The organism is Cyanobium sp. ATX-6F1 (assembly GCF_047395825.1).
Lineage (GTDB): Bacteria > Cyanobacteriota > Cyanobacteriia > PCC-6307 > Cyanobiaceae > ATX-6F1.
This window is the reverse complement of sequence record NZ_JBCEBF010000002.1, coordinates 162,810-214,297: the sequence shown is the minus strand read 5'-3', so window position 1 is coordinate 214,297 and position 51,488 is coordinate 162,810. Positions and strand designations below refer to the sequence as shown.

Sequence of the window (51,488 nt, the reverse complement as noted above, 5' to 3'; positions counted from 1 at the left end):
GGCTGCTCACGGCCCCGGAGCTGAGCTGGGTGTCGACCTGCAGGGCCGGGGCGCGGTAGACGGAGCCGATGGCGAAGTGGAAGCGGGCCTTGAAGTGCAGGGCCAGGGTGCCCGTGGCGGAATCAAGGCTGCCGGCCAGCTGCTCCGCTTCGATGGCGATCGAGAGCCCTGGCGGCAGGGGCAGACCGAGGAAGCGCGTGGTGCGCCAGGTGAGCGGCGGGATTGGCAGGGCCGTGGGGTCGAACTCCAGCGCCTGCAGCCCCGCCTGATTCGCTGGCCCCAGCTCTCCCAGGCCGCCACCGCCTCGGGCGTCATAACGGAACGGCGGGTAGGCGCCGATCACCAGGCCGCAGCCCTCGCCGGTGGAGAGCCGCAGGAGGCTCATCCCTGGCGCAGCCCCTCCAGCGCGCCCTGGCCCTGGAGCTCGGCGAAGGCGTCGTAGCCGCCGATCAGTTTCCCGTCGATGAACACCTGGGGCAGGGGGCCGGGGGCGACCGGGTCGATCACCTGGAAGGGAATGCCCAGGGTGCGCAGCATGCGCAGGGCCCGTGCGCTGTAGGGGCACCCCGAGAGCACGGCGATCTCCACGCGCGGCCCACCTAGGGGTGCGGCGTTCGCCACCGCCGCCTCCACTGCCGCCGCCGCCGCGCTTGTGGGCAGCGGACCATCGAGCAGGCCCACGAGCAGGTCGGCTCCCTTGAGCACCAACGTGCCCGGTTCGATGTGGCCGCCCCACACCTGGCACTGCGGATCGGAGACGCTCAGGTGCAGATGCACTCCGCTGGGCGCGAGCGTGCCCTGGAGGGTGATGATCTCCAGCTCGCCCAGGATCAGCGTCGGCTGCTGGGCACCCGGGCACTGGAAGGCGGCCTGGGAGAGGTTGCCCACCACGCCGAGCACGAAGCCGCTGGCCTTTTCCTGCAGGGCCAGCTGTTCGAGCGCACGGCGCACATCCGTGCCGGGTGCGAGCTGGAGCGGCACGGATCGCATCGCTGAAACGGGCATGGACTCGGGCCCAGGTTATGGGGGTGAGGGGACGCTCCTGTGCGGAGAACCCCATCGGCGTCCCCGAAAACGGTTCACCTGATTACGGTTTGAGGCACTGTTTCCGAGCCGGAGCGGATGGCAGCGGAACGTTTCTTTCTCGAACTCGAGTCCCCCACCCCTGAGCTGGCAGGTGCCCCCACGTGGTGGTGGTGGGCGGCGGTTTCGCCGGGCTGCGCGTCTGCCAGGCCCTGGCCGGTCAACCTGTGCGCGTCACCCTGATCGACAAGCGCAACTTCAACCTGTTCCAGCCGCTGCTCTACCAGGTGGCCTCGGGTCTGGTGTCCGCCGCCGACGTGGCCTCGCCCCTGCGCCAGATGGTCGGCCAGGCCCGCAACGTGCAGGTGCTGCTCGGGGAGGTGGTGGACCTTGACCTGGAGCGGCGGGAGGTGGTGTTCAACGACCAGCGCTACGGCTACGACCACTTGGTGCTGGCCAGCGGCTCCGGCACGGCCTACTTCGGCCATGAGGAATGGCGCCCCCTGGCGCCGCCGATGAAGATCCTCGAGCACGCCCAGGAGATCCGCCGGCGCCTGCTGATGGCCATGGAGGAGGCCGAGCAGTGCACCGAACCGGAGCGGCGCCGTTTCCTGCTCTCGGTGGTGGTGGTGGGGGCCGGCCCGGCGGGTTGCGAACTGGCCGGATCCCTGGTGGAGCTGATGCGCTCCGCCATCCGCCGCGATTTCAAGCAACTCCAGGAGCAGGAGTGCCAGGTGGTGCTGGTGGATGCGGTGGACCGGGTGCTGCCGGCGATGCATCCCAGCCTTTCGGCCTCCGCGGCTGGTTACCTGCGTGCCAACGGCGTCGAGGTGCGGCTGAACACGATGGTGGAGGCGATCGAGCCCGGCACCGTGCGGCTCAAACCCTCCGGCTCGAACCAGGGCAGCGCCAGCGAGCCGACCGCCGAGCTGTTGCAGGCCGCCACCATCTGCTGGACCGCCGGTGTGCGCGCCTCGCGGCTGGGCAAGTTGCTGGCGGAGCGCAGTGGTTGCGCCACCGACCGGGGCGGGCGGGTGCTGGTGGAACCGGATTTCTCGATTCCCGGCCACCCGGAGGTGCGGGTGCTGGGGGATCTCTGCTGTTACCGCCACACCAGCGACGGGGCGCCCCTGCCGGGGATGGCGGGCCCCGCGGTGCAGATGGGCGCCTGGGTCGCCAGGGATCTGCTCAACGGACTGGCCGGACGCGACAGTGCCGCGTTCTGCTGGAACGACCTCGGCACGATGGCGGTGATCGGGCCGCTCTATGCGGTGGCCGATCTGCGCGGGCTGCGGCTCACCGGCCTGGCCGGCTGGCTGCTCTGGGGGGTGGCCCACCTGGCCTTCATCCCCGACACCGAAAACCGCATCACCCTGCTCAGCCGCTGGCTGTGGCAGATCGCCACCCGCCAGCGCCGGGCCCTGCTGATCACCGGCCGGCCTGACCAGCACCTGGGGGTGGATGTGGGCCTGGAGCGGGCCAGGTCCAGTGGGAAGAGCGAGCCCGAGGCGGCGGTGCTGGGGGGCTGAGGGGGCGGGCAGGCTCTACCAGGGCAACACCTCGCCGTTGGCATGCCAGAAGGTGCCGGAGGTCTCCAGGCTGAGGGCATCGATGCGCTCCAGCAGGCCCTGCACCGCCTGCTCCACAGAGATGCCCTGGGCGCTGAAGCCGGTCATGCGCGTGCGCACCAGCCCGGGGTGGAGGAGGGCCACGGCGATGCCACGCGGTTGGAGATCGATCGCCAACGATTTGCCAGCCATGCACAGCGCCACCTTCGACATCCGGTAGCCATAGGAGCCTCCGGAGCTGTTGTCGGCGATCGAGCCCATGCGGCTGGTCATCAGGATCAGCTTGGAGCCCACATGGAGATGGCCCAGCAGGGCATGGGTGAGCCGCATGGGGCCGAGGGCATTGACCTCGAACTGGCGCCGCAGGCTCTCGACATCGAGATCCCCCAGGCTTGTGCGCTCCAGGAGGCCGGCGTTGTGGATCAGGCCGTCGATCGGCAGGCCATCGAGCCGTTCCACCAGGCCGGCGATGGCGTCAGCGGAGGTGATGTCCACTCCCGTGAGGGTCCGCACCCCGAGGGCGTCCAGCTCCGGCGAGGAGCTGCGGCAGACCGCGATCACGGTGTCGCCCCGGGCCTTGAGCTGGCGGCAGTACTCGGTGCCGATGCCCCGGTTGGCGCCGGTGATCAGGTAGGTGGCCATGGCCGTGAAGATCGGGACGGACCCCCGCACCTTCTCATCCCAACCCGGCCGGTGGCCTCTGGGCAGCACATCTGGGCCGGGCGTTCATCGAAGCCATGCACGCTGCACGGGGCGCTGCCTGATCGTGATGAAACCCGGCGGCTCGCCGATCAAGGCGCTGCAGCTGGGCGCCTTCTGACGCACCACCTCTGCTGCGATGCGCTCGAGAATTTGCTTCCGCCGCCCGGCCGCCCATGGGTGGTGGGCATCCCATTCGCTGCTCTTGCCGATTTCCACCCGCCAGGCACCGGGTTGGTTCCTGTTCAACGGCTGGCGGGCTCGAGGATGCGGTGGGAGGGAACCTCCTGGAGGGCCATCAAACGACGTTCCAAGGTGGTTCCATGGGCCTTCAGCCAGGCCGCCATGGCCTCCCCCGCCTTGCCTCCATAGAGGCGGTGGCTGTAGATCACCGCGGTGCCGCGGCCGTCGGCCATCCTCAACCGGGCGAAGACGGCCTCGATGGTGTCGCGAGCGGGGAAGACGACCACGATCAAGTGTTCAGCGGGCCTGGCGGGGGTGCGGGGAATCGAATCGGTGCGCAGCACCATGGCCTTGTTGCGCGTGTAGTTGCCCAGTACACGGTTGGCCACATCAGCCAGCCCTTCACCATCGCTCACCCCTGGGTAGGTGTTGATGGTGACCATGTCCGTCCAGCGACTCAGGTCTTCCTGGCCAACAGGTGTGAACTCGTGCTGGTGGTTCGATGACCAGCGATGAAGGTAGGTCTGATCGGCAAACTTCAGCGCCACAGGGGAAGCCGGGGGCGCCTGCCGCCCGGGCGGTGATCGGCCCAGCCATCAACAGCAGGGCGGCCCATGGCATCAAGCCATGGATGGTGGGCATGGCTTTCAAGGCAGGACTCCAAGCGGGACTTCCGGGAACTTGATCTGCAGAAACATTGCCAGGACACGGGCGCCTTGGGTCACCGAGCGGCTGCCGGCTCTGTGGCGACAAGGATCACTCCAGAACGTTGACGCAGGGCTGGGGCGTCTCCATCGCCGGCGTCAACAGCGATCTCCATCGGCTGCCCGGAAGGTTCTGGTCTCCATGGCGCTCTCGGACACCACTTGGTGCCCGAGGAACCGTGCGTCCCACCATTCCCCCGCTCGCCGCCACCGGCCTGGTGGAACGGCGTCAGGGTGATTCAGCGATCAGCTCGCCTGGGACGCCAGGCTGCGAGCCGCTTCGGCGTCTTCGAGCACCGGGAAGACCTGGATCTCCAGCAGATCGCCCCAGAACGCCTCGAGGGTGGCCACGGCCTCGGCAGACCCCTCGACCACATGCCAGCCGCGGGAGGATCCGGGCATGTGCCAGCGGCCCACGGTTGTGAGCCCGTCGACATCGGGGGCCGCGGTGCTCAGGAAACGCTCCACGGTGGCCCTGTAGTGGGAGGGCGAGATCGTCCAGGTGATCATGAATTTCATGGTTCTTTTGCAAGGAGGGTTCTCGATTCATCTTGTACGGCCTGACGCAGAGTGATCGCTGCAGGCGCCAGCGGATCGCCCTTTGCCGCTCCTCCCCACCGGCAGGACACCGAGGACGACAGGTTCGCCAGGATGATGACCTCAACGTCAGGGCCAGGCCGCCCAACACCCGAGAGACCCGTGACGACAACAGTGCCGGCAGCAGTTCTGACAACAACGTTCGCGGAGTTTGCCCAACGGGCCGACTATTCGCTGCTGGATTCCCTGCAGGCGGATCCCCAGGCGACGGGTGATGGCCGCGACCACCAGCCCCGCCAGGTGTTCTCCGGTCATTACGTGCCGGTGACACCAACCCCACTTCCAGCGCCGGAGGTTGTGGCGCACAGCAGAACCCTCTTTGGCGAGCTGGGCCTGAGCGATGCGCTGGCACAGGACGACCAGTTCCGCCGTCTGTTTTCCGGCGACATCACGGTGGCGCGGGAGCCGATGCGACCGTTGGGTTGGGCCACCGGGTATGCCCTCTCGATCTACGGCACGGAGTACATCCAGCAGTGCCCGTTTGGAACCGGCAACGGCTACGGCGATGGCCGGGCCATTTCCGTGTTTGAAGGTGTCTTCAACGGCAGGCGTTGGGAGATGCAACTGAAAGGCGGTGGCCCGACCCCCTACTGCCGCGGGGCCGATGGACGCGCCGTGCTCCGCTCCAGCGTGCGCGAGTTTCTGGCCCAGGAGTTCATGCACGCCCTGGGGGTGCCCACTTCACGATCCCTGACCCTGGTGGTGTCTGGGTCTGAAACCGTGCGCCGGCCCTGGTACTCCCCGAACTCCCGCTCGTTCGATCCCGACATCCTGGTGGACAACCCTGCGGCGATCACCACACGAGTGGCACCATCGTTTCTGCGGGTGGGCCAGCTGGAGCTGTTCGCCCGTCGCGCCCGCAGCGAGGCCCATCCGGATGCGCTGAACGAGCTGCGGATGATCGTTCAGCACCTGATCGAGCGGAACTACCGGCCGGAGATTGATCCGAGTCTGGATTTCAGCGATCAGGTGGTTGAGCTGGCGGAATTGTTTCGCGGGCGGCTCATCGCACTGGTGGCGAACTGGATGCGGGTTGGCTACTGCCAGGGCAATTTCAACAGCGACAACTGCGCCGCCGGTGGCTACACCCTCGACTACGGACCCTTCGGCTTCTGCGAACTGTTCGATCCCCGCTTTCAGCCCTGGACCGGCGGCGGCGAGCACTTCTGCTTCTTCAACCAACCGGTGGCGGCCGAAGCCAATTACCAGATGTTCTCGGCTGCCCTCCGGCCACTGCTCGAGGGCAACACCGAGGCAGTGGCAAAGCTGGATCAGATCCGCGACGGCTTCGCCGAAGTGATGCGCCAGGAGATCGAGGCGATGTGGGCCAGCAAGCTCGGCCTGATTCGCTACGACGCCGCGCTGGTGAACGAGCTGCTGGAGCTGATGGTGCTCTCCAAGGCGGACTACACGATCTTCTTCCGCCGGCTGTCTGAGATTCCAGATCAACTCTCCACCTTGAAAGAGAGCTTCTACCTGCCCAGTTCAGAGCAGCTCGATGCCCAATGGACGCAATGGCTGCAACGCTGGCGTGATCAGATCACGCGTAACGGCGACCTCGGCGAGACATCCTCAGCGATGAAACAGGTGAACCCCGCGATCACCTGGCGCGAATGGCTCATTGCACCGGCTTATGAACAGGCGGCGCAAGGTGATTTCAACCTGGTCCAGGAGCTGCAGGAGGTGTTCAGCTATCCCTACGACGAGCCATCCGCGGAGCTGGCGGCGAGGTACGACCGCCTGAAGCCCAGGGAATTCTTCAACGCCGGAGGCGTGTCCCACTACAGCTGTTCGTCCTGAGCCGATCAACCCCTGAACCATCCCCAGAACGCAGCTGGTCAGCTGATCCGGCTCCGCACTCTCGTGCGGATCGCGAGCACGGGAAGCGCGAGGAACGGCAGTCCCATGGCGATCAGCATGACGGGGAGACCAAGCGACCGGCTGTAGGCGGTGTCGCCGCGCACCGTTGCGTCGATGGTGCTGCCCACGTCGGCCTCCCCGTTACCCCCCGTGAACCCACCGATCACGAGCCGACCGCCGATCTCCCACCGGGCGATGCACTCAGTGCGATACGTGGACGCTCCACGGATGATCGCTCCCGATGTGTTGCACGCAAGCACCTTGGCCTCGACGCGCGTGCCGGCCAAGCGCTGATGCAGCAGGAACCCTCCGCCACCGACCAACGCTGCCGGAATCGCCAGCAGGATCGTCCACACGACGATGTCGATCCCATGGCCGCCGGGGCGTCGCGTGGACGGCGATCGCAACGGGGGACGCCGCTGCAGCGCCCGCTCGACGAGCAGTGGAATGCCCTTGGACCGCCACCACTCGACGTCGAGCGATCCGCCGGACATCCCCCCATGGTCGAGGTGGGGCCGGTGCACGACCCGCTCATCGGTCTGATCGATGTCGACGTCGGCCACGCGACGCAGGGCATCGACGTAGGCCGCACGGACCGCACCGCGATCGTTCGGCGTGGGTGTCGCCCTGACGAGCTCACGCATGGCCTGCCAGGCATGCACATCCCCGCGCAGGCCCCACTGCCGGTGGTTGACGTCGAACCCGTCACCGAGCCGTCCGTCGCCGGCTTCGTCCGTTCGGTGTCCACAGGTCGGGCAGCGCCAGACATCCGCCACACCGACCACAGGCTCGAGCCGCGCTCCGTCGGCAGCACACACGTCCCCAACCATCCGGTGAACCTCGAGCCCGTTCTCGTTCCCGTTGAGACGGTACTCGTGCCATCCAGATCGCCGGCCCAGCGAGCCTTGAGCTGCGCTGGAGACCGATCGAGCGGTCTTGTCTGAGGGCGCAGGGCGACGTGAGGCTTCGGTGCAGACGCTGGTGCCGCAGGTCCACGGAGCGGTTGGTGGGGGAAAACAACCGCTCGGACTTCTTCAGGGTGATGAACAAAAGGCTCAGCGCGCCAAACCGAGGAACACCAGGATCGAGCGGTTCAGGCGCAGCAGCAGGTCGTCCTCGAGCTGGCCGATCCGGCTGCCGAGGCGTTCACGGGGAACGGTGCTGAGCTTGTCCGCCATCAGCCAGCTACGGCTGGAGAGGCCATTGCGGCTGCTTGGCTCCACAGGAATCCGAAACACGGGGGCGTCGGCGGGATCAGTGGTGAGTGGGCAGAGGGTGATTGAGTCCCGCTCCGCGAAGGCATCGTCTTGCACGATCACGGCAGGGCGCGGCTTTGAGGTGTAGGCGCCACCTCCGGCGACGGTCCAGATTTCACTCCGTTTCATTCAGGGCAATGATCCGGCCAGATAGAAATGGCATCCACGAAGGCCTGGTCGTCTGCCTCCTGAGCGCTTGCGTTGACGAGCAGGCATTGCCGCCGGGCCTCGGCGGCGAACTCGGGAGTGCGCACATCCGGCACCCAGATCTGGATCGGCCGCAGACCCTGGCGCCGTAGCCGCTCCCGGTGGGCGCGGACTTTTTCTCGGGTGAGAGCACGCTTTGCTTCGTCCATCGCCATCGTCCCCCAGGAAGTTACATGTAATTTAGCGGAGCTGGGCTTGGCTGGGGCGCTCCCGCGTTCCATGCTTTCAGGCAAACCGTCAGCCCAGATCCAAGGCTGTCATCCTGCCTCCAGTTCTTCTACGCGGCATGGCCCTGCGCTCCGCCAGCGAGTTCCCCAGCTCACCAGAGCCGGAGGCTCTCGAGGCCACCTACAGCGAATGCCGTGCGGCGCTGGTGTCGGCCAACCGCTCCCGGGGGTGCTCAAGGCCCAGAGCGACCGTCGCGGTGTGGTGATCGCCGAGCTGCAACGGGAACTGGGGGAACTGGCGGCCGACCTGGCCGATGAAGCGCACACCAAGACGCGGCTCCATGCCATGAACGCCAAGCTCGGCGCCGTGATCCGCGAACTGGAGGACACCGGCGATGCGATGGTGGGCCTGATTGATGAAAGTGAGCGCCAGAGCGGCTTCTGGCTCGTGGAGATGTTCCGGCAGCTGATCGCCCAGGCCCGCCGCTGGCGTCAGGTGAAGGCGCGCGCTGTGGCACTCGCCGGCGAAGCGGCCGACCCCGGCAACGGACCCGCCCAGATCAACGAGCAGCCATGAGCGCGGGCCCATCGATCGCCGATCTGCTGGAGCAGAGCCACCGGGAACTCGCCGGCACCGATGCCCGGGTCTATCGGCGTGTGGGGGAGCATCTCCAGCGCTCGGGAGAAGCCCTCAGCCATCTGCAGGATCCACCCGATGCCGCCTCCCAACACCGCAAGGCTCTGCTGGGCAAGGGGAGCTTTCTCAAGTTGTCGGTGGCGGCCCTCAAGCAGCTGTGCAAGACCCACGGGATCAAGGGCTACACCAAGTTGAAGAAGCCCGAGCTGGCCAGGGTTCTTGAGCAGAGGCAGGTGGAGCCGCCGCCGCCGCCCTTGGAGTCGTTCAGCAAGAAGGAGCTGATTGGCTTGGTGAGGCAGTTCCTGGCCTGAGGCGCTGCTGGTCGTGGGCGTTGTTGGCTGGGTAGCTTCGCGATGAAGGGGCCCATGACTTCCACCCCGACACCTCTGGTGACCCGCGAGGCGCTGGGATTTGGATGCCGACGTCCTGGTGGTGATGCCCTTCGAGGAACGCCACCTGGCCAGGATGCGTGAAATGGTGCTCCGGTCGTGCGCGAGGCGCTTGACCATGGCGAGGTGCTGCTCCGCCGCCAGGGGGCAGCCTGATGGCGGCCAAGTGGTCTAGACTTGGTATCTATCACTTCAGTGAAATGCGCGCCAAGCTGTTTCGGAATGGGCGCAGCCAGGCGGTGCGCCTGCCTGCCGAATTCCGCTTCGAGGGATCGGAGGTGGAGGTGCACCGGGATCCCGAATCCGGCGCGGTGGTGCTCACGCCGCTGCGGCCCTCCGCCCGCGTCTGGCTGGAGCAGCGTGATGCCCTGCTGGCCGAGCCAGGCGAACGCGCAGAACTGGACAGCTTTTTTGATCACCTACGCGATCCAGCCGCAGCGCCGGAGGGCAACTGGCCGTGACGATGTCGCAAGGGCCGAAATGACTAGGCGGATGCTCGATACGAACGCTGTGCGCGCCCTTCTGGATGGGCGCTCGCCTCGCCTCGATGGCTGGTTGGCGGAGCAGCAGTGCTGCCTTTCGGTGATCGTGGCGGCGGAGATCCGCTACGGGCTGGAGCGGCGCGTGCTGCCTGCCAACAAGCGCCAGCTGATCGAGGGGGCGCTGGAGGCTCTGGAGATCCTGCCCTGGAGCGAAGGATGCGCTCGCACCTATGGCAGGCTTCGGGCCCAGCTGGAGCAACGAGGCAAGCCCCTGGGTTTGATGGACCTGCTGATCGCCAGCCATGCTCTCAGCGAAGGCTGCAGCCTGGTGAGCGCCGATCAGGCCTTCGCCCAGGTGGACGAACTCACATTGGAGAGCTGGTGATGGCGGCAACAGGATGGTCTGCTCCGGCTGCCAGGGACGGACGGACGGACTTGGGCTTGTGCATGCCTCATTCTTTCGCCTAGAACCACTGCAGTCACATGGTTCTGGGCAGATTCAGGAACGTCTGTGGAGAGGCTGCTCGCAATCTGTGCGCAACAGACTCCCAGGCGTTGGATGCGTTCAAGTCGCTGGCTAAAGCATGGGGGATCCCTTCTCAGCGCCTCCCTTCGCATGTTCAGAGTTCCAGGAGAAGCCGCCGTGACGCGTCCACGTCTTTGCGGAAATAGGGATTGTGGATCATGGATTCCGTCAGGAGATCCACCGGACGGCCGAAAAGGGCTTCCAAGTCATCGGCGAAGGAACAGAAGCGCCGGGCATAGCCTGGTTCTCGTTGGTCCGTCATCTGCACGATGAAGTCCAGATCACTGCTGGCAGGGTCAAACAGGCCCTTCGCCGCCGAGCCGAACACTTCAAGCCGATCCACGCCGTAGCGGTTGCACAGGTGCCTGAGCGGCTCCAGCCGGTCGACCAGCAAGGTCAGCAGTGGGGCAGCCGTGTCCATGGAGTCAGGTTAATGGAGCCTTGGGTTCCCTCAAACCGCCACCGCCAGCTTCGGGTAGAACGCCCCCGGAATCGGCCGCTGCAGCCGCCAGCGAATCGCCATCGGCCGCTCACCTTCATGGCTCACGTAGTCGGCAAAACCCAGGCACAGAAACGGCAGCGTGACGCCGCCGCGTCGGTTCTCAACTGCTGCGCAGAAGCCTGAGGCTACCCGCACCAACAACAGCACCAGGCTGCCGCGCTCGCGGTGGTGGATGGTGCGCTGGCCGGTGGCTGAGGCTTCGCGGGTGAGGCTCTGGCTCTCCCCGTGGAACTCACGCGGCGAGATGGCGACGTCGTTGGTGCGGGTGGTGGGGGAGAAGAGGGCTTCGCTTGTTCGCAGGGTGATGCGCTGCAGGAAGCGCGGCTGTAGCTGCCGTCCAAGCGTAGGTTCAGGCTCCGCGATGAAAAGCGTCAGAGGACATCGATGAACGTTGCCGGGTCGATACCTGCCTGGCGAAGCACGCTTCCCAAGGTCCCCACCGCCAGGTCACGCCGATGGGGAGGCTCCACGCATGTGACGCTGGCATCGCCATTTTCCGGGTTGAGGGATTGTCTTCGCAGCACCACATGGCGGCCTTTCTGGCGCACGATCTCACAACCGAGGCGCTGCAATGCGGCGATGGCGGCTGATGCCGGCAGCCGAGGCAACTTAGGCAACGTTGACCTCAAAGGTGGTCAGCAGTCGGGGCGCCAGCGCAGGTTGCGGGCATTCCTCCAAGTAGAGCTCGGTCGCCTCGCGCAGGTTGGCCAGGGCTTCCTCGATCGAGTCACCCTGGCTCGCGGTGTCGACCTCGGGGCATTCCGCCACGTTGACCTCGTCTTCCCGGTGCAGGATTGCCGTGAGGCGCTGGGGGGTGGCGGTCGTCATGGTCGCCGGGCTGGGTAGGCCTACAGTCTGGCCCCCTCAAACCGCCACCGCCAGCTCCGGATCGAAGGCCCCCGGAATCGGCCGCTGCAGTCGCCGGTGGCCCTATCGGCCGCCAACCTCATCCCAAGGGCTTGATCTGCTCCCTAACCCACTCGGTAAATTCCTGCCGATCAAGCGTTCCGGAGGCCACAGCAAGAACAACGGCTTCGGTGGATTCGTTGGAAGCGGTCAACTGATAGCGGTTAAGCATCAACATCACTTCCATGGCTGCATGGCCAACACGCTTGTTGCCATCCACAAAGGGATGATTCTTGATCAGGGAAAAGCCAAGAACGGCAGACTTTTCGATGAGAGTTGGATAGAGATCAACACCTGAAAAGATCCCGCAATCCGGGTGAACCGCCGGACGTGGCGATCAATCGGCGGTGCAGCTCCAGTACCTCAACGAGGCGGAGATAGCGGATCACGCCAGACGACGGTACAGCTCCTCATTCTTTGCCAGCACGTTCGATGCGGCTGCTTCGAAGTCTGCGGAGGGTCGGCTAAGCAGATCGCGGACGGCGGCCGAGGCCAGGACCTCCTGGGGCACGTTGAGCAGCCCGGCCACCTCGGCCAGAGCCCGGGACTGTTCATCGTTGAGCTCAATGGCGAGAGCCATGGAAGTCCTCCAGAACCCCAAGGATAGGAGAGGCCGAAAGCTGGGCGGCCCCCTCACACCGCCACCGCCAGCTCCGGATAAAACGCACCCGGAATCGGCCGCTGCAGCCGCCAGCGAATCGCCATCGGGCGTTCGCCTTCGTGGCTCACGTAGTCGGCAAAGCCGAGGCACAGGAACGGCAGCGTGACGCCGCCGCGCCGGTTCTCCTCCCGCACCAGCAACAGCACGCGGCTGCTGCGCTCGCGATGGTGGATATTGCGCTGGCCGGTGGCTGAGGCTTCGCGGGTGAGGCTCTGGCTCTCCCAGTGGAACTCACGCGGTGAGATGGCGTAGTCGTTGGTGCGGGTGGTGGGAGAGAACAAACGCTCGCTCTTCTTCAGGGTGATGAAGAACACGTCGCAGCGCGTGGCCTCATCGAAGAACACACCAACTGCTGCGCAGAAGCCTTCGGCTACGCGGCCGGGGAAGGGGCGGGCCTCGTTCAATAAGCCGAACGCCGCGAACACTTCGGCGCGGGAGTAGCGGCCGTGGAGCTTCAAGGGCACCGGCGGGGCTGGATCGCCTTCGGCCTGAAACGGCCAGGCGAGCGGCGTCACCAGGTGGTTTGTGCGCTCCAGCAGGAGCGCGAACAGCTCCACCAGCTCGGCGCGAATGGATGCGGCGACCCAGAGCCGCGCGAGGGCTTCGGGCAAGGGCAGGTGATTTCGGCCACTGCCCCAGAGCTGGGCCAGCAGCATCCGCCACTGGCGCTACGCACATCCTTACGGAGACTGAGCTTCGGGGCTGAGAAGAAGAAAGCCGGCCTCTGGATGGGCCTTGAAGGCTTCGATGGCCTCGAGATTGTTCAGAAGCAGATCGGCGGTGGCGGCATTGCCGGCATTCCCGATGCCCAGGCAGATCACCTTGGGGGAAATCCTCGGCTCACACTGAGTCGAAGGAAATCCTCGTCCTTGGTCACCAGCAGGACATCCTCGCGGCGGGCATGGTCCCAGATCACCAGATCATCCGCCCCACCAAGTCCAAGCAGCCGCAGGTTCACGCCGCTGCGGAACGGATGACCAGGCGCCGTTCACGGTCGGCGGCATAGGCCAGGCAGGCCAGCACATCCTCGTGGTTGAGCTGCGGAAAATCCCCCAGAAGCTCAGCTTCCGTCATGCCGCTCGCCAACGCGCCAAGAACATCTCCCACCGTGAGACGGGTACCGCGGACGCAGGGCTTGCCAAAACGAACCGCCGAATTGATAGTGATCCGCTCTTCGTGATCCATGAACCAACGCTAAACCGCCACCGCCAGCTCCGGATAGAAGGCCCCCGGAATCGCCCTGTGCAGCCGCCAGCGAATCGCCATCGGCCGCTCGCCTTCGTTGCTCACATAATCGGCAAAGCCCAGGCACAGAAACGGCAGCGTGACGCCGCCACGCCGGTTCTCCTCCCGCACCAACAACAGCACGCGGCTGCCGCGGGCGCGGTGGTGGATGTAGCGCTGGCCGGTGGCTGAGGCTTCGCGGGTGAGGCTCTGGCTCTCCCAGTGGAACTCGCGCGGTGAGATGGCGTAGTCGTTGTAGCGGGTGGTGGGGGAGAACAACCGCTCACTCTTCTTCAGGGTGATGAAGAACACGTCGCATCGGGAGGCCTCATCAAAGAACACACCCTCGCGGCCGGGGAAGGGGCGGGCTTCGTTCAATAACCCGAACGCCGCGAATACCTCGGCGCGGGAGTAACGGCCGTGGAGCTTCAGGGGCACTGGCGGGGCTGGTTCGCCTTCACCCTGAAACGGCCAGGCGAGCGGTGCCACCAGGTGGTCGGTGCGCTCCAGCAGCAGCGCGAACAGCTCCACCAGCTCGGCGCGGATGGCGGCGGCGGCCCAGAGCCGCACCAACGCCTCGGCCAGCGGCAGGTGCTGGCGGCCACTGCCCCAGAGCTGGGCCAGCAGCATCCGCCACTGGCGCTCCGCACACAGGTCCAACCCCGCCGGATCGGGTGCCAGCGGCCGCTGCAGCTGATCCACCAGCCAACGCAGGCGCTCGGGGTCGTCGAGGTGCAGCAAACCGCCGGCGATGCCCCGCCCCAACCGCTCTTCATCCGCCGTGGGCTCCCCGGAGGCCTCCGCCACCGCCCACCCCAGCTCCCGCTGCAGCAACGCCCAACACCCCGCCACCCGATAGAACTCCCCCAGCTCCATGCCGAGTCCGTCGAGCAGCTCCGCCAGCGAACAGGCCCCGAGGCGGCGGCATTCGGCGAGCAGCTGGGGCCGGCGGCTGGGCAGCGACTCGCGCAGATTGGAAAGCACCCGCTCCGTGGAGACGCGATCGAGCTGGAGGCTGCAGCCGGCGGGGAGGAAGGGGAAGCCGGTTTCGATCTGCTGGCGCAGCTGGTCGCGGCTGCCGCCGAGCAGGGCGCGGTAGCGGATGTCGTGGCGGAAGTTGCGGTGGGCCTGGCCGATGAAATCCAGAACAGTGAGGCAGCTCTTGCCTGGGCAGAGGCGCAGACCGCGGCCGAGCTGCTGCAGGAACACGATCGCGCTCTCGGTGGGCCGCAGGAACAGCACCGTGTCGATCTCGGGGATGTCGAGCCCTTCGTTGAACAGATCCACGGCGAAGAGGATCTGCAGCTCACCGGACCGCAGGCGGCGGATCTGCTCGGCGCGCTCGTCGCGAGGGCTGTTGGCATCCAGGGAGGCGGCGCGCAGGCCGGCAGCGGCGAACTTGCGGGCCATCCAGGCGGCGTGCTCCACGCTCACGCAGAAGCCCAGGGCCCGCATCGTGGACAGGTGGGTGATCTTGCCTTCGAGTTCGCGCAGGATCAGGCGCAGGCGGGCGTCGTCGGCGGTGTAGAGGTTGGTGAGAGCTTCTGTGGCGTAGCCGTTGCGGCGCCATTCGATCTGCGAGAGGTCGGTGCCGTCGTGGAGGCCGAAGTAGTGGAAGGGCGCCAGCAGGCCCTGATCGAGGGCGCTCCAGAGGCGCAGCTCGGCGGCGGTGTGGCCACCGAACCAATGGAGGATGTCGAGCCCGTCTGTGCGTTCGGGGGTGGCGGTGAGGCCGAGCAGCAGGGACGGCGCCAGGTGGGCCAGCCAGCGCTCGTAGCTGGAGGCGGCGGCGTGGTGGAACTCATCGACGATCACCACGTTGAAGCTGCCCGGCGCCAGGCCCGCCGGATCGATCCCCGCGAGCGACTGCACCGAGGCGAACACATGGCGCCACTGGCCGGGACGCTGGCCATCCACCAGCAGCTCACCGAAGGAGCCATCGCGCAGCACCTGGCGGAAGGTGGCGAGGCTCTGTTCCAGGATTTCCTTCCGGTGAGCCACGAACAGCAGGCTGGGGTAGCCCGGACCGGCCAGGGCGGTGCACTGGTTGCCGAAATCAGACGCCAGGCGGGCGTAATCGAGGGCGGCGATCACGGTTTTGCCGGTGCCGGTGGCGGCCACCACCAGGTTGCGCCAGCGGTTGTGGAGGCTGCGCTCGGCGGCGAGCTTTTCGAGGATCTCCTGCTGGTAGGCGTGAGGGCGGATGTCGAAGAAGCTGAGCGGTGTGGCGTCGCTGGTGGTTTCGTTCGCCGCGGCCCGATCAAAGCGACGCTGCTCGATCTCGCTGGCCCGGTAAGGCTCGAATTCGCCCTCCTCCCAGTAGCTCTCAAAGGTGGCCTGGAACTTGGAGAGGATGCCCTCGTTGTCTTGGGCGGAGAGGCGCACGTTCCACTCCAGGCCGTCGTGCAAGGCGGCGGTGGAGAGGTTGGAGGAGCCGATGTAGGCGGTGGCTGCGCCCGAGGCGCGGTGAAACAACCAGGCCTTGGCATGCAGACGGGTACGGCGGGTGTCGTAGCTGACACGCACCTCGGCGCCGTGGGCCACGAGCCAATCAAGGGCGCGGCGGTCGGTGGCACCCATGTAGACGGTGGTGAGCACCCTCAACGGCCGGCCGGCGCGCAGCAGGTCGGCCAAGGGCTCCTGCAGCAGACGCAGGCCGCTCCACTTGATGAAGGCGCAGAGCAGGTCAATCCGCTGGGCGGAGGGGATTTCGTGGATCAACGCCTGCCCCACCGATGGCTCGCCGCTGGCGTTCACCAGCAGGGTGCTGTCGGCCAGGGGGATCAGGGGACGCAACGGCTTGGCTTGGCCAGGAAGCAGCGGGGAGGCAAGGATGCTGCTGAGGTTTTGGCTACTGGGGTGGACGGCATCACCGGGGCTAACGGCCCGGGGCACCTGGGCAATCAGCAAGGCCACCAACTGGTTCACCAGCTTCAGCTGGGCTGCTGTGGGATGTCCATCGGGAAGGCTGGCCAGGGCGCTGCGCACCAAGGCGGCGAGGTGGCGCGAGAGCTTGTGGGGCGCTTCCTCGGGGTCGAGGGGATCGAGGCCCACCAACTCCTGGGGTACGCCCGCCAACTGCTGCTCCAGGACCTCGGTAAGGAGGTGGTCGTAGAGGCCGGGGTTGGGGGGTGGGGTGCTCAATTCAGCCTGAGCCTGTCTGCAGAAATGATCGAGGATGAAGGGCTGGAGTGGGGCCGAACGCAGAAGGCCGCCTCAGTGCTTAGAAGTATCGCAACGAACTGCCTGGATATCGGATCCGTCTAACGTGGCGATCAACGGCTGCCGATCCTTGGGGAACTCTTGCAATGGATGGCATCTTGAAGCTTGGTGTTTTCGCGGCAAGGCTTGTTATGCGGAAGGGGCCAAGCATTGCAGATGGTTATCGGACCCGCCCAATCATTGTTAGACCGACGCAAAACACCGATGCGACTACGAGGTAACCTAAAATCGTGGAATGATGAGCGAGGCTTCGGGTTCATTGAGCCAGCTCAGGGTGGCAAGGATATCTTTGTTCATATCAAGGCTTTCCCACCCAGCATCAAGCGCCCGACAACCGGGAAGGCTTTAACCTTTGAGATCGAGCTAGGCCCAAACGGCAAGCAGCGTGCGCGCTCAGTCCAGTACCTCGTAGGTAATCGTGCACCCAAGACATACCGATCGGAGTCGCCTGCAGCATGGACTCTCCCACGACTGCTGGTCATCCCGGCCTTCGCTTCAGTCTGGATCTATGTCGCGAGCAGGTGGTCGGTCAACCCCATGGTTTCCGCTGTGTACTTCGGGCTCAGTCTCTTGACGTTTATTGCATACGCGGTCGATAAGTCGGCTGCTATCAATGGAAGCTGGCGCACGCCGGAGAGGACATTGCACTTGCTTGGGGTGGTTGGCGGCTGGCCGGGCGCCCTGCTCGCTCAGCAGCTACTGCGCCACAAGTGTTCCAAGTCAAACTTCGTGGCTATCTTCTGGGTCACAGTGGCCATCAACGTCGCGGGTTTTGTTGCATGGCATTCAGGGTTGATCCGCAATGTGCAGGCATGATGGCGCGGACTAACATCCAGATGCAGAAGACGGGATCATTGATTGCTTGTGATGCCAGTGAATCTTGGCCCGCTTCTGATCTTGGGCGTTAGGCGTCCCATGAACGAGTTTCTCACTTTCGCCGCAGGAGCAGCCATTGGTGGCTTACTCTCCTGGCTCATAACTCACCGCTACTACATCAAGGCGGGTTCTGATCAGCGCGCTGAGCTTCAAAAATTGTCTGCAGACCTAAAGCCACGCAACACGCTCCAGAACTTCGAGAGAATGCTTGAATCCAGCAGTTGGTCCAAGACCGATATTGATGGCACTGAAGTGTGGATCGCTGTCACCGACAACACATACCAGATCAAGATTGGCGAACGAACACGCTTATTTGCTGAGCGCTGGACATTGCTGTATCCGGACCGCAACAGTTACGCTTACCCTGTCCATCTAGAGCTCAACGGCATGACACTAAGGGAGCTAACGTTCATTTCAATGGACGGTGGCCGATACTTTGTTCCGATGGCTTATGTCCGTCAAGCAAGAAAGGATGAGGTCGAATATTTCTGGAACTTGAACAGCCTAGAAGTAAAGGCATGCAGGATCGTTGGCAGGTATTACCGCTACAGTAACCTCGAGCATGTTGCCATGCACTCCAAGGTCGCCATCGTGTCGTAGCGATACTTAAGATCACCATGTATCTGAGCCACCTCCACTCATTGTCAGCGGTGTTCATCGGCTCCATGCGGCCAAGTGAAGGCGAACGTTAGGCGCCATAATTGTGTCATGGAGAACCCAAGCCATTCCCCCGACCAAGAACAGGCGTTCCCTGGTGGATCAAAGTCGAGAGTAAACCGTGCTGGACAGCGGGTGCGGGAAGGAACTGCAAACTCGGAGGATCTCCAGGTTATCGATGAGTGGCGAGCAGCTCACAGAGCAGTTCTAAATACATTTAAGGTCAATCTTATTCAGAGAGGCAGAGACAAGGGCATTATCTTTGCCCAGCGCCACAAGCGTAAGAGGACAATATTTCACAAGCTGAATCGATTCCCGAGAATGAACCTGTCTCGCATGGACGATGTAGCCGGCTGCAGGCTAATATTTAGAAGCATCGAGGAGCTCTATTCTTTTAGGGATCATTTCCATAAGGCTCGCTTCAAGCACAAGCGACGCAATGCAGACGATAAAGACAAGTACGATTACATCAAGAACCCCAAGGAATCTGGCTATAGAGGAGTGCATGATGTGTACGAGTATGATGTCAACTCCGTTGTCGGACGCCCTCTGAAAGGACTGTATGTAGAGATTCAGTATCGAACCTTGGTCCAGCACGCTTGGGCTACGACAGTTGAGGTCATCGGCTTCATTACAGAAAGTCAGCCAAAGTTTAAGCACGGGGATACACGTTACGAAACAGTAATGAAGATGGCGAGCGAAATATTAGCTCGAGCCCATGAAGGCATGAAAGGTGCCTTGCCGGATCTTGATGATCGTGATCTTGTGACAGACTTCCTTGCTGCAGAAAGGGAATTGGGGCTGCTGCACATGCTTCGAGGCCTTAACTCAGCCGATCAGATTATTTCAGCGAGGAGAAATGCGATTCTGATTATTTCAGAGGGAAAGCCACTGGAAGTCAAGCAGTATCGAGACGCTCCGGATGCGCTCAGAGCACTTTTTGAGTTCGAGAAGGAAATGCCTGATAGAGACATTGTCCTGGTGAGAGCCGACACCTCTGAAGATGTTCGTTTGGCGTTTAAGAATTATTTCTCTGATGCTCGTGATTTTCTTCGCCTAATCGATGATGGATGCGCCATACTCGCTAGAGCTACTCAATATACAGGCGGCATGGATCTTTCCCAGTAATATGCCTAACAATAAGATACAGAAGACTGGGCATTTGATTGGCTTGCATCCGTTCATAATGCTCCCGCTTCTGATCTGGAGCGTTGGGCGGTCTAGGCTAATGAAACCTTGTCGAGTCACTGATGAATGACTTGCCAAATGTTTATTGACATCGACGGTGTCGACACGCAGCAATGAACGTGGTGTCTTGGGATAATATCGCAAGAGATATAGCTATACAGCCAAGCTAGAGTTATCCAGCAAGGGAAAGCCTGCAGCTTGAAGTTGCATATGGCATAATTTGCTCTGCCACCAACCAATCCTAGAAAGATCATGGGACGTCTTCGCCCTGGACATTTCTCTCTCACGCCTACCGACTCGGATGGTAGTCGCACATTCCAGCCAAAGGTTGTTTCATCTAGCGATGGAGGCGAGCTGACTTACTACTTCACTGCTGAAGTCGTGATGAGTGAGGAGGCCTATCGGCGCATGGCACTTGATAAGTTCAAGGGAATCTATTGGCTAGAGGGAAAGGAGGAGTCTCAGCAACGCAACGATGAGCATCACAAGCAGGCTTAAAAATCACTGCCAAACCGTTTATTTGCCTGGGACTGAGTGCATATCTTTTTAATGCGTCTTGCCTTTAATCATGTGTCCATTGCCAGTCAATTACTGCTTACACTGTTCGTTTCCGGGCAATTGCAGAGATGAATGTATCCACCAATTCGCTGATGGTTGATTTCTGAAAGTGCCTGGTCGTTCCATAGGATCAATTTTCTCATAGCATGCCGTCCAACATCCAGATTGAGATGATGGATGCATAAGCTGCCTGCGCATTCTGAACATTATCTGCCCGCTTCTGAGCTGGAGCGTTAGTAAAGCAAATGATTCCCCTCAAACCTCGCCTGCAACAACTCCACCCGATTCATCAGTCTCTCCAGCTTCTGCTCCTTCCTTTTCTTGACGCTCGGCGCACCATCAAAATGGCTCATCTCGTTGCCTAAGAGATAGTCAACAAAATCTTTGGGTTCGCAGGGCTTGGCGCCCATCCACTTGTGAAAGTTGCGATGGATGCTGCTGCTGATCGCAATCAAGTTTTCTTCATAGGCCGCAAGATCAGGCCTTGAACTAGCGTCAAAAAGGTGATGTGCCTCCAGTTCAACCGGATTCTGATCGGATGCTGATGGCTTGTGGCCCGAGACTGCACAGCCAGAGCCATCTTTGCGTAGGGCCTTCTGACGAACTTTGTCTTTTGCCGCCTTGACCCGCGCCTCGTGGCTCTCCAGCAGCTTTCGCTGGGCTTCAAAGCAGTCTTCAGCAACTTCCGCGACGGCTTTCACCCAGGCCTTGCGTGCCTTGCTGATCTTGCCCTTGTCGTTCATCGTCTTCGCCAGCCGCACAATGCCGCGCTGGCTCCAATGGCGTTGATCTTTGCCATCAAAGCTATCGAAATGAACGCCGATCTCTAAACCCTCTGCACCTTCTAACCCTGCGCTTTCCTCTTGGATCCTTGTGATCGTGCCAGCCATCCCTTTGCCATTGGTGCCCAGAACCCTGACAACTGAGCGTTGCTCCAAAAAATCAGATCGCCTCGGATTTCGATGGTGCTCCGATCTTGGGTGACTTGAATGATGCGTCGTTTGACGAGGGTGCGTGTCACCCGCGCGCGGTGGTGGGTGAAGAACTCATGGATTTTGGCGATGATGCTTCCACCTTCCTTCTCTTCCAGATACTTTGCAATCGCCATGACGCCTTCTTCGTAAAAGCGGCGACTACGAGCTTGCCCTAGTTCGTATTCAAAGAACTCTCCTTCGATCAGCTCCCATTCATCGTCATTGTGGGCATCAAAGAATTTGCAAATCCCATCGAGCTTCTTGGCGCTGATGCCAAGGATTTTGGCTGACTCCTGAAAGGAGAAGGCGTCACGTGATCGCTTGGATGTCGTCGTCATCATCTTGTTCAGAGAAAGGCAAGAAGGGAGTCACGCATTTTCTGGAGCCGCTCCATCACGCGCGGATCGCCGCCCACATCGGGATGGTGTTCTTTGGCCAGCCTGCGGAAGGCCTCTTTGATGTCATCCGCACTGGCTGTCGATGGTTCCAGAGAGAACACATGCCAAGGTCTGAAATTCTCCAAGACATCGATGCCGTTGATGGATGTCTTGCCTATTTTGTCCCGCTCGCTGCGGGGAACCCCAACCCACTCCCGATAGAGCTTGAGCCAATCAGCCTTGGTCTTGAGATCAAAGCTGCGCCCAGCCATCGCGAGATTGAACTCGCTCGACTTGCGTAGCTCTGTGGCGTTCTTGCTGCCGAACACCTTGCAGACAGCCGTTTTGAGCTCAGTCAACGTGAGAACAGGCTCAGGGAAAGGCTTTCCGTTGATGAGCTCTGCGAAAGCCAGCAGGCTTTCGGCATCCGGTGCCCCTGCCGAGAGGATCTCCTCGATCCGTGCCAAGACCGCTGGCCTGTCCAGCTTCTTGCGCGTTGGCGTCTTGGTGGCCACGGCTCAGTACTCCTGCTTGCCCTTGATAACCCCCCGAACGCCTCCGCGGGGGATTTGTCATCACCTGTGCGGCGGGGGATCAGATGCCAGTGCGCATGAAACACCGTCTGTCCGGCCGCTTCGCCTGAGTTCAGCCCCAGATTCCAGCCGCTGATCCCGGCATCATCAGCCGCGATCTGCTCGCGCCGACGCTTGAGCCGTTCCACCACCGCATTCCACTCCGGCTGGTGCAACTCCAGCCCGTCGGACACATGGCGTCTGGGGATCACCAGGCTGTGCCCCTCACTCACCGGATAGGCATCGGCGATGCAGAGCGCCAGCTCGTTCTCCAGCAGCACCCGGCCGCTGCCCTCCAGCGCGCAGAACACACAGCCCTCCTGCCTGTGCTGGTAGCTGGCGAGGAGTCCGCGAAAGTCGGTGCGGTCCGTGTCCCGCTTGCCGGCATTGCAGCGGAAGCAGAGGGCCTGGAAGTTGGAGAGGTCGTCGGGTCCTCCCTGGTTTCTGGGGATGATGTGATCCACCTCCAGGGCGCACTGGTGCGGGATTTGCTGAGCAACAGCCCGCGCCGCAGCATTCGCAGCGGCCCCGGGCGCGGGTGAGCACGCGGTACTTGATCGAGCCGCTGATCGGCGTGCGGTGGCGGCTGCGGTGGGCAAATACCTCTTCGCCGCGCTGGGAGCGGAAGGCATCAAGGCGCTGCCGGCAGAGCTGCTGCAGTTCGTCGCGTAGTGGCTCCGCCACGCTGGCCTTCGGCCAGGTAACGCCATCGCTCAGTTCGTCGCCGCCGATCAGGCTGTAGGCGCCGTTGCCGTAGGCGGTGATGCCGTTGCCGGTGAGCACCCGGCCCACCATGCGCTTCACCCGCTGCACGTAGGTGTCGATCTGGGTCAAGTCTTCTCCCAGGATCCTGCGGGCGACGTCCTGCACTGGGGCTGGGCTGGCTGTTGCCTGGCAAACCCATGGCCGAGCAGTTCCAGGAGCATCAACGGCTGGTCGATAGGTCTCATGCGCATGCGCTCGGCGATGAACGCGCGCAGGCGATGGAAGGCAGCAGAGGGGGTGGGGCATGGCAGACACCGTCACGCCTCAGTTTCGGAACCCGGCATGACCAGCGCCTGCACCCGGGCGATCAGTTCCTTCACCTGCCGGTTGAGGTCTTCCCGATCCAACCCCAGGGGTGTGGGATCGGCGTCATAGCGGAACTGCACGGCATAGACGGTGAGCTGAGCGAGCGGTTGCAGCTTGGCCGTGGCTACTCCCTTGGCCTCAAGCAGCAACACCAGACGGCGCAGGTCATGGGTGAGCGGCGGATCGCTGCCCAGATGCAGCAGCCAGGCCTTCAACGCCTTCTCCACGGCCTGCTGCAGCCAGAAACCCCAGGCACCTTCGCGAAAGACGGTCGGGTCGAAGGAAGCCTGAGCGCTCTCCAAATCGACGGCGGCGATGCGCAGCAGACCTTCCGCTTCAGAGAGCGCCATGCAGTAGCCGTCCTTCCCGGTAGGCCCTGCCAATCACATGGCTCCGCCAGTGCTGGCGCTCCTCGCATTCGCTCCGGGAGTACAGCAGCAGATCGAGCGACACATCCGCCTGGGCCAGCCGACCCCACAGATCGTTCAGCACCTGGAAACGGTGATGCTGCGCCAGCCACTCATCTGGGGCGGTGATCAGCAGATCGATGTCGGAATCAGGTCCGCTGGTGCCGCGAGCCCTCGAACCGAACAGCCGCACCTGCGCCCCGGGGATGACGCCATGGATCACCCCGGCCATGGCCTGGAGCCGTTCCTCGATCGTGGGCGTGGATGCCGTGCTCATCACCCCATTGTGAAGCCACCCGCCAGGCGATGCAGCCGTGTTGGGGTTGGTGGGCTGATGTGCCAGCCCACTTCGGATCGGCAGGCAGGTCTTCGGCGGCCCGTCAGGGCTTCGCCCTTGCTGGGATCCCCTCTGGCGTGGGCGTGATGCGGCTGCAGCCAACCCTGCTGCGGGTACTGCTGTGGCCGCCCCAGTCATCTCGATATCCGCTGCCGCTGGGGCCACAGTCTCAGCAGCCGCTTGTGGGCCTCACCCCAGGTCGTTGATCAGCACGATGCGGTAGCGGGCTTTGCCGGAGCGGAGGTGATCCAGGGCTTCATTGACCTTCGACATGGGAAAGAACTCCGTGGTGGGCGCGATGCCGTGGCGACAGCTGAAATGCAGCATCTTGTCGGTGGTGGAAGGGCTCCCCAGCGGTGGAAGCGGAGAGGCTTTTCTGCCCGAGAATCATCGGAAAAGCGGCCAAGGCGATCGGTTCAGGTACGGCCCCCACGGTGTGCAGACGCCCCTTGGGTTTGAGGGCGGCGATGTAGGTGTTCCAGTCGAGGTTGGCGTTGGTGGTGTTGAGAATGAAGTCGAAGCTGCTCGCAGCCCCTGCCAGTTCTTCGGCGTTGCGGGAGTTCAAGGTGCGGTGGGCGCCCAGCTGGAGCGCTTCCTCCCGTTTCGAGTCGCTGCTGGTGAAGGCGGTGACGTCGCATCCCCAGGCCCGCAGAAACTTCAGGGCCATGTGACCCAGCCCGCCGATCCCGATCACCGCCACGCTGTCGGTGGGTTTGATACCCAATTCCACGATCGGATTGAAGACGGTGATGCCACCGCAGAAAAGGGGGCCTGCCTTCTCGGCGTCGAGGCCTTCCGGCAAGGGAGACACCCAGGTCCACTCGGCCCGCACCCGCGTCGCGAAGCCTCCGTGGCGCCCGACGATGGTGGCTTCGGCCTTAAGGCAGAGGTTCTGGTTGCCGGAGAGGCATTGGTCGCAGGCGCCGCAGCTGCCGGAAAACCAGCCCAGACCAACCCGGTCGCCGATGCTCAGACGCTTCGTGTGCTCCCCGAGGGCGGCCACCCGGCCGATCACTTCATGGCCGGGAATAAACGGATAGGCGGTCATGCCCCACTCGTTGTCGAGCATGGAGAGATCGCTATGGCAGATGCCGCAGCTCTCTACGGCGATTTCCACCTGATCGCTGCCGAGGGGACCGGGGGTGTAGGAAAAGGGCTGGAGCGGTTGCCCGGCGCCGAGGGCAGCGAGGGCCTCGATCTGTGCGGTCATCGAATCTGCTGGCTTGGGATGGATCTGATGATCTCAACGAATGGCTTGCCGTTCACGGGAATGGGCTGGCTCCGATGCCCCTAGGGGGTTGACCTTGTCGAACGGGCGACCCTCGCGATCCTAGGCAAAGCGGTCCAGCCCATGTCCGCACCACCATGAACCCCCGTGCCCGCCCCCGTCCCAAACCCCGCGGCTGCGCGCAATCGCCCTCACGCCTCGGACTCAAGCGCCAATGGGCAGGAAAAACCGACTCCCTCGCAGGCTCGCCCCAGTGGAGGCCCATGGGATCCAACCGTTGTGAGGGGGATCAGCCTGTGGTGGTTGACCCTTCCCAGAGTGCTTGCGCCAGGCAACTTCAGTGCAGCTCCTGTCGTTGGGTGCGATTCCGTTCGGATCGCAGCGTTTGGTAGCGGTGCATCAGCGCAGCCATCCCGGCAGAACGGCCTCCAGATCGGAACCCCGATGACCATCACCAGCCCACGGACAGAACAGGTTCTCAGCACCCTGCGGCTCCATCGTGGAGACTGGCAACAGCGCTTCAACGTGGTCGATATCGGCGTCTTCGGTTCCGTTGCCCGTGGCGACGCCCGCCCCGACAGCGATGTCGACGTGTGGGTGCGGCTGGATCCGCTCACTCCCTATGCCCTGGTGCACCTCAAGCAGGAGCTGGAAACGTTGCTGAGCACGTCTGTGGATGTGGTGCGACTGCGCGAGCGCATGAACCCTCCCTCAAGCAGCGCATCCTCGACGAAGGCCTGCGGCCATGACGGAAGGAGGACCCATCTCAAGTTGATACGGAGGTGGGCCGGGATCTGCTTGACGTGATCTGCATGCAGTTCCTCGCGATCGGTGAGGCTCTCAAGCTTTTTGAACGCCACTGGCCTGGTCGTCTGCAGGCCGAATTCCCATCGGTGGATTGGAAGGGGGCCATGGGTTTTCGCGATGTGATCGCCCATCAGTACTTCGATCTCGACAGTGAGCAGGTGTTGCTGATCTGTGAGCAATCCCTGCCTGAACTGATCGCGGCTGTTCGGGCGTTGCGGCAAAGATAATGATCCGGTGGGCTTCGGGCCCTGGGCGGCCCGTCAGGCAGTCGCTGCTACTGGGATCCCTTCTGGTGTGAGCGCGCGGCGGCTGCAGCCAACCCGGCTCCGGGAGTGGTTGTGCCGCCCCAGCCAGCCCTAGGATGTGTACACATTTGGCGGGAGGAAGGCGTGACGACCCGTATTGGCATCCGTGAACTCAGGTCCAGGCTGGCCTCCCATCTGGAATCGTCCACGCCGATTGAGGTGACCCGCCATGGCCGCACCATTGGCCTCTACGTGCCCTTGCCCCAGCAGGGCAACCTGAGTGATCGGGACAAGGTGTTGGAGGCTGGCCGGCTGATGCAGGCTGAACTGGAGCGTCTCGGTTTGAGCGAAGACGAGCTCAGTGCCGACTTCAAGGCCTGGCGGCAAGGCCGCCCTGAGCAACCGTCGGCCTGAGGGTGGAGCGCAAGCGTCTGGTCCTGGACGCGAACATCCTCATTCGCGGTTGTCTCGGCCTTCGGGTGCGCGCGCTCATCGCCCATTACGCCGATCAAGTGGACTTCTTTGTCGCTGAAGCCAACGTGGCCGAGGCGACCGCCTACGTGAGTGATCTCGCCAGGAAGAGAGGACTCAATGCAGAGGTCTGCGCTGAGGCTTTGCTCAGCCTGCTGTTGATGGTCCAGGTTGTGGAAAACAGCGTGCTCGGGTCGGCCAAGGAGGAGGCCTTGGTGAGGATCCGTGACAAGGATGACTGGCCTGCCCTGGCGCTGGCGTTGCCATTGGAATGCGCCATCTGGACGGAGGATCAGGACTTCTTCGGCATCGGCATCGCAACCTGGACCACCAACACGGTGGAGCGTTACCTGGAGAGCTGAGCCCATCGCATTCCACTCCGGCTGGTGCAACTCCAGCCCGTCGGCCCCATGGCGCCGGGGGATCACCAGGCTGTGCCCTTCGCTCACCGGATAGGCATCGGCGATGCAGAGCGCCAGTTCGTTCTCCAGCAGCATCCGGCGGCTGTCCTCCTGCCTGATCTGGTAGTTGACGAGGAGTCCGCGAAAGTCGGAGCGATCCGTGTCCCGTTTGCCGGCATTGCTTTGAGTATTTCTGGGGATGATGTGAACCACCTCCAGGGCGCACTGGTGCGGGATTGGCTGAGCAACAGCCCGTGCCGCAGCATTCGCAACGGCCATGGTGCGGGTGAGCACGCGGACCTTGATGGAGCCACTGATCGGCAAGCGGTGGCCGAAGCCGAAGGCTTCTGAAAGGCAAACAAGCCACCTCTTCGCCACGCTGGGCACGGAAGGCATCGAGGCGCTGGCGGCACAGCTGCAGCAGCTCGTCGCGCTCGGTGTCGCTCAGGTCGTCGCCGCCGATCAGGAGGTAGGCGCCGTTGCCGTAGGCGGTGATGCCGTTGCCGGTGAGCACCCGGCCCACCATGCGATTCCTCGGCCTTTGCCAGCACGGGGTTGTGCCACCCGATCTGCCGGTGGTGGTCGTGACCCGATGTAGGGCAACCGAACGGATCCTTGATGCGCTCGTCCTGCGGCCGTGGATGTGCGCCCACTTCCTTCGCGGGCGCCATAGGGTTTCCAGCGATGGTCCCTTCTTGTTTCGAACAGGCAGACCGATCCCCTGGAGCCATGAGCGATCCCAGCCCGCTGCAGGAGGCCGAAGCCACCTGCCACCAGCTCGCCGGCGTGGTGTTCCCCTGGGATCTCACCCGCTCCCTTGAGCTGGCCCTGCTCAAGACCTTCTGCGTGCCCTCGATCTCTGCTCTGCTGGATCGCACCGGTGAGTTCGCCCAGCGGCCGCGCAAGCGCTACGACGACACCGGCCTGATGGTGGCCGAACTGCTGCGTCATGGGGTCGACAGCGAGGCGGGTGCGGCGGTGATCGAGCGCATGAACCACATCCACGGCCACTACGCCATCGGCAACGACGACTTCCTCTACGTGCTCTCTACGTTCGTGGCCGAGCCGATCCGCTGGCTGAGTCGTTACGGCTGGCGGGGCCTCAACGACCTGGAGCAGGAGCACCTGTTCCGCTTCTGGCAGGCGGTGGGGCAGCGGATGGGGATCAGCGCCATCCCGGGCAGCCTGGTGGAGCTGATGGCGCTCAACGAGCAGGTGGAACGGGAGGTATTCGCTCTGGCCCCCAGCAACCGCCGCGTCGCCGACGCCACCCTGGCCATGCTGCTGGCCGACTGGCCCGCCCCTACGGCCGGCGCTGCAACGGGTGCTGACCGGCCTGCTCGATCGCCAGACGGCGGGCAGCCTGGGCTGGCCCGTGGCGCCGGGCTTGCTGCAGCAGCTGGTGCTCGCCACCCTGCGCCTGCGCAGCCGCGCCTCCGCCGCCGGTGCCGTCTTGAGCCGAGGGCTGGGGCGGCAACCCCGGGCGCGGTTCTTCTCCCAGCGGCCCACCCCCAGCTATGGCGCCAACTTCCGGCTTGAGCAACTGGGCCCGCTGCCCCTGCTGCAGAACCTCAACCCGCCCAGGCGTTCAGGCCTGCCTGCCGATGACACTGCTGACGCCACAGGATCCGCAGCGCCTCCTGGCTGAATCCTCCCCGCCCAGGCCTTCTGCGAGCGGCACCCGATCGGCCGCCTGAGACAATCCACAACCGCCCACCCCAAAGGACATCCATGGCCGTTCTCGGCAGAGAGGCGATCCTTCAGGCGATCGAGCAGGGCGCCATCACGGTCACGCCCTTCGATCCCGAGCGGCTGGGCCCTGCCTCGCTCGACCTCACCCTCGCCCCCTCCTTTCGCGTGTTCCGCAAGGTCCACGCGGTGATCGAGGTGCGTGAGCACACCGACTACCGGCAGCTCACCGAGAAGATCGAGGTGCCCAAGGGCGGGCACATCCTGATCATGCCCGGCGAAACGGTGCTCGGCATCACCCGCGAGCGCCTGCGCCTGGGCCCCGGGCTGTGCGGCTGGCTGGAGGGTCGCAGCCGTTTCGCGCGGTTGGGCCTGATGGTGCACATCAGCGCCCCCTTCATGGGGCCGGGGATCGACAGCCAGCAGGTGCTCGAGATGAGCAACTTCGGCCCAGCACCCCTGGCCGTGGTTCCCGGCACCGCGATCTGCCAGTTCGTGTTCCAGCTCCTGCAGGGCAGCGAGAGCTACGCCGGCCGCTTCGCCGGCCAGACGGAAGACTCCTTCTGAACGACTCGGCCGTTGCCTGGCTGCTGACAGGGGTGTTGCGGCAGAGTTCACTCACGGTTCAGCGCAGCCGATCACCGATGACCCGCTACCTCCCCACCCACGAGCAGCAGTGGCAGCCGATCGATGTGCGGGGGTCCCGATGCAGGCCTGCCGTCTGTGGGAAGGCGACCACAACGTGGAATCAGGCCTCTACCGCCTGCCGCAGGGCCTGACGATTCCACGCCATCACCATGCCTTCTGGTGCCAGGTGTTTGTGGTGCGTGGAGCGATGCGGGTGCAGGCCGATGGCGACGATAAACACACCATCACTGCCGGCGGCTACTACTTCGTGGAGCCGGGCGACACCCACACCGAAACCGCTCTCGACGACACCCTGCTGCTGGTGACCTGTGAGGAGGACCGGCCGGAGTTCCGTCGTTAGATCCTGCGGCAGCGTCCCGTGCGGGTCTCCTGGCTCATCTCCGGGCCCATATCGACCTGCACGCTCGATTCCGAGGTGTAGCGCAGGGTGGTGAGATCGATCGACCGGCTGTCCCGCACCCACTGGGGCCGGTACATGCGGGTCTCCCAGCTGATCTGCCGCGGCGTGATCGTCACCGTGCTGTCATCGATGAACCGCCACCCAGTTTGGGTGGCGGTTCATTGGTGGTGACGGTGCGCGTCACCTCGCCGGTTTTCGGATCCAGCTCCTGCACCTGCTGACTACGGGGGTCGATGCGGAAGATCGTGGGTGATGCGGAGTCGAGGCTGCAGCTCAGGCGGAAGGGCTGGGTTGTCCAGCGCCAGACGCTGTCGCATCCGGCCAGCAGGGGCAGGAGCAGGGCCGCCGCAACCAGCGTGTACCGCATCGGGATCATCCGCCGAGCGCTCCAGTCTCCCTGATGATGCCCGATCACCTCCACCCTGAGGTCTTGCGGGGCCTGACCGTTGATGCGTGTGCGGTCCCAGATTCTGTGAGATCAGAAGATTCCCAGCGTCTTCTTCTTGCAGTAACCCGCCCCGATGTTCATCCATCCCGAGTCACAGGGCTTTCCGTAGGTGGGCTTCACCTCGTAGTAGATGGGTGAGTTGCAATGCTGCTTGAGGTCATTGACATACCCAAGCGGACACTGGTCATACCCCGGAAGTTTGGGGATCCGCTTCTGCGCCAGTGCTGGGTCAGGGATCAGCAGCGGAAGGGCCAGAACCGCAGCGGCCAGGAGGAGGGGTGGCTTCTGCACCTTGGACGGCAGCAACTGACCAAACGCTAAGAGGGGAGCGCCGCTGGCCTGGCAGCCGGCCCGGAGTTCTGCCGCCAGGCCTGGGCTGTGACGCCGCGATGATGGCGGCGGATGGACCCCTCCCCTTGATCGCGCCGGCGCGACACCATTGCCATGACCGACTCAGCCCTGCCGCCGATCGCCGGCCGTGAAGCCGAACTCCTCGCCCTGATGCAGCAGGCCGGCCCCGTTTTTCTGCCGCGCACCACGCTCAAGCTGGGGCAGATCCGCTCCGGCTTCGCCTGTGCCCTGCACATGCACCAGCCGACGATTCCTGCCGGGGCCCATGGCGAGTTGATCTCCCATCTCCAGTACATGTTCGAGCACCCCGGCGAGGGCGATAACCACAACGCCGAAGCCTTTGCCCACTGCTACAAGCGCCTCGCGGAAATCCTCCCCCAGCTGATTCAGGGCGGCTGCAACCCTCGGATCATGTTGGATTATTCGGGCAATTTGCTCTGGGGCTTTGAGCAGATGGGCCGCGTCGACATTCTCGATGCCCTCAAGTTTCTCGCCTGCGATCCCAGCCTTCAGCCCCACGTGGAATGGCTCGGCACCTTCTGGAGCCATGCGGTGGCCCCCTCCACGCCCATCCCCGACCTCAAGCTGCAGATCCTGGCCTGGCAACACCATTTCTCGGCCCTCTTCGGCCCTGAGGCGTTGCAACGGGTGAAGGGATTCTCACCGCCTGAAATGGCGCTCCCCAACCACCCCGACACCCTCTATGAATTCATCAAGGCCCTGCGGGAGTGCGGCTACCGGTGGCTGCTGGTGCAGGAGCACAGCGTGGAGAACCTTGATGGCTCCAGCCTCAGCCAGGCGCAGAAATACGGCCCCAACCAACTCGTGGTGCGCAACTCCAGCGGCGAAACGGTGTCCATCACGGCCTTGATCAAAACCCAGGGCTCCGATACCAAGCTGGTGGGCCAGATGCAGCCCTGCTATGAAGCCCTGGGCCTGGGGCGGCAAGAGCTGGGGGGACGATCGATTCCTTCGCTCGTGTCGCAGATTGCCGACGGTGAAAATGGCGGCGTGATGATGAACGAATTCCCCTCTGCCTTCATCCAGGCCCATCAGAAAATTGCCGCCCAGGGGAGCGAATCGGGAACGGATTCAAGAACGGTGGCGATCAATGGCACCGAGTATCTGGAGTTGCTGGAGGCCGCCGGTGTCAGCCCAGATGATTACCCGAAAATCCAGGCGGTCCAACAACACAAGCTCTGGCAACTCACGGGCAGTCACCCCACGCCGGAATCCACCGCAGCGGCGATCGCCGCACTCCAGGCCAACGATCCCCAGTTCTCGATGGCGGGAGCGTCCTGGACCAACAACCTCAGCTGGGTGGAGGGCTACGGCAACGTGCTGGAGCCGATGAATCGCCTCAGTGCCCGTTTCCACCAGGTGTTTGACCCCCTGGTGGCGCAGGATCCCGCCATCACCAAAACCGCGCCCTATCTAGAGGCGCTGCTCCACCTGCTGCTGCTGGAAACCAGTTGCTTCCGCTATTGGGGCCAGGGCGCCTGGACCGACTACGCCAACGCGATCCACCGGCGCGGTGAGGCGGTGATCGGTTAGGTGGCGAGAATGGTTACGACCACGGCGGCCACCGCCAGGATCACGGCCGACAGCACCAGCCCGGCGGCCACATTGCCTTTGCGGATTTCGGCCCGGTAGTCGATCGGCGCCAGGCGATCAAAGAGAACGGTGCCGGCATAGATGAGCATCACGCCCACCAAGGTCCAGCCCACGGTGAACAGGAGCTGAAGGAGGGGTCGGGGCATCGGCTTCAGGTGGGAGGCGGCACCGGTCGTCGGGGGCCAGGATGGTCAGTGCGCCCGTAGGGTACCCAGAAGGAGTTCCGGGCGCCTCGAGACCCGGGCTCGGAGAGCACGATGGCACCGCCCGTCCAGCGATTCGCCGTGGTGCGCTGGCCCCTGCTGGCCGCGCTCCTTCCTCTTCTGCCCTTACTTGTGCTGCTGCTGACGCTGCTGCTGCCCCGGGAGCGGCAGATGCTTTCGCTCGTTGGCGATGGGCCCGTGGAGAGTCAGCCGTTCCATCTCCAGGACGGTTGGTTGGGCAGTCCGCGCCTTGATCTGCGGGCCGAGCTGCCGCCGAACAGCAGCCTGCTGCTGGATGTGGATCTGCTCGATGCGGCCGGCCAACCCGTGCTCCAGCTCAGCAAGGAAGGCTGGCGGGAGCTGGGCACCTGGAGCGAGGAGGGGGAGAGCGGCACCTACGACGAACAGGACGACGCGCTCACCTTGAACCTGCGGCCGCGTGTGGGCGGCTCCTACCGCTTGCGGCTGCAGAACCAGGACCTGCTGGGTGTGGCCGGAGTGCCGCTGTCTGATCCCTTGCTGATTCGCCTCAGCGTCGAGAACCACAGCGTCGATCGCCCCTTGTTGTTGATCACGGCGCTGGTGGCTGCCGTGCTGGTTGTGATGCTCTGGAGGGCGGTCTACGGCGACTGCCGCCTGCGCTTCCATCGCCGCTTCGACGAGGCGACAGGGTCTGAGCGACTGATCCTGGGGGGCCGGGGTTGTTGCGGCTGCGGGTGGAGGCCCGCTACGAAGAGCCTTCTCATCACCCGGCCGGCACCGGTGCTCCCCCCGATGGTCTGACCCTGGAGCTGCGCCTCACCGATGCCCTCGGCAGAGCGCTGTTGCAGGAGCGCCAGCCGCTCAAGCTTCGCCACGTTGAGGGCTCTGACGACGCGTGCTGGACGGTGTCCGCCCGGTGGCACCTGCGGCTGGATGAGCCCCGCAGCGTTCGCGTTCGTGTCGAGCTGCCGCCGACGTTGGCAGGGGGTGGCCTGGAGCTGGAATGGCTGGATCTGCTCGTGGAGGATGGGGTGGTGACACCGTGGCCCATCAACGTCAGCGCCCTCGCGCCGCTGCCGACCACCCCACTCGCCAGCGCCCTGCCTGAGCCTTGATGGAACGTCAGCTGATGCTCGCCCTGGTGGTGACGGCGGTGCTGGTGGGCACGGGGTTGGCGATCACCCGCCCCCTCCTCTACCGGCTCGGACAGGACGGCCCCCACCGCCTCCGACTCCGGTGGCGTCAGCCATCGCGGCACCTACACGTCAGGCCGCTGGCGCCCGGCCACGCCCAGCCGCGATTGGGCTGGCTTCCAGGGCCGTGGTCCGGGCGGCGCCAAGTGAGTCAGCGAGCGTCGCTCACGCCGCTCACGCCGTTGCAGGTCCGTCTGCTCCTGGCCAGTGCGGCGATCTCCTCCATCGTTGGGCTGGTGCTGGAGCTGCTGCTGGTGACGCAGGCCAGCTACCTGGCCGGCGATGCCGCCCTGGCCACCGGGGTGGTGGTGGGCACCTTCCTGGCGGCGATGGGTCTGGGGGCCTGGTTGAGCCAGTTTGTGGCGATGGGCCCTCGGCCCCAGGGGCCGCTGCTGCGCAGCTTCGTGGTCATTGAGCTGTGCCTGAGTCCCTTCTGCCTGCTCGGCCCGCTGGCGCTTTTCTCCCTGTTCGCCGCCGATGGTCCCCTCTGGCTGGGCTTGGTGGTGCTCACCCTGCTGGTGGGTGTGCTGGGGGGCATGGAGCTGCCGATTCTGACCCGCATGCTGGAGGGACAGGAGCAGCTGCGCACCGCCCTCGCGCGGGTGCTCGCCCTCGATTATCTCGGTGCACTGGTGGGGTCCCTGGCCTTCCCCCTGCTGTTGCTGCCCTCCCTGGGGCTGCTGCCCACGGCGGCCTTGCTGGCGGTGGTGCCCTTGCTCTCCGGTGGGGCCCTGTGCTGGGGATTTCCCCAGCTGCGGCGCTGGCGCTGGCCGGTGAGCGCCCTGGTTCCCTTGGTGGGGGTGGCCGCCCTGGTGGTGGCGCCCCTGGGCGATCGCATCGAAGACCGCCTCTACGACGATCCGGTGATCGGTCGCTTGCAGACCCGCTTCCAGCGAATCGTGCTGACCCGACGGCGGGATGACCTGCGTCTCTTCCTGGACGGCAACCTGCAGTTCTCCAGTCTCGATGAATACCGCTACCACGAGGCCCTGGTGCACCCGGCGATGGCCCTCCATGGCCGGGCGCGGCGGGTGCTGCTGCTCGGGGCGGGGGATGGCCTGGCCCTTCGGGAACTGCTCCGCTGGCCCGGGGTGCAGCGGGTTGATCTGGTGGAACTGGATCCGGCGATGCTTCGGCTGGCCCGGAAGCAATCGTTCCTGCGCCAGCTGAACCGCGGCAGCCTCGATGATCGGCGCGTGCACATTCACATCGGCGATGCCTTCGCCCTGGTGCGAGACCTGCCCGGCCCCTACGACGTGGTCATTGCCGATTTCCCGGATCCCACCACCTCTCCCCTGGCCCGGCTCTACAGCGTGGGGTTCTACGGCCTTCTGCTCCGTCAGCTCGCGGCCGATGGTCTGGTGGTGACCCAGGCCTCGACCCCCTTCTTCACACCGAAGGTGCTGGCCTCGATTCAGGCCACCTTTGCGGTGTTGGATCTCGAGACCCTGCCCTACAGCGTCGATGTGCCCAGCTTCGGCCCCTGGGGGTTTGTGCTCGCCCACCGGCCTGGGCGGACGCTGGCCGCGGGCGCGCTGCCCTTTGAGGGCCGCTGGATCGATCGCACCCAGTTGGCCAGGCTGTTCGAGCTGCCCCGGGATCTACGGCCGGGACCCGGTCAATCGGTGCAGCCCAACCGGCTGAGCCGCCCGGTGCTGACCGACTACCAACGCCAGAGCCTCTGGCGGCCCGACTGAGCCCCGATAGCCTGAAATCTGCGCCGTTGCCTGGGTCCGCATGGCCGTTTTTCTGCTGCTGCTGTTGGTGGCGGTGGCCGCGGTCGTGCTGGTGCTGCAGCGCTCGCGGCGGCGGCTCGGAGCGCGCCCGCTGCCGCTGCGGGACCGCACCTTGTTTGATCTGCAATTGGGCGACATCGTGCAGGCCGACGCCCGCGACTGGGTGGTGGAGGACCGGCTGGTCTACGAGGAGGACGGTTTCCAATGGCTCGAGTACCTGGTCCGCGACCGCCAGGACGCGCGCTGGCTGGTGGTCTGCGAGGACGACTGGCTGGAGGTGAGCTGGCTGGAGACGGTGGACGCACACCTGCTCCAGCCCCTGCCCACCGAGCTGACCTGGCAGGGCCAGGTCTATACCCTGCGGGAGCAGGGCAAGGCCACAGTGACAGCCACAGCCCGCACGATGAACCGCCGCCCGGGCAGCTGTCGCTCTCGCCGACTACGTCGGCAGCGAAGGGAGGCTGTTGGCGGCGGAGCTGTGGGGCGTTGGGGAGGACCAGGAGGTGGAGGTGAGCGCCGGTTGGCGCATTGATCCCTCCAGCCTCACGCTGCTTCCTGGGGATGGTCGCTCGGTGTACCGCTGAGCGGCCGGCGGGTCCTGGGCCCAGGGGGTGATGGTCGCGCTGATCAAGCTGTTGGGAGCGACGCGGTTGATCTGCTCTGCCCAGCATCGGGTGATCGCAGCAAGGAGTTGAGGGAGCCTGCGATCATCCATCCGCGCCCCAGGCGCGCTTCACTCCTCCGTTTCAGCCCGATGGCGGCTGGCTCCGCAGATCGCTTGGCGCCGCTGAAGCGGGCGGATCAGCCTCCAGCTTGTCCTTGCAGGTGGAGCAGAGCACATGCCCCTTCTGCCCAAGATAGAGGCGCATGGAGCGTTCGATCCGAACACCACAACCTGCACAGGCGAACAGAGGGCTCATCGGTGGCGGGACCCATCCATCAGGTGCGTTGGCCCGCCTGCTGGTCCTGGAGCGACTGCCGGTGGGCCTGTTTCGTCTCCTGGATCGCCAGGCGGCGGATCTCGAGGATCTGGCCGATCTCGCGGGCAAAGCTGGGCTGGCGATCGATCATCTGATTGACCACCGCCGCTGGGAGCTTCATCACCTCCAGGTCATTGCTGGCGGCGATGGTCACGACGCTGGGTTCACCGGAAAACAGACTCATCTCGCCGAAGAACTCACCACTTCTGAGGGCAAGTAACTCCAGCTCCTCGCCGCTTTCATCCCGGGTGGACATCACCGCCTGGCCGGCGACGATGATGTAGAGCTCATTGCCCATACGCCCCTGGCGGATCACCTTTTCGCCCGCGGCAAAATGCTGCAGGGCGATGCCTGTTGTTGAGGTGGCGGCGCTGCTCTCCTCGCGATTGATCGGAACGTAGGAGGGAATGGCCTGCAGGCTTTCGTTGAATTTCTTGGCGATGCCTTTCTGCTGGCTCGTGGGCCCGTGGTAGTTGTAGACGGTGCGGATCGGAAAAGGAATCGAGAGGTTGTTGCGCTTGGCGGCATACCAGACCCTGGTCATGAAACGTTCGCGGATCTGCTCCACATCGCCGTAATCGCGAATGAAGAACTTCACCTCATAGGACACGGCAAAGTCGGCATAGGCGAGCGTGAACACATCGGGCTCTGGATCGAGCAGAATGCCCTTGGTTTCCAGGGCCGTGCTCTTCAGCACCTGCCGGGCCAGGTTGGGCGGATCGTTGTAAGAAAAACCGATCTGAATCCGTTCGGCGTGGATCTTGTTGGGCTTGGTGAAATTACGGATGATCTCGCTGCTGATCAGCTTGTGGGGGATCACGACCATCTCCTGCTCCAGGGTCAGCAACCTCACGGCGCGCCAGTTGATGTCGATCACCTGGCCCACCACGCCGCCCACCTCCAGCCAGTCCCCCACCGTGAACGGGCGCTCGAACAGCAGCGCAATCCCTGACATCACACTGCCGAGCGTGTCCTGCAGGGCCAGGCCGATGACGATCGAACTCACCCCCAGGGCGGTGACCAGGCCAGCGAGATCGGCGTTCCAGACCGTGGCCAGCACGAAGGCGCTACCCAGCAGGATCAGAAACAGGCGCGCCAGATCGATCAGCAGCTTCGGCACCCTTGAGCGCCAGGTGTCGGCCTCGGCCTGCTCAAACAGGATCACGTTGAGCAGGGAAAGGGCGGCGTGGATCACGCAGACCCAGAACACCGTCTCGACGGCCTTGAACAGGCGGCCGCTGGGGTCGACCATCAGCAGGTGCTGCAGGAAGACCAGCAGCACCAGGATCGGCAGCAGCACATCGCGCACCAGTCGAACCGTGCTCGCAATCGCCAGACCCCGTCGCTTCAGGCGATGGATCAGTTCGCCCAGCAGGATCGTGAGCAGGGGAAAGCCGATCGCCAGGCCGATCCCCCACATCAAGAGAGGCGAGGAAGTGTTCATGGCTCGGAGAGAACCTCGCCGACCGCTGGCACGGTGCTGCTCGTCAACCGCCAGGCCTGCTGAGACTTTTGACCATTGGTTGATGCGGCGATGAGCTCGAACTGGTAGAGATCCTCGAGCCGGTGATGCACCACCTCGGAAACGAGAACGCTGCCGGATGGACACTCCTGGCTGAGGCCATGGGCCTGTTTCACCGTTACGCCCCAGATGTCATAGACGACTCGACTCTTGCCGACGATGCCGGCAATAATGTCGCCGGAGTGGATGCCGATCTGGATGCCGAGCGAGAAGCCCCGCTCGAGGTTGAAACGGCGCAGGATGCCGAGCATCTCGATGGCGAAATCGAGGGCCCGTTTGTCATGGTCGAGATAGGGCACCGAGAGGCCGCAGACCGCCAGATAGCTGTCGCCGATCGTCTTGATTTTCTCCAGCCCGAATCGTTCGGCTAGATCATCAAAGGAACCCACCAGATCGTTGAGAATCGCCACCGACTCATAGGCCGTGAGCGAAGAAGAGAGTTTGGAGAATCCCTTGAGATCGGCGAACAGCACCGCCACGTTGGTGACGTCTTCGGCGATCTGGGTTTCACCCCGTTGCAGCCGCCGTGCGATCGCCGCCGGAAAGACGCTGAACAGCAGCTGCTCATTCTCATGGTTCTTTTGATCGACCAGCGCTGTCTGAGTCTGGAGACTCTGCACGACGGCATTGAAGGATCGACCCAACTCACCGAATTCGTCCTTGGAATTCACTTCCGGGATGCTCGTGAGTTCGCCGGAAGAGACCTTGCGGGCACTCTCGATCAGTTGCTGGACAGGCTTCACGAACAGATGGGCCAGGGCCATGGCCAGGAGGGTGACCAGCAGGATCAGCAGCGTCACGGTGATCAGAATCTGACGCTGGAAGGCATGGATCGGTGCATAGGCCTCCGCCAGGTCCATCTGGGAGAGGATCACCCAGTCGAAACCCTTGATCGCCAGTGGCGCATAGGAACTCAGCACCGGCACGCCGCGATAGTCGACGACCTGCAGGGTTCCGGAGCCACCGGCGATCGCCTTGGTCACCGCTGGGCTGGTCACCGGCTGCTGCAGGATTGTGGTGTTGAACTGGCGCAGGCGTGCGATCGCGTCCTCCTTCATGCCGCGGGACTGCAACTGCGCCAGAAAGGCCTTGGGATCCTCCAGATAGAAGCGCGAGGCCGAACGCATCAGGTTGTCCTGGCCCACCAGGATCGTTTCGCCTGATTTCCCCAGTCCATCTTCTTTCCAGTCCTGGTTGCCGGTCATCACGTTGTTGATCTCGTCGACGGGCAACTGAAAGGCCAGAACGCCCACCAACTTGGAGCCGTTGTAGATCGGAGCGGCGATGAAGGAAGCGGGTGTGCCGTAGGAGGGGGCATAGGCGGCAAAGTCGACCAGCCGGGTGAAGCCCTTCTCCTTCGAGGCGATCACCTGACGCACCAACTCGGCCAGATTGCTGTCCTTGTAGGGGCCATTCTCAAGGTTGGTGGCGTAATCGGTTTCCTTGAAAACGGTGTAGACGATCTGTCCCTGGGGGTTGATCAGGAACATGTCGTAGTAGCCGAACTTGGCGACGATGTTGCGAAAGATCGGGTGATAGCGCCCATGGACCTGGGAGTAGCCGCTGCCATCCTTGGCGGCGGCGAGTTGCTGCTTTTTTCCTACGGGATTGGGATTGGCCGCAATGTAGTTGTACTGGAGGTAGCGCGTGGCCGGGTCATTGGCCAGATAGGCGGGAAGGTTCGGAGTGCCGGCATGGTATTTATCCAGCCTTGGTAGGAATTCCTTGCGGTAGTACGTCTCCAAGGCCCGGTCTGATTGGGCCGGCTCGGCAACACCTTTGAGTTGCTTGAAGGCCGCATCGAACTGCTCGACGGCAGCAACGATGGAAAGGTCTTCACTCAAGGTCTGCGTGTGATTCTGGATGTTCCGAAAATAGGATTCGATCTGATAGGCCTTTGAAGCTCGAACACTGGTGAGCTGATTGAAGACCCGATTGGTGAGATTGATCTGGCCGCTTCGATAGCCCAGGGCCGCTGAGATCAGCGTGGAAAAGCCGCTCACCAGCAGCAGCATCAGGATCAGCTTTGATTTGATGCTCAGCTGATTGGCTGAATCCCTGGAGAGGCGACGCATCCACACCAGTGGTTCATTCCATCGATCAGGCCATGGGGAGCCTAATCGCCAGATTTGAGGCTCCTGTAGTCATTGCCACCCTTCCGCCGGCCCTGGTCGCCTGCCTCCAGCCCAGACTGAGCAGGCGTTCCCGTTGCCTGTGGCCCAGGGCTTTGCTGCCTCTGCCTCCCCGCTGCCGAAGGATTGCCCCTGCGGCGGCGGGGCCTATGTTGCCTGTTGCGCGCCGTTGATCCGCGGCCAGCGGTTGACCTCAACGGCCGAGAAGTTGATGCGCTCGCGCTACAGCGCTTTCGCCCTGGCCGGCGTGGAGGCCGGGGAGATCGATCACCTGCTGCGTACCCACCCGGAACCTGGCAGCAGTGAGCGCCAGCGGCGGAGGGAGCTGCTGGAACGGTGCCTTCCAAGCCCGCTGGAGCCGCCGAGGCCGCAGCGGTGTGCTCAAGGAGCGCTACCGTTTCGGCCGCGGTGCCCAGGATGAGTGGCTCTACCAGGAGGCGCTGGCCTGAGGGGGCATGGGGGCTCCCACTGTGGAGGGACATCTCAGCGGGGAGTGACCTGGAAGGGATTCAGCAGGTTCACCCCGGTGCCGTTGAAGTCAACCGTGTTGCGGGTCACCACCGTCAGGTCATGCAGCAGGGCGATCGCCGCGATCTGTTTGTCGAGCGCATGTTCGGGATGGGGTACCCGCAACTCCCCCACACCTGGGCGGCCTCGCCATCGAAACTGAGGATGCTGGATCCGAAGTTGACCAGCACCTCAGAGAGCCAGACCTCCAACCGTTGGGCCTGGACTTCATCGCCGCGATAGCGGATCAAGCTGATGCCTCGGCGCAGTTCGCCCACCGTGATCGAGGCCAGAAAGAGCCTTCGCTCTTCCTTTGTGCAGGTCGTGAAGAAATCCCTGACGCCGGTGTTGGAACGCGGCCCTTTGCGCGCTTCGCTGATGACGTTGGTGTCAACCAAAAACATCGTTCGGTGCGCGGTCGCTGGAGGATCGCTCGAAATCTGCATCCAGGCCTGCATCCGGCATGGCTGCGAGCAACTCCGCCAGGCTGCGCCGTGGGGGCTTTTGGAGCACGCTCGCCAAAATGGCGCGGTGCTCCGCCTCGGCGCTGCGGCCGTGGGCTCCAGCTCGCTCCTTCAAGGCCCGCACGATGGCGTCGTCAACCCCACGCACCAGTAGGTCAGCCATGGCCAGTGTTCACGTTTGATAGCAATGCTATCAAGTCCGTGGGTTCTTGCCTTGGCCCATAGGCTTCGCAACAGCTCACCGCCGGTCTTGACCTCCCCCTCCCCTACTTCGAGCTCCAGGCCGTGGACGCCTACCTGGGCCCACGCCTTGTCTTCGAGAACCTCAACCTGCGCCTGCACCTGGGTGAGCACACCGTGGTGCTCGGCCCCAACGGGGCCGGCAAGAGCGCCCTGATCAAGCTTCTTGGTCGTGAGCTCTACCCGCTGGTCAAGCCCGGTTCGGCGCTGCGGATCTTCGGCAGCGACACCGTGAACCTCTGGGACCTGCGCGCGCGCCTCGGCCTTGTCTCCACCGATCTGCAGATCGGCTATGTCGGACGCGTGCGCGCCTTTGATGTGGTGCTCTCGGGGTTTTTCGGCTCGGTGGGGATCGGCCGCAGCCAGCAGCCCACAACCGCCCAGCGCGAGCGCGTGCGGGAGCTGATGGCCCAGCTGGCCCTCTGGGATCTGGCCGAGCGCCCGTTGGCCCAGCTCTCCGATGGTCAGAAGCGGCGCGTCCTGCTGGCCCGGGCCCTGGTGCACGATCCCGAGGTGTTGGTGCTCGATGAACCGACCAATGGCCTCGACCTGCGCTCCCGCCATCAGCTGCTGGAGATCCTGCGTGATCTGGCCCGCTCCGGCACCACCCTGCTGCTGGTGACCCACCAGATTGAGGCGATCATCCCCGAGATCAGCCGTTGCGTGCTGCTCCGCCGGGGGCGGTGGTGGGCGATGGCCCCGCCGGGGCGCTGCTGCAGGACGGTCCCTTGAGCACGTTGTTCGACACGCCATTACAGGTTGTGTCGGCAGGGGGCTACCGCCAGGTGCTGCCGGCGGGCGAATGCAGCTCAGATGTTCAGCCGCCGTCATCATCGGAATAGCCGGACGCGCCCCATGGACCCTGCCAAGGCCCTGCATCACCGCGGCTATGCGCTCACCCTGCAGCCCCTGGAGGGCGGCTGGGACGTGCACATCGGCGATCCCGCCGGGCACGTGGCCGATGTGGATCTGCATTGTCAGCTGAACCAGGGCCCCTGGCCCAGCCCCGAGACCGCCCTGGAGGCAGCCCGCTGCTGCATCGATGCGTTGCTGGGGGAGGAAAGCTCCTACTGAGCTCTCCCGCGCTGCGCTCCCGGCGGGGCTAACAGTGGAGTAGCCACCGGTCAGGGCCATGAAGCTCCGCTTCGTTCCGATCCACGTGTTCCGGGAAACGCCGCAGGTGACGTTCTTTGATGCCAGCGTGCCCCACGCCAATGGCACCGATGTGGTGCTGCACAGCGGAGCTGCCACCTCGCCGCCCGATGACGCTGAGTTCCCGCAGTTCTATCGGCACAGTCACCAGGTGGACCACAACCTGGTGCTCAGCGGCCAGCGCCGCTTCATCCTGCTCAATCCCGAGTGGGATCAGCCCCACCATTTGGTGGAGCTGGAGCGGGCGATGGGGGCCCTGGAGATTCCGATCGGCACCCTGCACCGCTCGGTGTCGGGGCCCCAGGGGAGCGTGGTGCTCAACCAGGCCCAGCGGGATGCCGCCTTCAGCTACGCCACCGAGTTCACTCCCGTGAGCCTCCGGGAGCGGCCCGACCTCCAGCAGCTGCTGCAGGTGCCGCCCTGGATCTGGAGCTGGCGTAACGGCCACATCTGCCGCGACCACCCCGGCAGCCCCACCTCGCTAGGAGCCTGTTGCGCGTAGATCAGCGGCCGAGCTCTCCACAGACGCCCATAAATCTGCCCAGATCCCAGTGACAGCAATGGGTCTGGCCACCAGAATGGGGCATGCAGAAGCCCAAGTCCTTCCGCCCCTGGCAGCCGGAGCAGACCACCCTGCTGCCGCCATCACCGAGTGATTGGCTCTCGGATGATCACCAGGTGTATTTCCTGCTTGATCTGGTGGATGAGCTGGATCTATCACAGGTCCTGATCCCCGCTCAGAGCAAAGATCCACGTGGGGAGAAAGGGTTTGACCCCAGGATGATGACGATGTTGCTGCTTTACGCGTACTGCGTGGGCATCGTCTCCTCCCGCAAGATCGAGCGGGCCTGCTACGAGGACCTGGCCTTCCGGGTGCTGACGGGCAACCAGCAGCCAGACCACAGCCGCGTCAGCGAATTCCGGCGCCGCAACCTCGATGCCCTGAGGGGTCTATTTGTTCAGATCCTGCGCCTGTGCCAGAAGGCCGGCATGGTGAGCCTCGGCCATGTGGCCCTTGATGGCACCAAGATTCAGGCCAATGCCTCCAAGCACAAAGCCATGAGCCACGAGCGCATGCTCAGGGCGGAGAAGCAGCTGCAGCAGGAGATCAATGCCTTGATGCGCAAGGCCGAGATCCTTGATGCCCAGGAGGATCGTCGCTACGGCAAGAGCAACCGCGGCAGCGACCTGCCCGACGAACTGCGGCGGCGGCAGGATCGGCTGGCCAGGATCCGTCAGGCCCGCAAGGAGATGGAAGCGGAGACCGCTGCTGCTGCAGCGCGTCAGCGGCACGAGGAGGCAGAAGCGGCCAGGGCCCAAGCCACTGCCGCGCAGGACGCGGAGGCATCGCCAGCAGAGCAGGCCGAGCTGAACAAGAAAGCCGAGGCGGCAGCAGCAAAGGCCAAGGCTGCCCGGGAGGCTGCGATCAAGGCCGCCGAGGTCGCTGGCGTGGAGCCGCCGGATCTGGAGCCACTTGCTGCTGACGCGATGCCACACCGTGGTCTGGCCCGGAAAGCCGACGGCACCCCAACCACCAAGGCCCAGCGCAACTTCACCGATCCCCAGAGTCATCTGATGCAGTCAGGTGGGTCCTATCTGCAGGGCTACAACTGCCAGTTGGCGGTGGACAGCGACCACCAGGTGATCGTGGCGCTCGGGGTGAGCAGCCAACCGCCGGACGTCGAGCACCTGGAACCCATGCTGGAGCGCATCGCCGCCAGCGCCGGTGCACTGCCCACGGTGATGACGATGGATGCGGGCTACTGGAGCGAGGCAAACGCCAACGCCTGCACCGATCAGGGCATTGATGGATACATCGCCACCGGCCGCCTGCCACACGGCCAGCCGCCACCGCCCAAGCGAGGACCTTTAGCCAGAGACGCCGATGCAAAAACCCGCATGGCCCGCAAGCTCAGAAGCAAGAAGGGCGCCAAGATCTACGCCCAGCGCAAGGCGATCGTGGAGCCGGTAAATGGGCAGATCAAAGAAGCCCGGGGCCTACGCCGATTCCTGCTGCGGGGTCTGGAGAAGGTGAACAACGAGTGGCATCTGATCGCTGCCACCCACAACCTGCTCAAGTTGTTCAGGTTCAGGCGATCACAGCAACAGGCGCTGGTGGCAGCATCGGGATGAGTGGCAGCAGAAGCGTTGGCCGGTGTAGCAGCGGCTGACTGAGGCCCATCGATGGGGCCCGGACAGCAGAAGGACGGAGTCTCAGCTATTCAGCTCAGGGGTCGATCCGCTGTGGCCAGGGGTTCGCTGCTCAATTGGCAACAAACTCCTAGAACCGGGCTGAACTGCCTGGGCCCGATCGTGAGCTTCCTTTGGTTTCGGCGGGCCCTGCTGGCAGCGCTTGGCGCCCTGGTGTTGCTGGGTGCCGCCCTGCCGGCCTGGGCGACCTTCGAGCTCCCGCCCCTGCCCTTCCCACCGGCAGCCCTGGAGCCCGCGATCGATGCCACCACGATGACGATCCACCACGACCGCCATCACGCCGCCTACGTGAGCAACCTCAACGGCCAGATTGCCGCGAATCCGGGCCTGGGCGATCTGTCGCTGGAGGCGTTGCAGGCCCAGGTGGGGCGCTTCCCTGCGGCGGTGCGCAACAACGGCGGCGGCCACTGGAACCACAGTCAGTTCTGGGCGGTGATGGCACCGGCAGGCCAGGGCGGAGCTCCCTCACCTGAACTCCAGCAGGCGATCGCCGCGAGCTTCGGCAGCCTGGAGGCCCTGCAGCAGCAGTTCAACCAGGCGGCCGCCGCCCGCTTTGGCTCGGGCTGGGCCTGGTTGATCCGCAGGAGCGATGGCCAGCTGGCGATCACCAGCACCGCCAACCAGGACAATCCCCTGATGGACCTGCCGGGCCTCGAGCGCGGTCTCCCCTGATCGGGCTCGATGTCTGGGAGCACGCCTACTACCTCCAGTACCAGAACCGCCGCCCCGACTACATCAGCGCCTGGTGGGATCTGATCAACTGGAACGAGGTGAACCGGCGCTTTCTGGCCGCCTGAGCCAGGCCGGCAACCTGCCCTGATCGGGGCGCCGTTCAGCTCTCCCGCCGCAACAGGAAGAAGAACGGCCGCTCCTGGCCCTTGAGGTCCATCAGCCCCAGCAGGGTGTCGTCGTCGATCCGGCGGAAGACGTCGTTGATCGGCGCGTGGTCGTAGAGCATCGTGGCCGACTCCACACCCCGGTAGCGCGTGAGGCGCAGGCGGGCCCGCGACTGCCCCGTCGCCAGCAGTGGCATCAGCGCCTGGAACAGACGCCCCACCCAGGGCGCGCCCAGCCAGGGCATGCGCTCCAGAGCGCCCAGGCCCGGCATCAGCAGTCGCGGTTCAAGGCTGATCAGTTGTCCGCCGGCGCGGCGGAACACCAGCGGGTGCACGACCTCTGAGCTCTCGAAGCGTTTGCCATGCCAGTGGCAGTTCTCCAGCAGCCCATCGAAGGGATGGCCGGTGGCATAGCTGCTGCCCCGCCAGGCGCCGATCAGGCTCTCCTCCGCCACCGGCTCCAGCCGATCAAAGAGTTCCAGGGCCGCCTCGGTGCTCAGCGGGCCCGTTAGGAGCCGAGCGGTGGGCAACGGCTCTTGGCTGGGAGAGGTCATGGCTGCCGGCACCCTCTTCGGCTGCATGGCCCGAACGTTAGTGGGTGCTGGCGGAGGCTGAAGGATGCCGAGTTGCCGCGCTGGCTGGGTCGTCGCCTGGGCGCGAGGGTCCAAGGTGGTCTGCCTAGCTTGGACTCCAGGCGGAAACCAGCGCACCCATGCCGATCATCCGCGCCGACAACCTCTCCAAGACCTACCGGGTCGCCGACAAGCAGCCGGGTCTGCGCGGCACGCTGCGCCATTTCGTGGCGCGCCGCCACCGTGATGTGCCGGCGGTCACCGGGGTGAGTTTCCAGGTCGAACCTGGGGAGGTGGTGGGCTTTCTGGGCCCCAATGGCGCCGGCAAGACCACCACCCTCAAGATGCTCTCGGGGCTGATCCACCCCACGGGCGGCTCGGTGCGGGTGGCGGGCTTCGAGCCCGCCCGGCGCCAGGGCGCTTTTCTGAACCAGATCACGCTGGTGATGGGTCAGAAGCAGCAGTTGATCTGGGACCTGCCACCGCTCGATTCCCTGCGGGTCAATGCGGCCGTCTACGGCATCCCCGACGCTGTGGCCAAGCGCCGCATCGACGAGCTGGCGCAGATGCTCGAACTGGGCCCCGAATTGACGCGGCCGGTGCGCAAGCTCTCCCTGGGCGAGCGCATGAAGGCCGAGCTGATGGCCGCCCTGCTCCATCAGCCCGCGGTGCTGTTCCTGGATGAACCCACCCTGGGGCTGGATGTCAACGCCCAGGTGCGGGTGCGTGATTTCCTCGCTGACTACAACCGCCGCACGGGTGCCACCGTGCTGCTCACCAGCCACTACATGGGCGACATCACCGCCCTCTGCCCGCGGGTGCTGCTGATCCACCAGGGCCACCTGTTCCATGACGGCTCCCTCGAGGCCCTCACCGAACGGCTCGCCCCCCACCGCCAGGTGCGGTTGGAGCTGAAGCAGCCCCAGCCACGGGAGGCGTTCGCCGGTTACGGCAGCCTGGAGGAGTGCCAGGGGCACCAGGTGCGACTGCTGATTCCTCGCGAGGGCCTCACGGCCACGGTGGGTCGTCTGCTCACGGCCTTTGAGGTGGTGGATCTGGAGGTGAGCGAGCCGCCTGTGGAGGAGCTGATCGGGCGGCTGTTTCGCCAGGGATCGGTGGGGTGATCGTCTGACCAGCGATGGCTATGCTTACTCAGGTAAGACGTTCATCGTCGTGGCCGTTCTCTCCCCACAGGATTCCGACACCGGGGAGGGCGCCTTGGTCACCCTGTCCTCCAAGGGGCAGCTGGTGATTCCCGCGGCTCTGCGCCGCCGGCTGGGGCTTGGTCCCGGCTCCAGGCTCTCTCTGACCCTGGAGGGGGAAGGGTTGCGGCTGGAGGTCGAATCCGCCCCCAGGACCCACCGGGCCACGGAGGTGATCGGCTGCAGTGGCTACCGGGGGCCCGCGTTGCCGATCGAAGCCATGGACCCGGCGGCCTTTGCCGTTCGCCCCTGAATGGCACGTCCCGTCGCCCTCGACACCAACCTGCTGGTGCGCCTGGTCACCAACGACGACCCCGCCCAGGCCGCCCTCGCGGCGGCGGCGATCGAGGCCTCCGAGGCCTGTTTCGTGCCGCTCACGGTGTCCCTGGAATTGGAGTGGGTGTTGCGGGGGCCTACAAGCTCGACAAACAGGCCGTGCTGGCCGCCTTCGCTGGACTGCTCAGCGTGCGACAGCTGCGCTTCGAGCAGGAGGAGCTGGTGCGGGGCGCCCTGGAGCTCCATCGCAAGGGACTCGATTTCTCTGATGCCCTGCACCACCAGGGCAGCGGCAGCTGTGCCGTGCTGCTGAGCTTTGATCGGAGCTTCGTGCGCCAGGCCCGGCACCTCAGCCTTGCGCCTCCCGTTCAACGTCCCCAAGCCCCCTCCGCTACGTGAGAGCCACCCTTCGAGCCGCCCGCCATGCCCTCCGTCTGGCCCGGGTGCTGTTGGGTAGCCAATACGCCTTGATGCTCGAGTACCGCGCCGAGATCGCCCTATGGGCGCTCTCCGGTGTGTTGCCGCTGATCATGCTCGGGGTCTGGAGCGGTTCGGGGGCCGCCGCTGATTCAGGCTTCAGCCCCCTGCAGCTGACGCGCTACTTCCTGGCGGCCTTCGTGGTGCGTCAGTTCACGATCATCTGGGTGATCCATGCCTTTGAGGAGGACAACCTCCAGGGCCGCCTCTCCCCCTACCTGCTGCAGCCGCTGCCGCCGTTGTGGCGCTACCTGGCCGCACACCTGGCGGAGCAGGCCACCCGGCTGCCCTTCGTGGTCGTGATTCTGGCGCTGGTGTTCCTGGTGCTGCCCCACACCTTCTGGTTGCCAACGCCTGCGACTTTCCTGCTGGCGGTGCTGGCCACCTTAATGGTGTTCCTGCTGCGCTTTTTGATCCAGAGCCTGATCACGATGCTCTGCTTCTGGAGTGAACGGGCCGCCGCCCTGGAGCGCCTGCAGATGATCCCCTACCTGTTCCTCTCCGGCCTGGTGGCGCCCCTGGACACCTTCCCCGAGGGCATGCGCGCCTTCGCCTACGCCACGCCGTTCCCCTGGATGATCGGCTTTCCGGCCCAGCTGCTCAGCGGTGGGGAGGTGAATCTGGCCCTCGGCTTCGGGGCCCTGCTGGGCTGGACGCTGCTGGTGTTTCCGTTCGTGCTGCTGCTGTGGCGCGCCGGCGTGCGCCGTTACTCGGCGATGGGGGCATGATGCCAGCACCAACGGCGAACTTGCGCTCGACGTTCAGACGCTATCGGCGCACCCTGCGGCGCTTCTGGGCCACCTCGCTCACGGCGGAGCTGGAATATCAGGCGAATTTCCTGATTGAGCTGCTTTCGGTGGGCGGCAACCTGGCGGGCAGTGTCTTTCTGCTCTCGCTGTTCTTCGCCAATGGCCGCAGCCTGGGGGGCTGGAGCTGGGAGCAGGCGCTGGTGGTGCTGGGGATCTACACCCTGCTTGATGGGATCACCAGCACCCTGCTGCAGCCGAACCTGAGCACGATCGTCACCCACGTGCGCACCGGCACGCTGGATTTCGTGCTGCTCAAACCGATCGACAGCCAGTTCTGGCTCTCGGCGCGCACGGTGTCGCCCTGGGGACTGCCGGGGGTGGTGCTGGGACTGACGTTGATCGTGGTGGCCGCGGCGCGCTCCGGCGCCCGAGCCGATCCGCTCACGCTGCTGAGTGTGTCCCTGCTGCTGCTCTCCAGCACCTTGATCCTGTATGCGCTCTGGTTCGTGCTGGCGGCCACCAGCATCTGGTTCGTGAAGGTCTGGAACGCCACCGAGGTGCTGCGTTCGGCTCTGGTGGCCGGCCGCTACCCGATCAGCGCCTATCCGGCGGCCCTGCGCACCTTCTTCACCGTGGTGCTGCCGGTGGCCTTCCTCACCACCGTGCCCGCCGAGGCGATCCTGGGCACGGGCAGCGCCCGCTGGCTGCTGGCCTCGTTGGTCGTGGCGGCGGCGGCGCTGGCCTTCAGCCGCTGGTTCTGGGGCTTTGCCCTGCGCTTCTACACCTCGGCTTCCAGCTGAAGACCAGCGTGCTGCGATCGGTCGCAGGCAAATGGGTAAGTCGACCCATTGCCTGCTGGTGGCGTCCGTCCGATGGTGATCTCAACCGCAGCACCTGAGCCTGCGGAGTCGTGATTCGGAGACCTCCATGGACGACACGCCGCCTAACCAGATGTCAGGAGCGCGCTGACGTTTCGGACCCCTGCTCCAACAGTCTCATTGGGATCTTGGGTCATCCGGCCGAGCCCTGTGCTCAATGGCCACCCACCGCACCGCTCCAGGTGCCCCGGGTCCAACGGACGACCACCGCTTGAACGTCATGGCCCCAGGGGCCTGCGCCAGCCACTCCGCCCCCTACGCCCAACCTGAGGATCGATCCATCGATCCGTTGCACAACTCTCAAGCCTCTGGCCCCGATGGGCCTCCAAATGGGCAAAGCCCGGTGACCCGCTCACCGGGCTTTGTTGTGGGACGGCTGGGGTGTCTGAGCGAAGGACTCAGTCCAGCCGCCGGCCCAGCAGCAGGTCGCGGGCGCCGTTGATCGCGGTCATCGTGTGGTGCTGGCCGCCGCGGTCGGGATGGTGCTCGCCGGCCGCCCGTTTCCAGGCCTGGGTGACCACGTCGCTGCTGAGGCGCCCCGCCAGGGCCAGGCCCAGCAGGTGCCGCGCTTCGATCGCCTCCAGATCCGGACTCTTGCCCAGGGGCGAGCGATCGGCCGCCGTCAGGCCCGTTCCCTTGCGCTTCCGCCCCTTGCCGCCCGCCACTTTCGGTGTCGCGGCGGCCTTGCCGCCGAAGCCTCTGGTGCTGGCCGCGTTGGAGCCGCTGGCCTGCTGGGCTGCCGGTTTCGGTTTCTGCCGAACGAGGGCCGGACTCATGGGGTGTTGCATCGTCGTGGGACCAGCATCCTCCATGGGCCGCGGCTGAACCACTGGGGTGGCTCAGGCGAGGTCACTCGATCTTCACCACATCCAGGGGGCCCTGTCCCACTTCGTTCAGTTCAAGCGCCGCCCGCAGGGCGGCCTCATGGGTGTGAAACAGATAGGCGTCCTTGCTCGAGGTGACCTCGGTGAGGTGTTGATCGTCTCCGCCGACGGTGAGATACACGCCCGTATCCAGCCGTTGTACGGCATAGCGCTCCGCCTGCGTGCAATCCATCGGATGGGCGGGGTCGATCTCGGGTGCCCAGAAGTGCATGGCGCTTGAACGGTGCCTATTAGAACCGTAATCACGCCCAGAGGAGGTGACCTTGAAACGTGATCAGAGTTCGGGTGAGGGATGGGGCCATTGGAACCCTGCCGGTCCTGCTTCCAGCGCGACGAAACAGGCGCCGTTCGCACCGCTGACGCTCCAGGGTCAGGGCCAGGCTCTCGGCTCAGATCGTCGTGAACCGCACCGGCATCACCGTGCCCATCCAGTCGATCGAGGTGGTGTGCAGGTTGTAGTAGGCGGCCTCCACCTGCAATTTGCCTTCGCGCATGCGGTCGGTGAGCAGCACGCTCGAATCCACCAGGTTGCGGGCGGAGTTGAGCGTGTGGTGGCGGCAGGCCTGCTCCAGGTCGTCGCTCACCCCCAGGCTGTTGAGCTCCATGCGCAGTTGCCCCACCACCTGGGCCAGGTTCGGGGTGAGGGTGAGCTTCGGGTTGAGGGCCGCCTGCACCGCCCCGCAGCGGTCGTGGCCCAGCACCACGATCACGGGCACCCCCAGGTGGCCCACGGCGAACTCCAGCGAGGCGATCGCCGCCGTGAACGACATGGTGCCGGCGTTGCGCACCACGAACAGATCGCCGAAGCCGGTGTCAAACAGCAGCTCCACCGGCACGCGCGAATCGGCGCAGCCCAGCACCGCCGCCATCGGGTGCTGGGCCTCCTCGAGCTCCAGCATCCGGCGCCGGTCGCTGTGGGGATGGAGCGAATGACCATCGAGGAAGCGTTGATGACCCGCCCGCAGCCCGTCAAGAACCTGATCCGGTGAGAAGGGGTTCTCGCCGGTCTGCGGCTCGAGCGACGGCTGGTCGATGGGTGACTGACCTGTGGCCCACTGACCTGCAGCCGACTGACCTGCGGGCGACTCCATGGGCCCCGTGGCGGGTGTCGGGGCGATCGTCACGGCGGAGCGGCGGTTGCGGCGATTGTCGCCCTGGCC

70 protein-coding genes and 5 pseudogenes (2 of these 75 cut by a window edge) are annotated in these 51,488 nt (G+C 64.5%); 36 read left to right on the top strand and 39 right to left on the bottom strand.

What is annotated here, in order from left to right; all coding sequences use genetic code 11:
* Positions 1 to 385, bottom strand: the 5' portion of a protein-coding gene (locus tag AAF143_RS11100; RefSeq protein WP_414027023.1) for a hypothetical protein. The gene continues 68 nt to the left of window position 1, outside the view; the window shows 385 of its 453 coding nt (coding positions 1–385); it begins with the start codon at positions 383 to 385; its stop codon lies off the left edge, out of view.
* Entirely contained in the window at positions 382 to 990 is a 609-nt protein-coding gene (locus AAF143_RS11095) for a PCC domain-containing protein (RefSeq protein ID WP_255010240.1), read from the bottom strand. Before AAF143_RS11095 ends, AAF143_RS11100 begins: the two co-directional genes overlap by 4 nt.
* Positions 991 to 1,122: 132 nt before the next feature.
* Between AAF143_RS11095 and AAF143_RS11090 the strand changes: the two are divergent.
* Positions 1,123 to 2,552, top strand: a pseudogene (locus tag AAF143_RS11090) (NAD(P)/FAD-dependent oxidoreductase).
* Between the two features lie 15 nt (positions 2,553 to 2,567).
* Here the strand turns inward: AAF143_RS11090 and AAF143_RS11085 are convergent.
* The 4 genes from AAF143_RS11085 to AAF143_RS11070 form a co-directional block, all read right to left on the bottom strand.
* Positions 2,568 to 3,233: an SDR family oxidoreductase gene (locus AAF143_RS11085; protein ID WP_255010316.1), complete on the bottom strand. Its 666-nt coding sequence runs from the start codon at positions 3,231 to 3,233 to the stop codon at positions 2,568 to 2,570.
* An 84-nt stretch (positions 3,234 to 3,317) separates the two neighbouring features.
* Entirely contained in the window at positions 3,318 to 3,509 is a 192-nt protein-coding gene (locus AAF143_RS11080; protein ID WP_255010237.1) for a hypothetical protein, read from the bottom strand.
* 26 nt (positions 3,510 to 3,535) lie between these two features.
* On the bottom strand, positions 3,536 to 3,916 hold the full coding sequence (locus AAF143_RS11075) for a hypothetical protein (protein ID WP_414027022.1): 381 nt from the start codon (positions 3,914 to 3,916) through the stop codon (positions 3,536 to 3,538).
* Positions 3,917 to 4,423: 507 nt separating this feature from the next.
* Positions 4,424 to 4,696 (bottom strand): DUF3303 domain-containing protein, encoded by a 273-nt coding sequence (locus AAF143_RS11070; RefSeq protein WP_255010223.1) that lies wholly within the window; start codon positions 4,694 to 4,696, stop codon positions 4,424 to 4,426.
* A 132-nt stretch (positions 4,697 to 4,828) separates the two neighbouring features.
* Here AAF143_RS11070 and AAF143_RS11065 point away from each other — a divergent pair, with 132 nt between their 5' ends.
* Positions 4,829 to 6,574, top strand: a complete 1,746-nt coding sequence (locus AAF143_RS11065; protein ID WP_255010313.1) for a protein adenylyltransferase SelO — start codon at positions 4,829 to 4,831, stop codon at positions 6,572 to 6,574.
* A 38-nt stretch (positions 6,575 to 6,612) separates the two neighbouring features.
* Here AAF143_RS11065 and AAF143_RS11060 read toward each other — a convergent pair whose 3' ends face one another.
* From AAF143_RS11060 to AAF143_RS11050, 3 genes are all read right to left on the bottom strand, one after another.
* Positions 6,613 to 7,464, bottom strand: coding sequence for a hypothetical protein (locus AAF143_RS11060; protein WP_255010222.1), 852 nt, complete (start codon positions 7,462 to 7,464; stop codon positions 6,613 to 6,615).
* A 225-nt stretch (positions 7,465 to 7,689) separates the two neighbouring features.
* Positions 7,690 to 8,019, bottom strand: a complete 330-nt coding sequence (locus AAF143_RS11055) for a type II toxin-antitoxin system PemK/MazF family toxin (RefSeq protein ID WP_255010220.1) — start codon at positions 8,017 to 8,019, stop codon at positions 7,690 to 7,692.
* The gene (locus AAF143_RS11050) at positions 8,016 to 8,246 is read right to left on the bottom strand and encodes an antitoxin MazE family protein (RefSeq protein ID WP_255010218.1); all 231 of its coding nucleotides are present in this window, start codon (positions 8,244 to 8,246) and stop codon (positions 8,016 to 8,018) included. Before AAF143_RS11050 ends, AAF143_RS11055 begins: the two co-directional genes overlap by 4 nt.
* A gap of 137 nt (positions 8,247 to 8,383) precedes the next feature.
* Between AAF143_RS11050 and AAF143_RS11045 the strand changes: the two genes are divergently transcribed.
* The 5 genes from AAF143_RS11045 (at position 8,384) to AAF143_RS11025 (ending at position 10,157) form a co-directional block, all read left to right on the top strand.
* Complete coding sequence (locus AAF143_RS11045; RefSeq protein ID WP_414027021.1) at positions 8,384 to 8,530, top strand: hypothetical protein; 147 nt, start codon at positions 8,384 to 8,386, stop codon at positions 8,528 to 8,530.
* On the top strand, positions 8,494 to 8,841 hold the full coding sequence (locus AAF143_RS11040; protein WP_414027020.1) for a hypothetical protein: 348 nt from the start codon (positions 8,494 to 8,496) through the stop codon (positions 8,839 to 8,841). Before AAF143_RS11045 ends, AAF143_RS11040 begins: the two co-directional genes overlap by 37 nt.
* A complete protein-coding gene (locus AAF143_RS11035) occupies positions 8,838 to 9,212 on the top strand; it encodes a hypothetical protein (protein ID WP_255010215.1) in 375 nt (124 codons plus the stop codon). The genes AAF143_RS11040 and AAF143_RS11035 overlap by 4 nt, the downstream gene beginning before the upstream one ends.
* 278 nt (positions 9,213 to 9,490) lie before the next feature.
* Positions 9,491 to 9,751 carry an antitoxin gene (locus AAF143_RS11030; protein ID WP_255010212.1) on the top strand — a complete coding sequence of 87 codons (261 nt, stop codon included), beginning with the start codon at positions 9,491 to 9,493 and terminating at the stop codon, positions 9,749 to 9,751.
* 31 nt (positions 9,752 to 9,782) lie between these two features.
* Positions 9,783 to 10,157, top strand: a complete 375-nt coding sequence (locus AAF143_RS11025; protein ID WP_255010210.1) for a type II toxin-antitoxin system VapC family toxin — start codon at positions 9,783 to 9,785, stop codon at positions 10,155 to 10,157.
* A 235-nt stretch (positions 10,158 to 10,392) separates the two neighbouring features.
* On the opposite strand, the gene AAF143_RS11020 is transcribed toward AAF143_RS11025, so the two are convergent.
* The 11 genes from AAF143_RS11020 to AAF143_RS10970 all read right to left on the bottom strand — a co-directional run bounded on the left by AAF143_RS11020 (position 10,393) and on the right by AAF143_RS10970 (position 16,735).
* The gene (locus AAF143_RS11020) at positions 10,393 to 10,719 is read right to left on the bottom strand and encodes a nucleotidyltransferase family protein (RefSeq protein WP_255010208.1); all 327 of its coding nucleotides are present in this window, start codon (positions 10,717 to 10,719) and stop codon (positions 10,393 to 10,395) included.
* Positions 10,720 to 10,749: 30 nt separating this feature from the next.
* Positions 10,750 to 10,941, bottom strand: coding sequence for a hypothetical protein (locus AAF143_RS11015; RefSeq protein ID WP_414027019.1), 192 nt, complete (start codon positions 10,939 to 10,941; stop codon positions 10,750 to 10,752).
* Between the two features lie 230 nt (positions 10,942 to 11,171).
* Positions 11,172 to 11,417, bottom strand: a complete 246-nt coding sequence (locus tag AAF143_RS11010) for a type II toxin-antitoxin system HicA family toxin (protein ID WP_255010205.1) — start codon at positions 11,415 to 11,417, stop codon at positions 11,172 to 11,174.
* Positions 11,410 to 11,628, bottom strand: coding sequence for a type II toxin-antitoxin system HicB family antitoxin (locus AAF143_RS11005; protein WP_255010203.1), 219 nt, complete (start codon positions 11,626 to 11,628; stop codon positions 11,410 to 11,412). Before AAF143_RS11005 ends, AAF143_RS11010 begins: the two co-directional genes overlap by 8 nt.
* A gap of 118 nt (positions 11,629 to 11,746) precedes the next feature.
* Positions 11,747 to 11,926, bottom strand: a complete 180-nt coding sequence (locus AAF143_RS11000) for a hypothetical protein (protein WP_255010201.1) — start codon at positions 11,924 to 11,926, stop codon at positions 11,747 to 11,749.
* 165 nt (positions 11,927 to 12,091) lie between these two features.
* A complete protein-coding gene (locus AAF143_RS10995) occupies positions 12,092 to 12,286 on the bottom strand; it encodes a DNA-binding protein (protein ID WP_255010199.1) in 195 nt (64 codons plus the stop codon).
* A 53-nt stretch (positions 12,287 to 12,339) separates the two neighbouring features.
* Entirely contained in the window at positions 12,340 to 13,023 is a 684-nt protein-coding gene (locus tag AAF143_RS10990) for a DUF3427 domain-containing protein (protein ID WP_255010197.1), read from the bottom strand.
* A gap of 24 nt (positions 13,024 to 13,047) precedes the next feature.
* Complete coding sequence (locus AAF143_RS10985) at positions 13,048 to 13,188, bottom strand: hypothetical protein (RefSeq protein ID WP_414027018.1); 141 nt, start codon at positions 13,186 to 13,188, stop codon at positions 13,048 to 13,050.
* Positions 13,185 to 13,325 (bottom strand): DUF5615 family PIN-like protein, encoded by a 141-nt coding sequence (locus tag AAF143_RS10980; RefSeq protein ID WP_414027017.1) that lies wholly within the window; start codon positions 13,323 to 13,325, stop codon positions 13,185 to 13,187. The genes AAF143_RS10985 and AAF143_RS10980 overlap by 4 nt, the downstream gene beginning before the upstream one ends.
* Positions 13,322 to 13,552, bottom strand: a complete 231-nt coding sequence (locus AAF143_RS10975; protein WP_255010193.1) for a DUF433 domain-containing protein — start codon at positions 13,550 to 13,552, stop codon at positions 13,322 to 13,324. Before AAF143_RS10975 ends, AAF143_RS10980 begins: the two co-directional genes overlap by 4 nt.
* A gap of 9 nt (positions 13,553 to 13,561) precedes the next feature.
* Positions 13,562 to 16,735: a DUF3427 domain-containing protein gene (locus AAF143_RS10970; RefSeq protein ID WP_255010191.1), complete on the bottom strand. Its 3,174-nt coding sequence runs from the start codon at positions 16,733 to 16,735 to the stop codon at positions 13,562 to 13,564.
* Positions 16,736 to 16,969: 234 nt separating this feature from the next.
* Between AAF143_RS10970 and AAF143_RS10965 the strand changes: the two are divergent.
* The 4 genes and pseudogenes from AAF143_RS10965 to AAF143_RS10950 all read left to right on the top strand — a co-directional run.
* Positions 16,970 to 17,203 (top strand): annotated as a pseudogene (locus AAF143_RS10965) (cold shock domain-containing protein); the annotation flags it as partial.
* A gap of 147 nt (positions 17,204 to 17,350) precedes the next feature.
* Positions 17,351 to 17,629 (top strand): DUF1294 domain-containing protein, encoded by a 279-nt coding sequence (locus AAF143_RS10960; protein ID WP_255010189.1) that lies wholly within the window; start codon positions 17,351 to 17,353, stop codon positions 17,627 to 17,629.
* Positions 17,630 to 17,728: 99 nt separating this feature from the next.
* The gene (locus tag AAF143_RS10955; RefSeq protein WP_255010187.1) at positions 17,729 to 18,289 is read left to right on the top strand and encodes a hypothetical protein; all 561 of its coding nucleotides are present in this window, start codon (positions 17,729 to 17,731) and stop codon (positions 18,287 to 18,289) included.
* Between the two features lie 108 nt (positions 18,290 to 18,397).
* Positions 18,398 to 19,474, top strand: a complete 1,077-nt coding sequence (locus tag AAF143_RS10950; protein WP_255010184.1) for a RelA/SpoT domain-containing protein — start codon at positions 18,398 to 18,400, stop codon at positions 19,472 to 19,474.
* 851 nt (positions 19,475 to 20,325) lie between these two features.
* Here AAF143_RS10950 and AAF143_RS10945 read toward each other — a convergent pair.
* The 7 genes and pseudogenes from AAF143_RS10945 to ahr form a co-directional block, all read right to left on the bottom strand.
* Entirely contained in the window at positions 20,326 to 20,982 is a 657-nt protein-coding gene (locus tag AAF143_RS10945) for a hypothetical protein (protein ID WP_414027016.1), read from the bottom strand.
* Positions 20,937 to 21,404, bottom strand: coding sequence for a hypothetical protein (locus AAF143_RS10940; RefSeq protein WP_414027015.1), 468 nt, complete (start codon positions 21,402 to 21,404; stop codon positions 20,937 to 20,939). Before AAF143_RS10940 ends, AAF143_RS10945 begins: the two co-directional genes overlap by 46 nt.
* 8 nt (positions 21,405 to 21,412) lie before the next feature.
* Positions 21,413 to 21,772, bottom strand: coding sequence for a DnaJ domain-containing protein (locus AAF143_RS10935; protein ID WP_414027014.1), 360 nt, complete (start codon positions 21,770 to 21,772; stop codon positions 21,413 to 21,415).
* A gap of 26 nt (positions 21,773 to 21,798) precedes the next feature.
* On the bottom strand, positions 21,799 to 22,479 hold the full coding sequence (locus tag AAF143_RS10930) for an HIT domain-containing protein (RefSeq protein WP_414027013.1): 681 nt from the start codon (positions 22,477 to 22,479) through the stop codon (positions 21,799 to 21,801).
* A gap of 558 nt (positions 22,480 to 23,037) precedes the next feature.
* Positions 23,038 to 23,436: a HEPN domain-containing protein gene (locus AAF143_RS10925; protein WP_255010172.1), complete on the bottom strand. Its 399-nt coding sequence runs from the start codon at positions 23,434 to 23,436 to the stop codon at positions 23,038 to 23,040.
* Entirely contained in the window at positions 23,423 to 23,770 is a 348-nt protein-coding gene (locus AAF143_RS10920) for a nucleotidyltransferase domain-containing protein (protein WP_255010169.1), read from the bottom strand. The genes AAF143_RS10925 and AAF143_RS10920 overlap by 14 nt, the downstream gene beginning before the upstream one ends.
* Before the next feature lie 249 nt (positions 23,771 to 24,019).
* A pseudogene (gene ahr, locus AAF143_RS10915) lies at positions 24,020 to 25,040 on the bottom strand (NADPH-dependent aldehyde reductase Ahr).
* 462 nt (positions 25,041 to 25,502) lie between these two features.
* On the opposite strand from ahr, the gene AAF143_RS10910 reads away from it, so the two are divergent.
* From AAF143_RS10910 to AAF143_RS10875, 8 genes are all read left to right on the top strand, one after another.
* Positions 25,503 to 25,865: a nucleotidyltransferase family protein gene (locus AAF143_RS10910; RefSeq protein WP_255010161.1), complete on the top strand. Its 363-nt coding sequence runs from the start codon at positions 25,503 to 25,505 to the stop codon at positions 25,863 to 25,865.
* The gene (locus tag AAF143_RS10905; RefSeq protein WP_414027012.1) at positions 25,841 to 26,092 is read left to right on the top strand and encodes a DUF86 domain-containing protein; all 252 of its coding nucleotides are present in this window, start codon (positions 25,841 to 25,843) and stop codon (positions 26,090 to 26,092) included. The genes AAF143_RS10910 and AAF143_RS10905 overlap by 25 nt, the downstream gene beginning before the upstream one ends.
* Before the next feature lie 162 nt (positions 26,093 to 26,254).
* Positions 26,255 to 26,524 (top strand): prevent-host-death protein, encoded by a 270-nt coding sequence (locus tag AAF143_RS10900; protein ID WP_255010158.1) that lies wholly within the window; start codon positions 26,255 to 26,257, stop codon positions 26,522 to 26,524.
* A gap of 2 nt (positions 26,525 to 26,526) precedes the next feature.
* Positions 26,527 to 26,943 carry a PIN domain-containing protein gene (locus tag AAF143_RS10895; protein WP_255010156.1) on the top strand — a complete coding sequence of 139 codons (417 nt, stop codon included), beginning with the start codon at positions 26,527 to 26,529 and terminating at the stop codon, positions 26,941 to 26,943.
* Positions 26,944 to 26,967: 24 nt separating this feature from the next.
* Positions 26,968 to 27,333, top strand: a complete 366-nt coding sequence (locus AAF143_RS10890; RefSeq protein ID WP_414027011.1) for a hypothetical protein — start codon at positions 26,968 to 26,970, stop codon at positions 27,331 to 27,333.
* Positions 27,334 to 27,711: 378 nt separating this feature from the next.
* Complete coding sequence (locus AAF143_RS10885; protein ID WP_414027010.1) at positions 27,712 to 28,521, top strand: oxygenase MpaB family protein; 810 nt, start codon at positions 27,712 to 27,714, stop codon at positions 28,519 to 28,521.
* Between the two features lie 192 nt (positions 28,522 to 28,713).
* On the top strand, positions 28,714 to 29,238 hold the full coding sequence (gene dcd, locus AAF143_RS10880; protein WP_255010151.1) for a dCTP deaminase: 525 nt from the start codon (positions 28,714 to 28,716) through the stop codon (positions 29,236 to 29,238).
* Positions 29,239 to 29,377: 139 nt separating this feature from the next.
* Complete coding sequence (locus tag AAF143_RS10875) at positions 29,378 to 29,659, top strand: cupin domain-containing protein (protein ID WP_414027009.1); 282 nt, start codon at positions 29,378 to 29,380, stop codon at positions 29,657 to 29,659.
* Here AAF143_RS10875 and AAF143_RS10870 read toward each other — a convergent pair.
* The 3 genes from AAF143_RS10870 to AAF143_RS10860 form a co-directional block, all read right to left on the bottom strand.
* Positions 29,656 to 29,835: a hypothetical protein gene (locus AAF143_RS10870; RefSeq protein ID WP_255010147.1), complete on the bottom strand. Its 180-nt coding sequence runs from the start codon at positions 29,833 to 29,835 to the stop codon at positions 29,656 to 29,658. The two genes, AAF143_RS10875 and AAF143_RS10870, sit on opposite strands and share 4 nt — an antisense overlap.
* Positions 29,832 to 30,086 (bottom strand): hypothetical protein, encoded by a 255-nt coding sequence (locus AAF143_RS10865; RefSeq protein WP_255010146.1) that lies wholly within the window; start codon positions 30,084 to 30,086, stop codon positions 29,832 to 29,834. The genes AAF143_RS10870 and AAF143_RS10865 overlap by 4 nt, the downstream gene beginning before the upstream one ends.
* Positions 30,087 to 30,197: 111 nt before the next feature.
* Positions 30,198 to 30,458 carry a hypothetical protein gene (locus AAF143_RS10860; protein WP_255010311.1) on the bottom strand — a complete coding sequence of 87 codons (261 nt, stop codon included), beginning with the start codon at positions 30,456 to 30,458 and terminating at the stop codon, positions 30,198 to 30,200.
* A 153-nt stretch (positions 30,459 to 30,611) separates the two neighbouring features.
* Between AAF143_RS10860 and AAF143_RS10855 the strand changes: the two genes are divergently transcribed.
* Positions 30,612 to 32,072, top strand: coding sequence for a glycosyl hydrolase family 57 (locus AAF143_RS10855; RefSeq protein WP_255010144.1), 1,461 nt, complete (start codon positions 30,612 to 30,614; stop codon positions 32,070 to 32,072).
* Here AAF143_RS10855 and AAF143_RS10850 read toward each other — a convergent pair.
* Entirely contained in the window at positions 32,069 to 32,278 is a 210-nt protein-coding gene (locus AAF143_RS10850) for a DUF350 domain-containing protein (RefSeq protein ID WP_255010142.1), read from the bottom strand. The genes AAF143_RS10855 and AAF143_RS10850 overlap by 4 nt on opposite strands.
* 111 nt (positions 32,279 to 32,389) lie before the next feature.
* On the opposite strand from AAF143_RS10850, the gene AAF143_RS10845 reads away from it, so the two are divergent.
* Genes AAF143_RS10845 through AAF143_RS10830 form a run of 4 tightly spaced genes read left to right on the top strand, consistent with a single transcriptional unit; the run spans position 32,390 to position 35,778 of the window.
* Positions 32,390 to 33,118 (top strand): hypothetical protein, encoded by a 729-nt coding sequence (locus AAF143_RS10845; RefSeq protein WP_414027008.1) that lies wholly within the window; start codon positions 32,390 to 32,392, stop codon positions 33,116 to 33,118.
* Positions 33,052 to 33,432 (top strand): hypothetical protein, encoded by a 381-nt coding sequence (locus AAF143_RS10840; RefSeq protein WP_414027007.1) that lies wholly within the window; start codon positions 33,052 to 33,054, stop codon positions 33,430 to 33,432. Before AAF143_RS10845 ends, AAF143_RS10840 begins: the two co-directional genes overlap by 67 nt.
* On the top strand, positions 33,432 to 35,207 hold the full coding sequence (locus AAF143_RS10835) for a polyamine aminopropyltransferase (RefSeq protein WP_414027006.1): 1,776 nt from the start codon (positions 33,432 to 33,434) through the stop codon (positions 35,205 to 35,207). The genes AAF143_RS10840 and AAF143_RS10835 overlap by 1 nt, the downstream gene beginning before the upstream one ends.
* A 40-nt stretch (positions 35,208 to 35,247) precedes the next feature.
* Positions 35,248 to 35,778 (top strand): DUF4178 domain-containing protein, encoded by a 531-nt coding sequence (locus AAF143_RS10830; protein ID WP_414027005.1) that lies wholly within the window; start codon positions 35,248 to 35,250, stop codon positions 35,776 to 35,778.
* Between the two features lie 407 nt (positions 35,779 to 36,185).
* Here AAF143_RS10830 and AAF143_RS10825 read toward each other — a convergent pair whose 3' ends face one another.
* Both AAF143_RS10825 and AAF143_RS10820 read right to left on the bottom strand, forming a co-directional pair.
* On the bottom strand, positions 36,186 to 37,670 hold the full coding sequence (locus AAF143_RS10825; protein ID WP_255010132.1) for a mechanosensitive ion channel family protein: 1,485 nt from the start codon (positions 37,668 to 37,670) through the stop codon (positions 36,186 to 36,188).
* Positions 37,667 to 39,823: an adenylate/guanylate cyclase domain-containing protein gene (locus tag AAF143_RS10820; RefSeq protein ID WP_255010131.1), complete on the bottom strand. Its 2,157-nt coding sequence runs from the start codon at positions 39,821 to 39,823 to the stop codon at positions 37,667 to 37,669. The genes AAF143_RS10825 and AAF143_RS10820 overlap by 4 nt, the downstream gene beginning before the upstream one ends.
* A gap of 268 nt (positions 39,824 to 40,091) precedes the next feature.
* On the opposite strand from AAF143_RS10820, the pseudogene AAF143_RS10815 reads away from it, so the two are divergent.
* A pseudogene (locus AAF143_RS10815) lies at positions 40,092 to 40,151 on the top strand (hypothetical protein); the annotation flags it as partial.
* 31 nt (positions 40,152 to 40,182) lie between these two features.
* A complete protein-coding gene (locus tag AAF143_RS10810; RefSeq protein WP_255010129.1) occupies positions 40,183 to 40,329 on the top strand; it encodes a hypothetical protein in 147 nt (48 codons plus the stop codon).
* Positions 40,330 to 40,363: 34 nt separating this feature from the next.
* On the opposite strand, the gene AAF143_RS10805 is transcribed toward AAF143_RS10810, so the two are convergent.
* Both AAF143_RS10805 and AAF143_RS10800 read right to left on the bottom strand, forming a co-directional pair.
* Positions 40,364 to 40,522 carry a hypothetical protein gene (locus AAF143_RS10805; RefSeq protein ID WP_414027004.1) on the bottom strand — a complete coding sequence of 53 codons (159 nt, stop codon included), beginning with the start codon at positions 40,520 to 40,522 and terminating at the stop codon, positions 40,364 to 40,366.
* A gap of 255 nt (positions 40,523 to 40,777) precedes the next feature.
* Entirely contained in the window at positions 40,778 to 41,014 is a 237-nt protein-coding gene (locus AAF143_RS10800) for a FitA-like ribbon-helix-helix domain-containing protein (protein ID WP_255010125.1), read from the bottom strand.
* Positions 41,015 to 41,136: 122 nt separating this feature from the next.
* Between AAF143_RS10800 and AAF143_RS10795 the strand changes: the two genes are divergently transcribed.
* The 5 genes and pseudogenes from AAF143_RS10795 (at position 41,137) to AAF143_RS10775 (ending at position 45,251) form a co-directional block, all read left to right on the top strand.
* The gene (locus AAF143_RS10795) at positions 41,137 to 41,823 is read left to right on the top strand and encodes an ABC transporter ATP-binding protein (RefSeq protein ID WP_414027003.1); all 687 of its coding nucleotides are present in this window, start codon (positions 41,137 to 41,139) and stop codon (positions 41,821 to 41,823) included.
* Positions 41,824 to 41,946: 123 nt separating this feature from the next.
* Positions 41,947 to 42,165: a hypothetical protein gene (locus tag AAF143_RS10790; protein WP_255010120.1), complete on the top strand. Its 219-nt coding sequence runs from the start codon at positions 41,947 to 41,949 to the stop codon at positions 42,163 to 42,165.
* A gap of 58 nt (positions 42,166 to 42,223) precedes the next feature.
* Positions 42,224 to 42,745 (top strand): hemagglutinin, encoded by a 522-nt coding sequence (locus tag AAF143_RS10785; protein ID WP_255010118.1) that lies wholly within the window; start codon positions 42,224 to 42,226, stop codon positions 42,743 to 42,745.
* An 83-nt stretch (positions 42,746 to 42,828) separates the two neighbouring features.
* Positions 42,829 to 44,376 (top strand): IS1182 family transposase, encoded by a 1,548-nt coding sequence (locus AAF143_RS10780; protein WP_414026636.1) that lies wholly within the window; start codon positions 42,829 to 42,831, stop codon positions 44,374 to 44,376.
* A 249-nt stretch (positions 44,377 to 44,625) separates the two neighbouring features.
* Positions 44,626 to 45,251: pseudogene (locus AAF143_RS10775) on the top strand (superoxide dismutase).
* A gap of 35 nt (positions 45,252 to 45,286) precedes the next feature.
* Here the strand turns inward: AAF143_RS10775 and AAF143_RS10770 are convergent.
* Positions 45,287 to 45,844 carry a DUF4334 domain-containing protein gene (locus AAF143_RS10770; RefSeq protein ID WP_255010695.1) on the bottom strand — a complete coding sequence of 186 codons (558 nt, stop codon included), beginning with the start codon at positions 45,842 to 45,844 and terminating at the stop codon, positions 45,287 to 45,289.
* Positions 45,845 to 46,002: 158 nt separating this feature from the next.
* Here AAF143_RS10770 and AAF143_RS10765 point away from each other — a divergent pair, with 158 nt between their 5' ends.
* The 5 genes from AAF143_RS10765 to AAF143_RS10745 all read left to right on the top strand — a co-directional run bounded on the left by AAF143_RS10765 (position 46,003) and on the right by AAF143_RS10745 (position 49,366).
* On the top strand, positions 46,003 to 46,986 hold the full coding sequence (locus tag AAF143_RS10765; protein ID WP_261359085.1) for an ATP-binding cassette domain-containing protein: 984 nt from the start codon (positions 46,003 to 46,005) through the stop codon (positions 46,984 to 46,986).
* A 94-nt stretch (positions 46,987 to 47,080) separates the two neighbouring features.
* The gene (locus tag AAF143_RS10760) at positions 47,081 to 47,317 is read left to right on the top strand and encodes an AbrB/MazE/SpoVT family DNA-binding domain-containing protein (protein ID WP_261359089.1); all 237 of its coding nucleotides are present in this window, start codon (positions 47,081 to 47,083) and stop codon (positions 47,315 to 47,317) included.
* 143 nt (positions 47,318 to 47,460) lie between these two features.
* The gene (locus tag AAF143_RS10755; protein WP_414027002.1) at positions 47,461 to 47,739 is read left to right on the top strand and encodes a hypothetical protein; all 279 of its coding nucleotides are present in this window, start codon (positions 47,461 to 47,463) and stop codon (positions 47,737 to 47,739) included.
* Between the two features lie 71 nt (positions 47,740 to 47,810).
* Positions 47,811 to 48,545, top strand: a complete 735-nt coding sequence (locus AAF143_RS10750) for an ABC transporter permease (RefSeq protein WP_255010704.1) — start codon at positions 47,811 to 47,813, stop codon at positions 48,543 to 48,545.
* Positions 48,546 to 48,565: 20 nt separating this feature from the next.
* On the top strand, positions 48,566 to 49,366 hold the full coding sequence (locus AAF143_RS10745) for an ABC transporter permease (protein WP_255010689.1): 801 nt from the start codon (positions 48,566 to 48,568) through the stop codon (positions 49,364 to 49,366).
* Positions 49,367 to 49,842: 476 nt separating this feature from the next.
* Here the strand turns inward: AAF143_RS10745 and AAF143_RS10740 are convergent, their stop codons facing one another.
* From AAF143_RS10740 to AAF143_RS10730, 3 genes are all read right to left on the bottom strand, one after another.
* Entirely contained in the window at positions 49,843 to 50,220 is a 378-nt protein-coding gene (locus tag AAF143_RS10740; RefSeq protein WP_255010687.1) for a molecular chaperone DnaJ, read from the bottom strand.
* A 73-nt stretch (positions 50,221 to 50,293) separates the two neighbouring features.
* Positions 50,294 to 50,500, bottom strand: a complete 207-nt coding sequence (locus AAF143_RS10735; protein WP_414027001.1) for a hypothetical protein — start codon at positions 50,498 to 50,500, stop codon at positions 50,294 to 50,296.
* Positions 50,501 to 50,717: 217 nt separating this feature from the next.
* Positions 50,718 to 51,488, bottom strand: the 3' portion of a protein-coding gene (locus tag AAF143_RS10730; RefSeq protein ID WP_315859652.1) for a carbonic anhydrase. Its footprint extends 54 nt past the window's final position; the window shows 771 of its 825 coding nt (coding positions 55–825); its start codon lies off the right edge, out of view; the stop codon is at positions 50,718 to 50,720.

Bases quoted from the DNA above. Each gene is read 5' to 3' on its own strand.
- AAF143_RS10885 (WP_414027010.1), top strand. From the start codon at position 27,712: ATGAGCGATCCCAGCCCGCTGCAGGAGGCCGAAGCCACCTGCCACCAG.
- AAF143_RS10850 (WP_255010142.1), bottom strand. From the start codon at position 32,278: ATGCCCCGACCCCTCCTTCAGCTCCTGTTCACCGTGGGCTGGACCTTG.
- AAF143_RS11050 (WP_255010218.1), bottom strand. From the start codon at position 8,246: ATGGACGAAGCAAAGCGTGCTCTCACCCGAGAAAAAGTCCGCGCCCAC.
- AAF143_RS10990 (WP_255010197.1), bottom strand. From the start codon at position 13,023: ATGCTGCTGGCCCAGCTCTGGGGCAGTGGCCGAAATCACCTGCCCTTG.
- AAF143_RS10820 (WP_255010131.1), bottom strand. From the start codon at position 39,823: ATGCGTCGCCTCTCCAGGGATTCAGCCAATCAGCTGAGCATCAAATCA.
- AAF143_RS11005 (WP_255010203.1), bottom strand. From the start codon at position 11,628: ATGACGACCGCCACCCCCCAGCGCCTCACGGCAATCCTGCACCGGGAA.
- AAF143_RS10960 (WP_255010189.1), top strand. From the start codon at position 17,351: ATGGTTTCCGCTGTGTACTTCGGGCTCAGTCTCTTGACGTTTATTGCA.
- AAF143_RS10825 (WP_255010132.1), bottom strand. From the start codon at position 37,670: ATGAACACTTCCTCGCCTCTCTTGATGTGGGGGATCGGCCTGGCGATC.
- AAF143_RS10750 (WP_255010704.1), top strand. From the start codon at position 47,811: ATGCTCGAGTACCGCGCCGAGATCGCCCTATGGGCGCTCTCCGGTGTG.
- AAF143_RS10910 (WP_255010161.1), top strand. From the start codon at position 25,503: ATGACCATCACCAGCCCACGGACAGAACAGGTTCTCAGCACCCTGCGG.
- AAF143_RS10855 (WP_255010144.1), top strand. From the start codon at position 30,612: ATGACCGACTCAGCCCTGCCGCCGATCGCCGGCCGTGAAGCCGAACTC.
- AAF143_RS10955 (WP_255010187.1), top strand. From the start codon at position 17,729: ATGAACGAGTTTCTCACTTTCGCCGCAGGAGCAGCCATTGGTGGCTTA.
- AAF143_RS10740 (WP_255010687.1), bottom strand. From the start codon at position 50,220: ATGAGTCCGGCCCTCGTTCGGCAGAAACCGAAACCGGCAGCCCAGCAG.
- AAF143_RS10945 (WP_414027016.1), bottom strand. From the start codon at position 20,982: ATGGCTGGCACGATCACAAGGATCCAAGAGGAAAGCGCAGGGTTAGAA.
- AAF143_RS10830 (WP_414027005.1), top strand. From the start codon at position 35,248: ATGGCCGTTTTTCTGCTGCTGCTGTTGGTGGCGGTGGCCGCGGTCGTG.
- AAF143_RS10765 (WP_261359085.1), top strand. From the start codon at position 46,003: ATGCCGATCATCCGCGCCGACAACCTCTCCAAGACCTACCGGGTCGCC.
- AAF143_RS11030 (WP_255010212.1), top strand. From the start codon at position 9,491: ATGCGCGCCAAGCTGTTTCGGAATGGGCGCAGCCAGGCGGTGCGCCTG.
- AAF143_RS10875 (WP_414027009.1), top strand. From the start codon at position 29,378: ATGCAGGCCTGCCGTCTGTGGGAAGGCGACCACAACGTGGAATCAGGC.
- AAF143_RS10925 (WP_255010172.1), bottom strand. From the start codon at position 23,436: ATGGCGCTCTCTGAAGCGGAAGGTCTGCTGCGCATCGCCGCCGTCGAT.
- AAF143_RS11070 (WP_255010223.1), bottom strand. From the start codon at position 4,696: ATGAAATTCATGATCACCTGGACGATCTCGCCCTCCCACTACAGGGCC.
- AAF143_RS11035 (WP_255010215.1), top strand. From the start codon at position 8,838: ATGAGCGCGGGCCCATCGATCGCCGATCTGCTGGAGCAGAGCCACCGG.
- AAF143_RS10735 (WP_414027001.1), bottom strand. From the start codon at position 50,500: ATGGATTGCACGCAGGCGGAGCGCTATGCCGTACAACGGCTGGATACG.
- AAF143_RS10780 (WP_414026636.1), top strand. From the start codon at position 42,829: ATGCAGAAGCCCAAGTCCTTCCGCCCCTGGCAGCCGGAGCAGACCACC.
- AAF143_RS10950 (WP_255010184.1), top strand. From the start codon at position 18,398: ATGGAGAACCCAAGCCATTCCCCCGACCAAGAACAGGCGTTCCCTGGT.
- AAF143_RS11065 (WP_255010313.1), top strand. From the start codon at position 4,829: ATGATGACCTCAACGTCAGGGCCAGGCCGCCCAACACCCGAGAGACCC.
- AAF143_RS10865 (WP_255010146.1), bottom strand. From the start codon at position 30,086: ATGCGGTACACGCTGGTTGCGGCGGCCCTGCTCCTGCCCCTGCTGGCC.
- AAF143_RS10920 (WP_255010169.1), bottom strand. From the start codon at position 23,770: ATGAGCACGGCATCCACGCCCACGATCGAGGAACGGCTCCAGGCCATG.
- AAF143_RS11045 (WP_414027021.1), top strand. From the start codon at position 8,384: ATGGCCCTGCGCTCCGCCAGCGAGTTCCCCAGCTCACCAGAGCCGGAG.
- AAF143_RS11060 (WP_255010222.1), bottom strand. From the start codon at position 7,464: ATGGTTGGGGACGTGTGTGCTGCCGACGGAGCGCGGCTCGAGCCTGTG.
- AAF143_RS10995 (WP_255010199.1), bottom strand. From the start codon at position 12,286: ATGGCTCTCGCCATTGAGCTCAACGATGAACAGTCCCGGGCTCTGGCC.
- AAF143_RS10940 (WP_414027015.1), bottom strand. From the start codon at position 21,404: ATGACGACGACATCCAAGCGATCACGTGACGCCTTCTCCTTTCAGGAG.
- AAF143_RS11025 (WP_255010210.1), top strand. From the start codon at position 9,783: ATGCTCGATACGAACGCTGTGCGCGCCCTTCTGGATGGGCGCTCGCCT.
- dcd (WP_255010151.1), top strand. From the start codon at position 28,714: ATGGCCGTTCTCGGCAGAGAGGCGATCCTTCAGGCGATCGAGCAGGGC.
- AAF143_RS10770 (WP_255010695.1), bottom strand. From the start codon at position 45,844: ATGACCTCTCCCAGCCAAGAGCCGTTGCCCACCGCTCGGCTCCTAACG.
- AAF143_RS10835 (WP_414027006.1), top strand. From the start codon at position 33,432: ATGGAACGTCAGCTGATGCTCGCCCTGGTGGTGACGGCGGTGCTGGTG.
- AAF143_RS11095 (WP_255010240.1), bottom strand. From the start codon at position 990: ATGCGATCCGTGCCGCTCCAGCTCGCACCCGGCACGGATGTGCGCCGT.
- AAF143_RS10800 (WP_255010125.1), bottom strand. From the start codon at position 41,014: ATGGCTGACCTACTGGTGCGTGGGGTTGACGACGCCATCGTGCGGGCC.
- AAF143_RS10975 (WP_255010193.1), bottom strand. From the start codon at position 13,552: ATGGATCACGAAGAGCGGATCACTATCAATTCGGCGGTTCGTTTTGGC.
- AAF143_RS11075 (WP_414027022.1), bottom strand. From the start codon at position 3,916: ATGGTCACCATCAACACCTACCCAGGGGTGAGCGATGGTGAAGGGCTG.
- AAF143_RS10790 (WP_255010120.1), top strand. From the start codon at position 41,947: ATGGACCCTGCCAAGGCCCTGCATCACCGCGGCTATGCGCTCACCCTG.
- AAF143_RS11085 (WP_255010316.1), bottom strand. From the start codon at position 3,233: ATGGCCACCTACCTGATCACCGGCGCCAACCGGGGCATCGGCACCGAG.
- AAF143_RS11055 (WP_255010220.1), bottom strand. From the start codon at position 8,019: ATGAAACGGAGTGAAATCTGGACCGTCGCCGGAGGTGGCGCCTACACC.
- AAF143_RS11020 (WP_255010208.1), bottom strand. From the start codon at position 10,719: ATGGACACGGCTGCCCCACTGCTGACCTTGCTGGTCGACCGGCTGGAG.
- AAF143_RS10785 (WP_255010118.1), top strand. From the start codon at position 42,224: ATGAAGCTCCGCTTCGTTCCGATCCACGTGTTCCGGGAAACGCCGCAG.
- AAF143_RS10845 (WP_414027008.1), top strand. From the start codon at position 32,390: ATGGCACCGCCCGTCCAGCGATTCGCCGTGGTGCGCTGGCCCCTGCTG.